Annotated in this window: 55 protein-coding genes, 2 pseudogenes and 1 riboswitch (2 of these 58 only partly in view); of the genes and pseudogenes, 23 read left to right on the forward strand and 34 right to left on the reverse strand. The window is 73.7% G+C overall.

Annotation, left to right across the window (positions count from 1 at the left end; translation table 11 throughout):
• From AC2TDM_RS05120 to AC2TDM_RS05165, 10 genes are all read right to left on the reverse strand, one after another.
• Window positions 1-585: the 5' end (the start) of a heavy metal translocating P-type ATPase gene (locus AC2TDM_RS05120; protein WP_484636008.1), read on the reverse strand. It extends 1,668 nt beyond the left edge of the window; 585 of the gene's 2,253 nt are visible here — the first part of the coding sequence; it begins with the start codon at window positions 583-585; its stop codon lies off the left edge, out of view.
• 145 nt (window positions 586-730) lie between these two features.
• Window positions 731-1,372 carry a DUF305 domain-containing protein gene (locus AC2TDM_RS05125; RefSeq protein WP_310751822.1) on the reverse strand — a complete coding sequence of 214 codons (642 nt, stop codon included), beginning with the start codon at window positions 1,370-1,372 and terminating at the stop codon, window positions 731-733.
• A 33-nt stretch (window positions 1,373-1,405) separates the two neighbouring features.
• Window positions 1,406-1,807 carry a four-helix bundle copper-binding protein gene (locus tag AC2TDM_RS05130; protein ID WP_310751824.1) on the reverse strand — a complete coding sequence of 134 codons (402 nt, stop codon included), beginning with the start codon at window positions 1,805-1,807 and terminating at the stop codon, window positions 1,406-1,408.
• Window positions 1,808-1,985: 178 nt separating this feature from the next.
• Window positions 1,986-2,402, reverse strand: coding sequence for a hypothetical protein (locus AC2TDM_RS05135; protein ID WP_310751827.1), 417 nt, complete (start codon window positions 2,400-2,402; stop codon window positions 1,986-1,988).
• Window positions 2,399-3,487 carry a cation diffusion facilitator family transporter gene (locus AC2TDM_RS05140; RefSeq protein WP_484636009.1) on the reverse strand — a complete coding sequence of 363 codons (1,089 nt, stop codon included), beginning with the start codon at window positions 3,485-3,487 and terminating at the stop codon, window positions 2,399-2,401. The genes AC2TDM_RS05135 and AC2TDM_RS05140 overlap by 4 nt, the downstream gene beginning before the upstream one ends.
• Window positions 3,484-3,849 (reverse strand): ArsR/SmtB family transcription factor, encoded by a 366-nt coding sequence (locus AC2TDM_RS05145; RefSeq protein WP_310751830.1) that lies wholly within the window; start codon window positions 3,847-3,849, stop codon window positions 3,484-3,486. Before AC2TDM_RS05145 ends, AC2TDM_RS05140 begins: the two co-directional genes overlap by 4 nt.
• Window positions 3,850-3,918: 69 nt before the next feature.
• Complete coding sequence (locus AC2TDM_RS05150; protein WP_310751833.1) at window positions 3,919-4,539, reverse strand: DUF305 domain-containing protein; 621 nt, start codon at window positions 4,537-4,539, stop codon at window positions 3,919-3,921.
• Between the two features lie 218 nt (window positions 4,540-4,757).
• Window positions 4,758-5,384, reverse strand: a complete 627-nt coding sequence (locus tag AC2TDM_RS05155) for a peroxiredoxin family protein (protein ID WP_310751836.1) — start codon at window positions 5,382-5,384, stop codon at window positions 4,758-4,760.
• The gene (locus AC2TDM_RS05160; protein WP_310751839.1) at window positions 5,381-6,370 is read right to left on the reverse strand and encodes a cytochrome c biogenesis CcdA family protein; all 990 of its coding nucleotides are present in this window, start codon (window positions 6,368-6,370) and stop codon (window positions 5,381-5,383) included. Before AC2TDM_RS05160 ends, AC2TDM_RS05155 begins: the two co-directional genes overlap by 4 nt.
• 1 nt (window position 6,371) lies before the next feature.
• Window positions 6,372-6,665 carry a thioredoxin domain-containing protein gene (locus AC2TDM_RS05165; protein ID WP_310751842.1) on the reverse strand — a complete coding sequence of 98 codons (294 nt, stop codon included), beginning with the start codon at window positions 6,663-6,665 and terminating at the stop codon, window positions 6,372-6,374.
• A 164-nt stretch (window positions 6,666-6,829) separates the two neighbouring features.
• On the opposite strand from AC2TDM_RS05165, the gene AC2TDM_RS05170 reads away from it, so the two are divergent.
• On the forward strand, window positions 6,830-7,531 hold the full coding sequence (locus AC2TDM_RS05170; protein ID WP_310754106.1) for a response regulator: 702 nt from the start codon (window positions 6,830-6,832) through the stop codon (window positions 7,529-7,531).
• Entirely contained in the window at window positions 7,528-8,646 is a 1,119-nt protein-coding gene (locus AC2TDM_RS05175; RefSeq protein WP_310751845.1) for a sensor histidine kinase, read from the forward strand. Before AC2TDM_RS05170 ends, AC2TDM_RS05175 begins: the two co-directional genes overlap by 4 nt.
• A 2-nt stretch (window positions 8,647-8,648) precedes the next feature.
• On the opposite strand, the gene AC2TDM_RS05180 is transcribed toward AC2TDM_RS05175, so the two are convergent.
• The 4 genes and pseudogenes from AC2TDM_RS05180 to AC2TDM_RS05195 form a co-directional block, all read right to left on the reverse strand.
• Complete coding sequence (locus tag AC2TDM_RS05180; RefSeq protein ID WP_310751848.1) at window positions 8,649-8,903, reverse strand: hypothetical protein; 255 nt, start codon at window positions 8,901-8,903, stop codon at window positions 8,649-8,651.
• Window positions 8,900-9,076, reverse strand: coding sequence for a hypothetical protein (locus AC2TDM_RS05185; protein WP_484636010.1), 177 nt, complete (start codon window positions 9,074-9,076; stop codon window positions 8,900-8,902). The genes AC2TDM_RS05180 and AC2TDM_RS05185 overlap by 4 nt, the downstream gene beginning before the upstream one ends.
• Before the next feature lie 215 nt (window positions 9,077-9,291).
• Window positions 9,292-10,197, reverse strand: a complete 906-nt coding sequence (locus AC2TDM_RS05190; protein WP_310751855.1) for a F510_1955 family glycosylhydrolase — start codon at window positions 10,195-10,197, stop codon at window positions 9,292-9,294.
• A gap of 175 nt (window positions 10,198-10,372) precedes the next feature.
• Window positions 10,373-10,714, reverse strand: a pseudogene (locus AC2TDM_RS05195) (C40 family peptidase); the annotation flags it as partial.
• A 292-nt stretch (window positions 10,715-11,006) separates the two neighbouring features.
• Here AC2TDM_RS05195 and AC2TDM_RS05200 point away from each other — a divergent pair.
• Window positions 11,007-12,248 carry an IS256 family transposase gene (locus tag AC2TDM_RS05200; protein ID WP_484635275.1) on the forward strand — a complete coding sequence of 414 codons (1,242 nt, stop codon included), beginning with the start codon at window positions 11,007-11,009 and terminating at the stop codon, window positions 12,246-12,248.
• 83 nt (window positions 12,249-12,331) lie between these two features.
• Window positions 12,332-12,550 carry a hypothetical protein gene (locus tag AC2TDM_RS05205; protein WP_484636011.1) on the forward strand — a complete coding sequence of 73 codons (219 nt, stop codon included), beginning with the start codon at window positions 12,332-12,334 and terminating at the stop codon, window positions 12,548-12,550.
• A 27-nt stretch (window positions 12,551-12,577) separates the two neighbouring features.
• Window positions 12,578-12,735: riboswitch (cyclic di-AMP (ydaO/yuaA leader) on the reverse strand.
• 202 nt (window positions 12,736-12,937) lie between these two features.
• Here the strand turns inward: AC2TDM_RS05205 and AC2TDM_RS05210 are convergent.
• On the reverse strand, window positions 12,938-14,095 hold the full coding sequence (locus AC2TDM_RS05210; RefSeq protein ID WP_310751861.1) for a YVTN family beta-propeller repeat protein: 1,158 nt from the start codon (window positions 14,093-14,095) through the stop codon (window positions 12,938-12,940).
• 152 nt (window positions 14,096-14,247) lie between these two features.
• The gene (locus AC2TDM_RS05215; protein WP_484636012.1) at window positions 14,248-15,378 is read right to left on the reverse strand and encodes a tyrosine-type recombinase/integrase; all 1,131 of its coding nucleotides are present in this window, start codon (window positions 15,376-15,378) and stop codon (window positions 14,248-14,250) included.
• A gap of 322 nt (window positions 15,379-15,700) precedes the next feature.
• On the opposite strand from AC2TDM_RS05215, the gene AC2TDM_RS05220 reads away from it, so the two are divergent.
• Window positions 15,701-17,116, forward strand: coding sequence for a threonine/serine exporter family protein (locus tag AC2TDM_RS05220; protein ID WP_484636013.1), 1,416 nt, complete (start codon window positions 15,701-15,703; stop codon window positions 17,114-17,116).
• Between the two features lie 49 nt (window positions 17,117-17,165).
• Here AC2TDM_RS05220 and AC2TDM_RS05225 read toward each other — a convergent pair whose 3' ends face one another.
• Together AC2TDM_RS05225 and AC2TDM_RS05230 are read right to left on the reverse strand one after the other, a co-directional pair.
• Complete coding sequence (locus tag AC2TDM_RS05225) at window positions 17,166-17,732, reverse strand: hemerythrin domain-containing protein (protein WP_090035159.1); 567 nt, start codon at window positions 17,730-17,732, stop codon at window positions 17,166-17,168.
• A 159-nt stretch (window positions 17,733-17,891) separates the two neighbouring features.
• The gene (locus AC2TDM_RS05230; protein ID WP_484636014.1) at window positions 17,892-19,901 is read right to left on the reverse strand and encodes a choice-of-anchor I family protein; all 2,010 of its coding nucleotides are present in this window, start codon (window positions 19,899-19,901) and stop codon (window positions 17,892-17,894) included.
• A 226-nt stretch (window positions 19,902-20,127) separates the two neighbouring features.
• On the opposite strand from AC2TDM_RS05230, the gene AC2TDM_RS05235 reads away from it, so the two are divergent.
• On the forward strand, window positions 20,128-22,752 hold the full coding sequence (locus tag AC2TDM_RS05235) for a SpoIIE family protein phosphatase (protein ID WP_484636015.1): 2,625 nt from the start codon (window positions 20,128-20,130) through the stop codon (window positions 22,750-22,752).
• A gap of 132 nt (window positions 22,753-22,884) precedes the next feature.
• Window positions 22,885-23,034 carry a hypothetical protein gene (locus AC2TDM_RS05240; protein WP_175499615.1) on the forward strand — a complete coding sequence of 50 codons (150 nt, stop codon included), beginning with the start codon at window positions 22,885-22,887 and terminating at the stop codon, window positions 23,032-23,034.
• A 121-nt stretch (window positions 23,035-23,155) separates the two neighbouring features.
• Here AC2TDM_RS05240 and AC2TDM_RS05245 read toward each other — a convergent pair whose 3' ends face one another.
• Window positions 23,156-24,514 (reverse strand): serine hydrolase domain-containing protein, encoded by a 1,359-nt coding sequence (locus AC2TDM_RS05245; RefSeq protein ID WP_090035154.1) that lies wholly within the window; start codon window positions 24,512-24,514, stop codon window positions 23,156-23,158.
• Between the two features lie 206 nt (window positions 24,515-24,720).
• On the opposite strand from AC2TDM_RS05245, the gene AC2TDM_RS05250 reads away from it, so the two are divergent.
• Window positions 24,721-25,665 (forward strand): DUF808 domain-containing protein, encoded by a 945-nt coding sequence (locus AC2TDM_RS05250; protein WP_090035151.1) that lies wholly within the window; start codon window positions 24,721-24,723, stop codon window positions 25,663-25,665.
• 139 nt (window positions 25,666-25,804) lie between these two features.
• Here the strand turns inward: AC2TDM_RS05250 and AC2TDM_RS05255 are convergent, their stop codons facing one another.
• A complete protein-coding gene (locus tag AC2TDM_RS05255) occupies window positions 25,805-26,092 on the reverse strand; it encodes a hypothetical protein (RefSeq protein ID WP_090035148.1) in 288 nt (95 codons plus the stop codon).
• Window positions 26,093-26,243: 151 nt separating this feature from the next.
• On the opposite strand from AC2TDM_RS05255, the gene AC2TDM_RS05260 reads away from it, so the two are divergent.
• Entirely contained in the window at window positions 26,244-27,020 is a 777-nt protein-coding gene (locus AC2TDM_RS05260; RefSeq protein WP_239079067.1) for a sulfite exporter TauE/SafE family protein, read from the forward strand.
• 6 nt (window positions 27,021-27,026) lie between these two features.
• Here the strand turns inward: AC2TDM_RS05260 and AC2TDM_RS05265 are convergent, their stop codons facing one another.
• Window positions 27,027-28,571 carry an MATE family efflux transporter gene (locus AC2TDM_RS05265; protein WP_484636016.1) on the reverse strand — a complete coding sequence of 515 codons (1,545 nt, stop codon included), beginning with the start codon at window positions 28,569-28,571 and terminating at the stop codon, window positions 27,027-27,029.
• A 249-nt stretch (window positions 28,572-28,820) separates the two neighbouring features.
• Between AC2TDM_RS05265 and AC2TDM_RS05270 the strand changes: the two genes are divergently transcribed.
• On the forward strand, window positions 28,821-30,257 hold the full coding sequence (locus tag AC2TDM_RS05270; RefSeq protein ID WP_484636388.1) for a DNA polymerase IV: 1,437 nt from the start codon (window positions 28,821-28,823) through the stop codon (window positions 30,255-30,257).
• 66 nt (window positions 30,258-30,323) lie between these two features.
• On the opposite strand, the gene AC2TDM_RS05275 is transcribed toward AC2TDM_RS05270, so the two are convergent.
• The 3 genes and pseudogenes from AC2TDM_RS05275 to AC2TDM_RS05285 form a co-directional block, all read right to left on the reverse strand.
• A complete protein-coding gene (locus AC2TDM_RS05275) occupies window positions 30,324-30,704 on the reverse strand; it encodes a UBP-type zinc finger domain-containing protein (RefSeq protein ID WP_484636017.1) in 381 nt (126 codons plus the stop codon).
• Window positions 30,705-30,774: 70 nt separating this feature from the next.
• Window positions 30,775-31,083, reverse strand: coding sequence for a mycothiol transferase (locus AC2TDM_RS05280; protein WP_484636389.1), 309 nt, complete (start codon window positions 31,081-31,083; stop codon window positions 30,775-30,777).
• 106 nt (window positions 31,084-31,189) lie between these two features.
• A pseudogene (locus tag AC2TDM_RS05285) lies at window positions 31,190-31,363 on the reverse strand (mini-circle protein); the annotation flags it as partial.
• A gap of 345 nt (window positions 31,364-31,708) precedes the next feature.
• Between AC2TDM_RS05285 and AC2TDM_RS05290 the strand changes: the two are divergent.
• From AC2TDM_RS05290 to AC2TDM_RS05315, 6 genes are all read left to right on the forward strand, one after another.
• The gene (locus AC2TDM_RS05290) at window positions 31,709-34,261 is read left to right on the forward strand and encodes a molybdopterin oxidoreductase family protein (protein WP_484636018.1); all 2,553 of its coding nucleotides are present in this window, start codon (window positions 31,709-31,711) and stop codon (window positions 34,259-34,261) included.
• 2 nt (window positions 34,262-34,263) lie between these two features.
• The gene (gene nirB / locus AC2TDM_RS05295; protein ID WP_484636019.1) at window positions 34,264-36,747 is read left to right on the forward strand and encodes a nitrite reductase large subunit NirB; all 2,484 of its coding nucleotides are present in this window, start codon (window positions 34,264-34,266) and stop codon (window positions 36,745-36,747) included.
• On the forward strand, window positions 36,744-37,103 hold the full coding sequence (locus tag AC2TDM_RS05300; RefSeq protein WP_484636020.1) for a Rieske (2Fe-2S) protein: 360 nt from the start codon (window positions 36,744-36,746) through the stop codon (window positions 37,101-37,103). The genes nirB and AC2TDM_RS05300 overlap by 4 nt, the downstream gene beginning before the upstream one ends.
• Before the next feature lie 349 nt (window positions 37,104-37,452).
• The gene (locus tag AC2TDM_RS05305; RefSeq protein ID WP_484636021.1) at window positions 37,453-38,844 is read left to right on the forward strand and encodes an AAA family ATPase; all 1,392 of its coding nucleotides are present in this window, start codon (window positions 37,453-37,455) and stop codon (window positions 38,842-38,844) included.
• A complete protein-coding gene (locus tag AC2TDM_RS05310) occupies window positions 38,841-39,350 on the forward strand; it encodes a hypothetical protein (protein WP_484636022.1) in 510 nt (169 codons plus the stop codon). Before AC2TDM_RS05305 ends, AC2TDM_RS05310 begins: the two co-directional genes overlap by 4 nt.
• Window positions 39,347-40,015 (forward strand): RNA ligase family protein, encoded by a 669-nt coding sequence (locus AC2TDM_RS05315; protein WP_484636023.1) that lies wholly within the window; start codon window positions 39,347-39,349, stop codon window positions 40,013-40,015. The genes AC2TDM_RS05310 and AC2TDM_RS05315 overlap by 4 nt, the downstream gene beginning before the upstream one ends.
• Window positions 40,016-40,202: 187 nt before the next feature.
• Here the strand turns inward: AC2TDM_RS05315 and AC2TDM_RS05320 are convergent, their stop codons facing one another.
• From AC2TDM_RS05320 to AC2TDM_RS05345, 6 genes are all read right to left on the reverse strand, one after another.
• Entirely contained in the window at window positions 40,203-40,436 is a 234-nt protein-coding gene (locus AC2TDM_RS05320; protein WP_484636024.1) for a ribbon-helix-helix protein, CopG family, read from the reverse strand.
• Window positions 40,437-40,525: 89 nt separating this feature from the next.
• On the reverse strand, window positions 40,526-42,094 hold the full coding sequence (locus AC2TDM_RS05325; protein ID WP_484636025.1) for an ATP-dependent DNA ligase: 1,569 nt from the start codon (window positions 42,092-42,094) through the stop codon (window positions 40,526-40,528).
• A gap of 4 nt (window positions 42,095-42,098) precedes the next feature.
• Window positions 42,099-42,980 carry a hypothetical protein gene (locus tag AC2TDM_RS05330; RefSeq protein ID WP_484636026.1) on the reverse strand — a complete coding sequence of 294 codons (882 nt, stop codon included), beginning with the start codon at window positions 42,978-42,980 and terminating at the stop codon, window positions 42,099-42,101.
• 131 nt (window positions 42,981-43,111) lie between these two features.
• On the reverse strand, window positions 43,112-44,146 hold the full coding sequence (locus tag AC2TDM_RS05335; protein WP_484636027.1) for a LacI family DNA-binding transcriptional regulator: 1,035 nt from the start codon (window positions 44,144-44,146) through the stop codon (window positions 43,112-43,114).
• Window positions 44,147-44,232: 86 nt separating this feature from the next.
• The gene (locus AC2TDM_RS05340; RefSeq protein ID WP_484636028.1) at window positions 44,233-44,898 is read right to left on the reverse strand and encodes a DUF5317 family protein; all 666 of its coding nucleotides are present in this window, start codon (window positions 44,896-44,898) and stop codon (window positions 44,233-44,235) included.
• 2 nt (window positions 44,899-44,900) lie between these two features.
• Window positions 44,901-46,709, reverse strand: coding sequence for a putative bifunctional diguanylate cyclase/phosphodiesterase (locus AC2TDM_RS05345; protein ID WP_484636029.1), 1,809 nt, complete (start codon window positions 46,707-46,709; stop codon window positions 44,901-44,903).
• A 206-nt stretch (window positions 46,710-46,915) separates the two neighbouring features.
• Between AC2TDM_RS05345 and AC2TDM_RS05350 the strand changes: the two genes are divergently transcribed.
• From AC2TDM_RS05350 to AC2TDM_RS05370, 5 genes are all read left to right on the forward strand, one after another.
• Window positions 46,916-47,485, forward strand: a complete 570-nt coding sequence (locus tag AC2TDM_RS05350; RefSeq protein WP_090035216.1) for a YqgE/AlgH family protein — start codon at window positions 46,916-46,918, stop codon at window positions 47,483-47,485.
• A gap of 106 nt (window positions 47,486-47,591) precedes the next feature.
• On the forward strand, window positions 47,592-47,825 hold the full coding sequence (locus tag AC2TDM_RS05355) for a hypothetical protein (RefSeq protein WP_090035218.1): 234 nt from the start codon (window positions 47,592-47,594) through the stop codon (window positions 47,823-47,825).
• A gap of 2 nt (window positions 47,826-47,827) precedes the next feature.
• Window positions 47,828-48,757: an SDR family oxidoreductase gene (locus AC2TDM_RS05360; RefSeq protein ID WP_484636030.1), complete on the forward strand. Its 930-nt coding sequence runs from the start codon at window positions 47,828-47,830 to the stop codon at window positions 48,755-48,757.
• A gap of 44 nt (window positions 48,758-48,801) precedes the next feature.
• Window positions 48,802-49,128, forward strand: a complete 327-nt coding sequence (locus AC2TDM_RS05365) for a lycopene cyclase domain-containing protein (protein WP_090035223.1) — start codon at window positions 48,802-48,804, stop codon at window positions 49,126-49,128.
• Window positions 49,125-49,451 (forward strand): lycopene cyclase domain-containing protein, encoded by a 327-nt coding sequence (locus AC2TDM_RS05370; protein ID WP_484636031.1) that lies wholly within the window; start codon window positions 49,125-49,127, stop codon window positions 49,449-49,451. Before AC2TDM_RS05365 ends, AC2TDM_RS05370 begins: the two co-directional genes overlap by 4 nt.
• Here the strand turns inward: AC2TDM_RS05370 and AC2TDM_RS05375 are convergent.
• Window positions 49,448-50,842 carry an NAD(P)/FAD-dependent oxidoreductase gene (locus AC2TDM_RS05375; RefSeq protein ID WP_484636032.1) on the reverse strand — a complete coding sequence of 465 codons (1,395 nt, stop codon included), beginning with the start codon at window positions 50,840-50,842 and terminating at the stop codon, window positions 49,448-49,450. The two genes, AC2TDM_RS05370 and AC2TDM_RS05375, sit on opposite strands and share 4 nt — an antisense overlap.
• An 83-nt stretch (window positions 50,843-50,925) precedes the next feature.
• Between AC2TDM_RS05375 and AC2TDM_RS05380 the strand changes: the two genes are divergently transcribed.
• Complete coding sequence (locus AC2TDM_RS05380) at window positions 50,926-51,828, forward strand: CPBP family glutamic-type intramembrane protease (protein WP_373308475.1); 903 nt, start codon at window positions 50,926-50,928, stop codon at window positions 51,826-51,828.
• A 42-nt stretch (window positions 51,829-51,870) separates the two neighbouring features.
• Here the strand turns inward: AC2TDM_RS05380 and AC2TDM_RS05385 are convergent, their stop codons facing one another.
• Together AC2TDM_RS05385 and AC2TDM_RS05390 are read right to left on the reverse strand one after the other, a co-directional pair.
• Window positions 51,871-52,893 carry an SDR family NAD(P)-dependent oxidoreductase gene (locus tag AC2TDM_RS05385; protein WP_484636033.1) on the reverse strand — a complete coding sequence of 341 codons (1,023 nt, stop codon included), beginning with the start codon at window positions 52,891-52,893 and terminating at the stop codon, window positions 51,871-51,873.
• 152 nt (window positions 52,894-53,045) lie between these two features.
• Entirely contained in the window at window positions 53,046-53,261 is a 216-nt protein-coding gene (locus AC2TDM_RS05390; protein WP_090035231.1) for a hypothetical protein, read from the reverse strand.
• A gap of 285 nt (window positions 53,262-53,546) precedes the next feature.
• Here AC2TDM_RS05390 and AC2TDM_RS05395 point away from each other — a divergent pair, with 285 nt between their 5' ends.
• Complete coding sequence (locus tag AC2TDM_RS05395; protein WP_484636034.1) at window positions 53,547-55,028, forward strand: gluconokinase; 1,482 nt, start codon at window positions 53,547-53,549, stop codon at window positions 55,026-55,028.
• Between the two features lie 34 nt (window positions 55,029-55,062).
• Here the strand turns inward: AC2TDM_RS05395 and AC2TDM_RS05400 are convergent, their stop codons facing one another.
• Window positions 55,063-55,089, reverse strand: the 3' end of a protein-coding gene (locus AC2TDM_RS05400; RefSeq protein WP_484636035.1) for an RtcB family protein. Its footprint extends 1,152 nt past the window's final position; only the last 27 of its 1,179 coding nucleotides appear in the window; the start codon falls outside the window, past its right edge; the stop codon is at window positions 55,063-55,065.

Raw genomic sequence — 55,089 nt, forward strand, 5'->3', positions numbered from 1 at the left:
CAGCATGATCACGACCAGGAGCGCGAGCTCCCACCAGAACTCCAGCTCATGCGAGAGCAACCCGAGGGTCGCGCCCCACGACGCGACGAACGCGACCGTGATCGCCATCCCGATCAGCAGCATCATCCCGGGCTTGCGAGCCCGGACCTCGGCGATCGCCCCGGTGAGGAACGGACGTCCACCCCACAGGTAGATGACCGAGCCGAGGATCGGCGCGACCCAGGTGATCCCGGGGACGTCAGGGATGGAGTACCCCAGCAGGTCGGCGAACATGCCGCTGAGCAGGACCGTCGGCGCGGCCAGGGCGAGGTTGATCCAGAACAGGCGCCGGAACAGTGCGACGTGGTCGCTGCCGCTGTGCGCCCGGTGCCCGCCGTGGCCGCCGGCGGAAGGCCGGCTCCCCGCATCGTGCGCCTCCACGTCCATGGGCATGTGGTGGCCCTCGTGCTCCATCTGGCCGGCGTCGTGCCCGCCGTGGCGGTCATGGGCCCGCGGTCCGGCGTCCCCGACCGACGGATCGAGCCGGGCGTCCGCGTGGCTGCGACCTGCGTCGGGCACGTGATGGCCCTGGTGCGCGTTGCTCATGGCTCTCTCCTCGACCTGTGCGCCCGCCGTGATCGGCTAGCTATACCCCGGGGGGGTACCTTGCTGGCCGCAACGAGAGACCTTCGATCGGTATTCCCCAGGGCTCGGGACGCCACGGCGCCGCACAGGGATGCGGGCGGGAAGCTCAGTCGGTCGGGCACGACCGCAACGCTGTGCCCTCGAAGTCCGGTACGGGGCGCGCGTCCGCCTCGGCCGCCGTCTCCGCGATGCCGTTGCGCTCGATGTCCTCGATGAGCCAGTCCATCTCGGCGATCTCCCGCTTCTGCGCCTCGCTGATCTCGACGGCGAGCTCGCACACCCGCACGTCGTCGATCTGCGCCCGCTCGGAGCGGGTTATGGCCAGGGAGTGGTGCGGGATCATCGCGCGCATGAACGCGGTGTCGCCGACCGTGACCTGACTGCGATCGAGGACGACGCCGCCTGCGAGGAGCAGCACGCTTACGGCGACCACGGCGATGTTCGCCTTCGCGCTCTTGTACATGTTCAGCATCCAGGCGAGCATGATCAGCCCCATCGTGCCGCCCATGGTCACCGCCATGAAGACGCGGCTCTGGCTGAAGCGGACGTGGTCGAGCTCCCACGAGCCGACGAACATGACGAAGTACATGACGACCATGGCTGTGAGGATCATGGCGGCGAACCGCAGGTACATGCCCTTCATCTGGTGCCCCTGTCCGCCGCCGTGGTGGTCGTCGCCGTGCTGGGCGCTGTGGCTGTCGTGCTGGCTCTCCGCCGGGTCGCGGTCGTGCTCATGGTGCATGGACATCGGCTGTCTCCTTGTCGCTGCTACCGGTGGATTTCAGCGGATGGCGGCGAGGAGCTCGGCGCAGGCGGTCTCGCAGTCCCGGCACGCCTCGGCGCAGATGCGGCAGTGCTCGTGCATGTCCGCGTGCTGCTCGCACTCGTCACCGCAGGCCCGGCACGCGGCGATGCAGGCCTCGAGGTGGGCCCGGGTGATGTTCGCGTCGTAGCCGGTGTGGCGGGACAGGATGCGTGCGGTGGTCTGGCAGCTGTCCGCGCAGTCGAGGTTGGTCCGGATGCACGTGCGCAGCTCGGCGACCATCTCTTCGCTCAGGCACGCGTCGGCACAGGCGGTGCACGCCTGCGAGCAGGCGACCAGGGTGTCGATCACTCGCGCCAGCAGCTGACGGTCGAGGTTGATGGTGGCGGGGTAGGTCTCGATCATCTGCGTGGTCTTCATGTCGTTACTCCTGGGCCAAGAACGTGCGGCGAGCGACGATCGCGCGCGCCGTGGGGACCTTTTCGACGCTAAGGAGAGGCCTGCACGCGCGCGCGGCGAGACGGCGCCGGTGGCCATCAAGGTTCGATGAAGGTGCGCGCGGCTCGGACGCGACGAGCCGTGTGCAGGGCGGGCAGGGCTACGCCGCGGGGCCGTCGGAAACCGTGTCGGAACGCTCGATGACGTGGCCGGCGAGCCCGTCGGGCAGCCCAGTGGCGCCGGGACCGCCGGAACGCAGCCAATCCCCGAGCTCGGCGGTCGCCTCGTCCCCGGCGAGGCGTTCGAACCACACCGATCGCGCGCCGGCGCGACGGCACGCCGCGGCCGGTCTCGCCACGACGACGTCGCCGCGCTCGCACTCGTCCAGGCACTCGACGAAGGTCAGACGCGCCACACGGTCGCGGGAGAGGCGACGGAGCCGTTCGGCCTGCCCGCCGGGTAGCGGGTCAGTCTCGGCGAGGGTCTCCCCGGCGCACAGCGAGCACGCCGTCAGCCCTGGCAGCGACCTTGCAACCTTCGAGGCGCTCCGCGGACCGGCAGGTGCGTCGCTGCTCATGCGGGAGTCGGGACGACGACGACGGAGCCGACGTTGGGCACCTGTTCCCGAGTTCGTACCTCGGCGTGGGCTGCCACAAGCGTGGCGGCGGCCAGGTCCGCACTCGGGTCCACCCTGACGGTGGCGTCGACGTGCAGGCGGTCCCCGATCCAGCGGGCCTGCAGCCGCGGCACGCCCAGCACGTCCGGGGTGTCGGCGACGGCCCTGGTGGCTCGTTCGACGAGTGCCGGCTCGACGCCGTCCATCAGGCGGCCCACGACGTCGCGCACGGTGCCGCGAAGGAGGGCCAGGATCATCGCGGTGATGAGCAGCCCGACGAGGGGGTCGGCGAGGGGAAAGCCCGCGGCCACGCCGAGGGCGCCGGCGAGCACGGCGAGGGAGGTCAGGCCGTCGGTGCGGGCGTGGACGCCGTCGGCGACGAGGGCGGCCGACCCGATCCTCCGCCCGATGCGGATCCGGTAGACGGCCACGGCCTCGTTGCCCGCGAAGCCGACCAGGCCGGCGGCCGCGACCCACCACACGTTGTCGAGCGGCATCGGGTCGACCAGCCGGCGCACCGACTCGACCCCGGCGACGACGGCGGACAGGGCGATCATCGCGACGATGAACAGCCCCGCCAGGTCCTCCGCTCGCCCGTACCCGTAGGTGTATCGGGTGGTCGCCGCGCGGCGGCCCAGGACGAACGCGAGCCACAGGGGGAGCGCCGTGAGGGCGTCGGAGGCGTTGTGGACGGTGTCGGCCAGCAGGGCGACCGAGCCCGAGATCGCGACGACGGCCAGCTGGGCCAAGGCGGTCACGCCCAGCGCCACGAGGCTGATCTTGACGGCGCGGATCCCGGCGGCGCTGCTCTCCAGGGCGTCGTCGATGGAGTCCGCCGGGTCGTGGGAGTGCGGGGAGAAATATCCGACGAGCAGTCCGCGTAGGCCGCCGGGGTGGTCGTGCCCGTGCCCGTGGTCGTGCCCGCGGTGGTGGCCATGACCGTGGTCGTGATCGGGGCCCTGGTCGTGATCGTGCCCGTGGTCGCCCGGCTGGTCGTGGTCATGCTCGGGGTGCCGCTTCGGTGCGCGCCGGCTGGGGTCGGTCATGCCTCGGAGCTCCTGAGCAGGCGGGGGCGGTGGTGGGCGGGGGTGTCCGAGGAGAGATGCTCGGCGTTGTGGACGGCGTCCGTGACGAGCTGCTCGACGTGGTCGTTCGCCAGCCGGTAGTACACGCTCGTGCCGACCTTGCGGGTCTGCACCAGGTGCGCCAGGCGGAGCTTGGCCAGGTGCTGGGAGACCGTCGGTCCTGGCTTCCCGACGTGGGCGATGAGCTCGTTGACGGACATCTCGCGTCCCACGAGCGCCCACAGCAGTCGCACCCTCGTGGGGTCCGCGAGCATCCGGAACACCTCGGCCGCCAGCTCGGCTTCGTCCGCGTCGAGCGGCGGGCGAAAACTATCTTCACGCATGCGCAGATAGTACGACACGTGAGGTGGTCGCGCCGGGCCGTCCTGGGGCCGGCCCGGCGCGACCACTGCTCACAGGTCGCGGAGCATGCTCTCCATCTCGGTGACCTCGGTGTTCTGGTCGTCCCGGATCGTCCGGGCGAGCGCCAGGGCGTCGGGGTCTTCACCCTCGCCGATATGGGTCTGGGCCATCTCCATGGCTCCGCGGTGGTGGGCGACCATGAGCTCGAGGAACGTCCGGTCGAACTCGACCCCTTCGAGCTCGGCCAGGGTGGCCATCGCCGCCTCCTGGTCCATGCCGTCCATGTCCATCCCGCCGTGGTCCATGCCGCCGTGCTGAGCTTCTGCGGGCAGCTCCTCGTCCCACTCCTCCAACCAGCCGGACATGAGCTCGATCTCGGGGCCCTGCGCTGCGGCGATGCGCTCGGCCAGCGCGCGCACCTCCTCGGTGGAGGCGCGCTCGACCGCGAGCTCGGCCATCTCGAGCGCTCCCTCGTGGTGGACGATCATCATCTGCGCGAACTCCACGTCCGCGGCGTTGTGCTCGGTCGCCTCCTCGGCTACGTCGGTGCTGGAGGACTCTGGCGCCGCGGAGGGCGCCGCCGCTGGTTCGTCCGTGGAGCAGGCGGCCAGGGTGGCGACCAGGGCCAGCGCTGCTGTGGTCGCGGCGAGGCGCCGTCGTGTCGTGCTCATCAAGGGTGGTTCCTTCCCAGGATCGGTGTGCGGTCGGTCAGGCGGTGCTGCTGGTCGCGCAGCAGGTCTCCGTGCCCTGAGAGCCGCCGCTGCAGCAGCCGTCGCCGGCCGTCGTCTCGGTGCTCTCGGTCGTGGTGGTCGTCGTGGTGTCCTGGCAGCAGCCCATCGGGATCTCCTTCGTGATGTCGTGACGTGCGTCAGATCGGGGGCGTCGATGGTCAGAGACGGCTGGTGACCTCCTCGAGCAGGTCGGCGGGGGCGAGCCACATGGAGGGGTAGTTGCCGTGCCAGAGCTGCTGGCCATCGGCGTCGATCAGCACGAACCCGTGCCCCGGGAGCCCTTCGTGCATGCCCTTGCCGAGGGTGTCGTAGGCGGCGGAGACGGTGCCGTCGTCGAGCAGGAACGGCGCTTGGACGCCGAGGCGCTCGCGATCGGCGTTGATCTGCTCGGCGGTGTTCATCACGATCGGCAGCACGGTGATGCCGGCCTCGGCGAACGCGGGGTCCTTCTCGATCTCGGCCATCTGCAGCAGGCAGGAGTCGCACCCGGCGCCCTCGTTGAAGTACAGGACGACCGGCTCACCGCGGTAGTCGGCCAGGGAGACGTTCGAGCCGTCCGAGGCCGGCAGGGTGAAGTCCGGGGCTACCCGGACGTCGGTCGATGTGGTCGGCTGGGAGGTGATCAGCGCGATGGCGACGATGACCCCGATGATCAGTGCGGCCGCGCCCCACGCGGCCCAGCTCAGGCGCTGGCGGCGTTGGGCAGCGCCGGTCTGTGCCTGCTGGATCTCGGCGAGGACCTGCTGGCGTTCAGCGAGGCGGCGGGTGGCGGTTCCGGAGGTCATCGGGTCACTTCTTCCGTGGTCGGAGCGGCGTGGCAGGACGGGACGGGTGCGGCTCGGCCGTCGCTCGGCGCCGCCGCGGAGTCGTCGACGGCGGTGGTCGGTGCGGGGCCGGCCGGCTGGGTGGTGCGGCGGCGGTCGGCGAGGGTCACCCAGATGAACGCGGCGGCGACCCCGAGCAGCGCCAACCCCTGGATGGGTTCGGGCACTGGAGACAGGAAGCCCTGAACGGCGGCGAACACGTCCGTCAGCGTGCGGCTCGCGGCGTCCTGGAACGCCGACCCACCGGTCATGTCCTTGCTGCCGGCGAGGGCGATGACGAACACGCCCATCACGGCGAAGCCGACGGCGACCGCGATGTTGAGGGTGTTGGTGATCAACGTGCGGCCCGCCACGCGCAGTCGGACCGTCTTGGCCTGCAGGAGCTTGCGCTCGCCCAGCCGCGCCTTGTCCCAGACGAGCGCCATGACGAACAGCGGGAAGACCATCCCGAACACGTACGCCAGCCCGAGGGCCAGACCCCCGATCGGCGACCCGGACAGGACCGAGAGGGTCATCACCCCGGCCAGGACCGGTGCGCAGCACGAGGACGCGATCCCGGAGAACACTCCGAGGGAGAAGAAGCTCGCCGTGTCACCACCGGTGGTGTCCGGGGCGCGCAGGAACGACGGCAGGGACCACATCCGGCCTGACAGGGCCAGCGCCGCCAAGGCGATCATCAGCAGGCCACCGGCCCAGTACAGCGGGGCGTGGTACCGGGCGATCGCGCCGGCGAGCAGGCTCATCCCCAGGGTGATCGGCACCAGCACCACAGCCAGGCCCGCCGCGAAGACGAACGTCAGCGGCAGCAGCCGCCATCGGGCGTTCTTGACAGCGCCGGCCAGGTAGGACGGCGCCAGGAAGACGATGCAGCACGGGGCGAACAGGGCCACCCCGCCGGCGAAGAACGCCGCCAGGATGCTTCCCGTCGTCAGGAGCTCGCTGCCCATCTCAGGCACCGACCGCGAGCGTGCGCCGGCGCTGCAGGGCCTTGGTGAGCTTCTTGCGTGGCAGCCGGCCGGCGGAGAAGAAGCTCCCGTCCACCAGCACCAGCGGGTTCATCGCCGGACGGTGCTCGGCCACGAGCGCTCGGCCCTCGTCGGTGTCGATGCCAACACTGCGGACCACCAGCGGGAAGTCACGGGCCAGGACGGCGAGCGCCTCCTCGGCGTCGTGGCAGAAGTGGCACGCCGGAGCGTGGACGACGGTGACGACCGGTGGGTCGACGTTCTCGGTGGTGGACACGGGTTCTCCTGCAGGCTGTCGCGGATCGGACGTGTGAAGCGTCGACGTGCCGCACCGAACGACCGGTCGCCCTTGGATCAAGGTTCGATGAAGGTCCCCACCAGGTGCTCGACGGCAGCACACAATGGGGCGTGACCAGCACCACTGCCCTCGCCACGAGACCCATGCGACGCGCGGTCGTCGTCGACGACGAGCAGGCCTTGGCCCGGCTGGTGGCCGGATACCTCGAGCGCGACGGGTTCGAGGTGAGCGTGATCCATGACGGCGCACAGGCCGTCGGCGTCCTTCGCGAGGTGGACCCCGACGTCGTCGTCCTGGACCTGGGCCTCCCCGGTCTGGACGGGGTCGAGGTGTGCCGTCAGCTGCGCACGTTCTCGGACTGCTACGTCATCATGCTGACCGCCCGCGCCGAGGAGGTCGACACCCTCATCGGCTTGTCGGTCGGTGCCGACGACTACATGACCAAGCCCTTCAGCCCTCGAGAACTCATGGCCAGGGTCGCAGTCCTGATGCGACGGCCCCGCCGCCCGGAGTCCTCCTCGGCCGCGCCGCCCTCACGTCCGGCCGTGGAGATCGGGGCGCTGCGCATGGACCTGGACGCCCGGGAGGTGCACCTCGACGGCGGAGCGGTGCCGTTGACGCGCACCGAGTTCGACGTTCTGGCCGCGCTCGCCTCGGGCCCGGGACGGGTGTTCAGCCGGCGCGCGCTCATCGAGGCGGTCTGGGGAGCAAACTGGGTCGGAGATGAGCACCTCGTCGACGTGCACGTGCTGCATGTGCGCCAGAAGCTCGGCGACAGCGCCGAGCAACAGAGGTTCGTGCGCACGGTGCGAGGTGTCGGGTACCGGATCGGGACTGGGGAGTGAAGCCGATTCCGACGGGAGCCCGGTGGGGCCTTGCCGGGCGCCTGCTCATCGCGCTCGTCATCGTGCTCGCGACCGCTGCCCTGACGGCGTGGCTGGTGGCCTCCGCCGTTGGCCCAGGCCTGTTCCACGAGCACATGGTGCGCGCTGGTCTGGAGGACCACGACGACGCCGTCATGCACGCCGAGCGGGCGTTCCGCGACGCCAGTGCCGTCTCCCTAGCTCTGGCCCTGGGCGCCGCCGCCGTTGCCTCGGCCGCCGTGAGTCTGGTGCTCGCGCGGCGCATCGGCCGGTCCCTGGCCGCCGTGTCCACCGCCGCGGCACGCCTGGGCGCCGGTCGGTACGAGTCCCGCGTCCCGGCTGCAGGCCTGGGCGCGGAGTTCGACGAGCTCGCCGAGTCGTTCAACGCCATGGCCGCCCGGCTGCAAGAAGCCGAACGGCTGCGGGCCCGGCTCCTGGCCGACGTCGCCCACGAGGTCCGCACTCCCGTCGCCACCATCGCCGGGTACCTCGAGGCCGTGGAAGACGGTCTGCAGCCGATGGACGAGCCCACGATGGCCGTGCTGCGTGACCAGGCCGCGCGCCTGACCCGGCTGGCGCGCGACCTTGCCGCGGTGACCCACGCCGAGGCCGGTGACGTCGCACTTGCACTCGAACCGTTGACGCCCGATGAGTTGCTTGCCGCGACCGCCGGCACCTGGCGGGAGCGGGCGGCCGCCGCCGGGGTCGGCCTGCGGGTCCAGGTCGACCCCGAGCTGGGACACGTCCGTGTGGACCGCCAGCGCATGGGCCAGGTGCTGGACAACCTGGTTGCCAACGCAGTGCGTCACACCCCGGCCGGAGGCACGATCACGCTTCGCGCGACCGGCGATCACCAGCGGGTGGCCCTGTGCGTGTCCGACACCGGAGCCGGCGTCGGGCCGGAGCACCTGCCGCACCTGTTCGAGCGCTTCTACCGGGCCGATACCGCGCGGGACCGTGCCCACGGTGGTTCGGGCATCGGCCTGGCGATCTGCAAGGCGCTCACCGAGGCCCACGGCGGCACCATCGCCGCGACGAGCGACGGCCCAGGGGCGGGCGCGTCGTTCACCGTCACGCTCCCGGTGCCGCCACTCTGAGCTCAACTCAGCGGGCTTGCAGCGCCGCGTTCTGGCGGCGACGTCACGGGCGCGCCCTCCGTGATGTCGTGCGCGCCATGGTGGTGCTGCCCGGCCTGGCCGCGGCGGTGCATCCACACCATCATGGCGATCATCATCAGCGGGCACGCAAGCGCAGCTGCCAGCGGCAACGCCGCGCCAGGTCGCACACCAGCCGCCAGCGCCACGACCAGCACCGCCGCAGCAGCGACGACCATCCCCTTGAGGTGACTCTTCATCGCAGTCCTTCCGATCGCGCCGGCAGAGGTCCAGCGAGCTCCGCGCGAAGCCTGCGGTAGGTGTCCACATCGATCTGCCCGGCGGCCAGCCGGGCATCGAGCACGGTCACCGCGTCCGGCTCAGGTGCGGCGGGAAACAATCGCGTCACCGCCCAGACGGCCATGCCGAGCACCGCCAGGCTCGACGCGAGGACCAGCCACCCGCCGACTCCTAGATCAACGCACCACGGCATCGGTCCGCTCCTCTCGCTCCGGGGGCGCCAGCGGCGCCCACCGCCTCAGGCTCCCCGGGGCAGCCGCAAGGCGCGGTCGAGGTCCTATGAAGGCTCGATGAAGACCGCCTCGGTCGTCGTCGGACGCGGGCCTGGAACGGTCGAGACCGGGCGGCTCAGGACGCCGCTAGCAACGGCGCGAACGTCACGCCGCCATCGTCTGAGGCCAGCAGCCCGTTCGCGGTGACCATGACGACGTGGATCGAGCCGTCGGCGCGCCGCGTGGCGGCGACCGCCATCGCGGGTTCCCCGAGCTGCGCGGTCCGGGTCCACGTCGCCCCGGCATCCTCGCTGCGCGAGACCTCGCCGTGGGGAGTCACACCGACAGCGACGTTCTCGTCGGCGAACGCGACGAACTGCAGCAGAGGTGCTGCGGGTCGTGCCCACGACGAGCCGCCGTCCTGCGACCGGTAGACCCCGGACGCGCTCGTGATCAGCACCGCGCTGCCCGTCGGAGACGCCGCCATGGCGAAGGGGGTCCCAGGGGCTGTCTCCACCTCGGTCCAGGTCAACCCATCACCGGTGGCTCGCAGCGCGAACCCGTCGAACCCAAGGACTCCCGCGGCGGAGGCTGTCAGGGCGTGAAAATCCGACTCCCCGCCCCGTGACACCGGCGTCCACGTCAGGCCGCCGTCCCGGGACTCCGCCAGGCCCAAAGGCTGAGGAAGGTCCACACCCGGCCCCGGGTGTCCCGAGGCGTAGAAGTGGTCCGGGCCGGCCACCGTGAACCCCATGAGATCCACGACCGGGCCCACGGGCTCAGGCCCGCCTGCCCCGTAACGGAACAGACCGTCATGGGTGGCCAGGTACACGAGGCCGTCGGCAGGATTGACCGCTACGCCATGCACGTGGTCACTCGGCAGACCGCCGTCCAGCTCCAGCTGCTCGGCCTGCGGTGACGCGGCGTCCTCGCGGGTGATGTGCGGATGGTCGGAGGACGCCGACGGCGGGATGGTTGGCTCCGACGGCAGCCGTTCCGGCTCGGCGCAACCGCCAACCGCAGCGGTGACCAGCGCGGCCATGACGATCCGTGCGCAGGCCTGCGGCCGGCGACCGTGCAACGTAGCCAAGGAGACCACTTTCGCTGTCTAGCAGGGGCGGACGGTGCACGTGATCGCGATCAGGCGGGCGAGCGACTCGAACACAGCAGCGCGGCGCTGAAGCTGGTGACCGAGGTGTGCCCGACCGCAGCAGCGGTCAGAAGCGCAAGAACGTGGGGTTGGACTGCCAGATCTCGCGGATCTGGATCGTCTTACCGGGTACCGGAGCGTCGATCTGCAGGTTGCCGCCTGCGTAGATCGAGATGTGACCCGGGGTCCAGATGAGGTCCCCAGGCTGCGCCTGATCAGCCGACACCACGGTCCCGGCCTCACGCTGCGCGGAGGACGTCCGCGGCAGGGTGATGCCGACCTGCGCGTACACGTAGGAGGTGAATCCCGAGCAGTCGAAACCGTCCGGCGTCGTACCACCCCACAGGTACGGAACACCCACGTACTGAGCGGCGATCTCCACGATCGCGCTGCCGTTCGCGCTGGCCGGCGCCGGCGCGCCGATCGGCGCTGGGGTCGCCTCTTCGGCGGTCGGCGCTGCCTCACGTGCCTGGCTGCGTGAGGGCGCGGGCTCCGGCTCCGGCTCAGGAGCTGACGGCGGAGGCGGAGGGTCCGCGACAACCGTGATGGCCGGGACGTCGAAGGCCCAGGTCGCCTCCAGTGGCGTCCCGCAGAGTGGTGTGCGAGCCCGGCCCTGGTGAGGGCGTCGTCGTAGACGTGTAGGCGGTCACCGCGTGATTCTTCGAGAGACCTACCAAGTCGACTCGAGAGAAGGACCCGCGATGACCGCTGGACCCAGTCTGGACCCTGCCCGCTTCTTGCACGAGCACCTGGCCACCGCCAGCCCCGATCTGCTGCGTGAGCTGCTCGGCGTCTTCATCGACACTCTGATGGGTGCTGAGGCGGACGCGATCTGCGGCGCCGAGTACGGTGCCCGCAGCACCGAGCGGGTCAACACCCGCAACGGCTACCGGCATCGGGACTTCGACACCCGGGTCGGCACGATCGACGTGGCGATCCCCAAGCTGCGCGCCGGGACCTACTTCCCGGACTGGCTGCTGGAGCGCCGACGCCGGGCCGAGGCGGCCCTGACCTCGGTGGTCGCGACCTGCTACCTCCTGGGCGTCTCGACCCGGCGGATGGACAAGTTGGTCGAGTCCCTCGGGATCACCCGGCTGAGCAAGTCGCAGGTCTCACGCATGGCCGCCGACCTCGACGAGCAGGTCGCCGCGTTCCGCACCCGCCCACTGGACGCCGGCCCCTACACGTTCGTTGCCGCCGACGCCCTGAGCGTGAAGGTCCGTGAGGGCGGACGCGTCGTCAACATCGCGGTCATGGTCGCCACCGGTGTCAACAACGACGGGCACCGGGAGATCCTCGGCATCGACGTCTCGACCGCCGAGGACGGCGCCGGGTGGCTGGCGTTCTTCCGGGACCTGACCGCCCGGGGCCTGACCGGCGTGAAGCTGGTGACCTCCGACGCGCACTCCGGGCTGGTCGCCGCGATCGGTGCGACCCTGCCCGGGGCGACCTGGCAGCGGTGCCGCACCCACTACGCCGCGAACCTCATGAGCACCTGCCCTAAGAGCTCCTGGCCGTGGGTCAAGACCATGCTGCACTCCGTCTACGACCAGCCCGACACCGACGCGGTACACGCCCAGTTCGACCGGCTCCTGGACGCCGTCGCCGACAAGCTCCCGGCCGTCGCGGACCACCTCGAGGCCGCCCGGGCCGACGTCCTGGCGTTCACGTCCTTCCCCAAGGAGGTCTGGCGCCAGATCTGGTCCAACAACCCCAACGAGAGGCTGAACAGGGAGATCCGCCGGCGCACCGACGTCGTGGGAATCTTCCCCGACCGCACCTCGATCATCCGCCTGCTCGGCGCCGTCCTGGCCGAGCAGCACGACGAATGGGCCGAGGGACGCCGCTACCTCGCACTGGACGTCCTTGGCCGCGCCCGCCTGACCGCCGTCCCCGACCCGCAGGAGGTCACCCCGCCCCAACTCCCGGCGCTCAGCGCCTAACCAATGAAGGTCACGCGGCAGCCGTCACACACCACGACCGGGGACTTGACCTCGCCTCCGCGGGCACCGACACCACAGGCGACGTGGCCAGCGCTGCGCGCGCCGATGCAGTCAGGGCGCTGGTGTCCACGGCCGGCACATGCGTGCCGCTGTCGGCCGACGCCGGAGCGGCCAGCATCGAGACGACAAGGCCGGACGAGGCGGCCGCCACGGCGGTGCGGCGGCCGGTCGCCACCGCCCTGTCGGCGACCACGCAAGCGGCCATCGACACCGGTGTCGTCGGGCGCCCGGGCGCGCGATGACGTGCGCGAGTGTGACCTGCAGGCATGCGGAGCCCTCCTACCGCCTGCGGGGTGAGCTGTCGGGTTCGGGCCGGAGCAGCCCGGCCGGTCGATGAGCGACCGGCTTCACCCCAAGGACACCGCCACGGTGCCCGGAAGAACGTGGTTCCCCCACTCCTGCCATCGCGCTGAAGCTCTGGACCTTCGACGGTGGCAGGACTCGGCGTCCGCGTCTGGCCACTCCGGACCACGTCGGGAGCGCCCCGATACTAGGCACGCCATCGACCGCACGTCACTGTGGCGCCGCCTAAGCGTGCTCGGCCCGCGAAAGCCCCTCGGGCTCGGGGCGCCAGAGCCGACCATGAGCGTGGCGCGCACCGGGAGTCCCCGCCACGCTCGGGACCGCGATCACCCGTGGTCGTGCGACCCCTCGTGTCCCTCTTCGGCGCCCGCGTCCGCCTCGGCGTAGTCCGGGACGGCGACCTCGGCGAGCGTGGGCGACGCCGCGGGAATGGACAGCGCGCTGAACGAGATGCCGTTCGGCTTGTCCCCCACCGGCACCGTCGCCACGATCTCCTTCGTCCTCAGATCAACCACGGAGACGGTGTCGTCGTACATGTTGGTGACCCACGCCATGGCCCCCGTCGGGTCCATGACCACCCCATGGGGACCTGCGCCCGTCTCGATGCTCGCAACCACGGTCATCTCGGAGGGATCGATCACCGACAGCGTGCGCCCCGGTGCCGTCTCGGTGCCCTGGTCGGCCGAGAGCAACGTCGTGCCGTCCTCGGACAGGTACAGCTGCACAGGCGCACTCGGGACCGCGACCGTAGCCACGACCTTCAACCCGTCGAGGTCGACCTTCGCCACGGCGTTCTCGCCGGCGAGGCTCACGTAGGCGAACTCGCCGTCGCCGTCCACCGCTACCTGAACCGGAGACGAGCCCACCGGGATGCTGGCGCGGACCGACAACGTCGCAGCGTCCACCACGTCCACGCCGCCTGCGGCCGTGTTGGCGACGACCAGCGTCGTCCCGTCAGCCGTTGCGCGAAGTCCATGGGGTCCATTGCTCAGCCTCACCGATCCGAGCGATGCCAGGTCTGATGTCTGGTAGGCGGTGAGCGTGCCGTCGCCGGCGTTGGTCACGTACGCCCTCTGCCCGTCCGCGCTCACCACGACGTGTGCTGGACCCGCGCCAGTGGCTTGCGTGCCGACGAGTTCCAACGTCGCGGCGTCGAGGGCGACCACGGCGTTCCGGTGGCCGCTCACCGCCCAGACCGTCGCACCATCCGGGCTGGCCTGGACGTTGTGCGGACTGTCGACACCGTCGACCGTCGCTACCACGCGGCTCGTCGCGACGTCGATGGCACTCAGGCTGCCGCCCTCCTCGTTGGCAACCCAGATCGTCCCCTCCACGGGCGAGCCCACCGGAGGTGCACCGTCCTTGATCGCCGCAGCGTCCTCCGAGGCCGAGGGACCCTCGGATGAGCTGCACCCGATCAGGACCGTTGCACTGGTCAAGGCGATGACTCCAGCGAGAGCACGCCGGCGGATGTGGTGCTTCATCAGTTCTCCTCACGTGCGCGAGCAGGTCTGCCCGCCCCGAGGAAGAACATCGTCGTGAAGCACTGTAGGCATCACAGTCATCCCATGAAGTTCCGTTGAAGAAGAGCCCCGGGGATAGGCCAGGGCTCGGAGCTCTCCCCGCTCGTGTCAGGTCAGTGCGACCGCAACTTGCTACCGCGTTCGAACTCTTTCGAAGGCGGCGAGCGCCTCGTCCTGCGCCTCGGGAAGCGTGTGGAGGTACCGCTGCGTCGTCTTATCTGCGCGTGCCCCATGCGCTCCATGACCGACTTGAGGTCGGCGCCGCCCGCGAGCAGCCAGGACGCGTGCGCATGTCGTAGGTCGTGCATGCGCACAGCGAAGTCGACCCCAGAGCGCTCGACCGCAGGCCTCCAGTGCCGTGTGTTGAACGTCGCGCGCGAGAGCGGCTGGCCTCCGGCGGTCTCACGCGACGGGAAGAGCAGATCGTCACGAGCCAGGCCGAGCTCGGCGATGCGCACCGCGAGAACGTCGAGCAGGCCTTGCGACACGCGAAGCGTCCGGGGCTCGTCGTCCTTCGGGTAGGGCTTGACGATGAGGCGCTCGCCGGTGGGGGAGTCCTTGCGCGAGACCTCGACGATGGTCTCCTCGACGGTGATCGTTCGGCGGAGGAAGTCGACGTGCCGCGGTCGGAGAGCGACGAGCTCGCCCCATCGGAGCCCGGTCTCGATCGCCGTCATGACCAAGGGTTTGAACCTCGGCGGAACCTCCGCCAGGACGGCGGAGTACTCCTCAGGTGTCAGGGTCCGAGCCTTCTTGGTCACCACCTTCGGCAGCTCCGTGCTCTCGCACGGGTTGAAGGCGATGAGCCGGTCCCGGACCGCGCGGGCGAAGATCGAGTGCAGTAGCACGTGGTACTTGGCGATCGATCGGGGGGACAGGCCCTGGTCGAGCGCAGACCGGACCCACGTCTGCACGTTCGACGCGGTGATCTGCGCCAGCCGCATCTCGCCGAAGAACGGGATGAAGTGCCGACGCAGGTAGGAGCGATACGCCGCGAGCGTCGACACCTCGAGGTGGCGTGACGGCAGCCAGACGTCCTCGGCATACGTCCGGAACGTCACCCGGCCCGCACGGCGATCGATCCACGTCCCGTCGGTGATCTTGTCCTCGGCCCGCATCGCTGCACGCTCCGCCTCTCGGCGGGAGTCGAACGTGCCGGCGGAGCGCAGGTGCCCGTGGGTGTCGCGGTAGACAGCCGTGTACCGCCGTCCGCGTTGCCTGGACCGCTCGACGACCCAGCCCATCGAGCCTCCTCTGGTGAGCAGTTGGTCAGCAGCCGCACCCGTACGAGCCCGTACGCGGCCGGACGCCGACGGACAGCAATATGGCGCCTAACCTGCGAAGATGTCGCTATCGACGCTAGCCGTGCGCACCGCATTGGGCAAGGTTGCGTCGCTCATAACCCAGAGGTCGCAGGTTCAAATCCTGCCCCCGCTACACAGTGACGAGGCCCGGACCGGACGGTCCGGGCCTTCGTCGTCCCCGAGCCGCACCAGCAGTCGGACGAGCGGTCCGCCGTCCACCCGGCGTGCCCCTCGACCTCCCGGCGCCGCGTAGCCTCCTCGGATGCGGTGGGACGTGCGGCACCTGACCCGGCGGGCCAGGGGAGGACCGCCGCGGGTCCCCGTCGCCGCGCGGCCGCCCGCCGCGGGTCTCGACACCGCCACGGTGCACGGCGTCCTCGAGCTGGCGGTGCGGACCGGGGAGGCGATGCTCTCGCTCGGCGCCGCGGCCGCGGACGTCACGGCGGCGATCCACCGGCTGGTCGCGGCGTTCGGCCTCGTCGGGACGCAGGTCGACCTGACCTTCACCTCGATCACGGTCAGCAACGACCTGGCCGGGACGGGCACGTCGGTGACCGTCATGCGCGTGGCCGGGACGCGCACGGCCGACTACGACCGGCTCGCGCGGGTCCTGGACCTCGCGGCCGACCTGTCGGGGCGGCGCGTGCCGACGGCGGAGGCCGCGGCCGTGGTCGACGCCGCCCACCTCGCGCTCGACGAGGTGCTGGCCGCGCCGGCGCCGTACCGGCCGACGGTCGTCACCCTCGTCCTGTCGGTCATGGCGGCGGGGGTGTCGGTGCTGCTGGGCGGCGGGGCGTGGGTGGCGCTCCTCGCGGGCGGGACCACGGCGGTGATCGACCGGACGATGCGGGTGCTCGCGCGCTGGGGGCTGCCACCCTTCTTCCTGCAGGTCGTGGGCGCGGCCGTGGCCACCGCCGTCGCCGTGCTGCTCCTCGTGCTCGTGCCGCTCCTGCCCGTCGAGCTGGCCACCCTGCCGCCCTCGCTCGTCGTCGCGTCGGGGATCGTCGTGCTCCTGGCGGGGCTCTCGCTCGTCGGGGCGGCCGAGGACGCGATCGGCGGGTTCCCCGTGACCGCCAGCGGGCGGGTGTTCGAGGTGGTGCTGCTGACGCTCGGGATCGTCGTCGGCATCGGCGGCGTGCTCGACGTGGCGCGCCGGGTCGGGGTGCGGCTGGAGGTCGTGGACGAGTTCACGGGTGCGGCGCCGGTGGGGGTGCAGGCCGCCGCCGCCGCCGTGGTGGCCGGGGCGTGGGCGCTCTCGTCGTACGCGCGTCCCCGGGCCGCCGCCGTCGCCGCGGCGGCCGGTGGCGCCGCCTGGCTGCTCTTCACCGTCCTGCGCGCCCTGGAGGTGGGCCCCGGCGTCGCGAGCGCGGGCGCGGCCCTCGCCGTCGGCTTCGCCTCCGAGTCGCTCGCCCCGCGCCTGCGCGTCCCGGCGCTGGTGACCGCCACCTGCGCGATCGTGCCGCTCCTGCCGGGGCTGGCGATCTACCGCGGCCTGTTCCTCGTCGTCGACGACGGCAGCAGCCTGCTGGCCGGGGCCGAGGTGCTGCTCGAAGCGGCCACGGTCGGGCTCGGTCTCGCGGCCGGCGTCACCCTGGGGGAGATCCTGGCCGCGCCGGTCCACCGCCGCGCGCGCTCCCGGCGGCACCCGGACCGGGCTGGCCGGGTCCTCACCTCCTGACCCGGCCCGGCGCCGCACGTGTCCGCGGACGCGTGCGGCCGCGGGCGCCTCAGTCCGTCGTGCGGCCCGTCAGGCGGTCGCGCAGCCGGTCGACGAGACCGACGCCGGCGCCGAGCGTCTTGTGGAAGAGCTCGGAGTGCGGCGCGGTCGGGTGCGGGCGCGTGGGCGCCAGGCGCTTGGCGGTCTCGACCTTGCCGGCCAGCTCCACGAGGGTCGCCGCGGGCACGTGCGCCCGCAGGCGGGGGAACTGGTCCGCCTCCTCCTCCGCGATGTGCTCGGTGAGGTCGGCCTGCAGCTCGCGCACGAGGGCGAGGAACTCCGCCTCGTCGGTGTCGGTGCGCTCGAGCCGCTTCATGATCCGCACGATCTCCTCGTGCTCGGCCTTGTCCTCCTCCACCTCCTGCTCGCCGCCGGGCAGGTGCTCGGCGATGGCGGGGTAGACGTACATCTCCTCGGCGACGGCGTGCCGCATCACCTCGGCGATCACGGTGTCGGTGAGGTCGCGCCGGAGCGCGGGGTCGGTCGTGCCCTCGATGCGCCCCAGGAGCTCGAGGAACTCGCGGTGGTCGGCGGTGAGCACGTCGACGACGTCGGGGGCGGCCTGGGTGTCGGTCACGGAGACTCCTCGGGACGGCGCCGCCGACGCGTCGGACGGGCACCTCATCGGGGCCGGCGCCCTGCACGCCGGACCCGACCAGCGTCCGTCACCTCGTCCGGCGCCACCACCGGCCGCCGGGCAGTGTCAGGACAGAGTCAGGACTGGGTCAGGACAGGGTCAGGACAGGGAGCCCGCCAGCTGCGTGGCGCGGTCGGCCAGGTCCGCCCGCGCCCCCGGCGTCACCGTGCTCGGGCCGGTCGGCTGCTGCAGCCGCTCGACGAACCGCGTCAGCTCGCGCCCCGCCTGCTCGGTGCGGCCGCGGTCGAGCCAGCGCTGGGCCTGCGCGAGGTGCAGGTCCGTCAGGTAGGCCACCGGCCCGGCCACCTCGCCGGCGGCGCGGTACCCCGCCAGCGCCTCCTGCACCTCGGCGACCGTGCCCGTCGGGGCGGCCACGTCGACGGCCAGCAGCGTCGTCGTGCCCGACACCTCGTTGGCGACGGCCAGCACGGGCGTGCCGGTGGGCGACTCGTACGACGGGATGAACGTCAGGCCCTCGGGGCCGAGGTCGCCGGCGCGGGCGAGGCTCTCCTCGCCGTCGTCCTCCACCGACACGGAGAAGTCCCGGTCGTTGACGTACGTGACGAAGGCGGACCGCTCGGGCTCGGTGACGTCGAGGACCGCGATCCCGCCCACCCGCTCGAAGCCGACGAAGGCGTACGTGCGTCCGCCGACCGTGCCCACGGCGACCCCCTCGGGCTCGGGACCCTTGGCGTCGCTGCGGTCGTCGAACGCGGTGCCCGCGTGCCCGGAGTTGAAGTACCCGGGCAGGGCTTGCGCCGTGAGCTGCTCGAACGCGTCCCCGGAGTCGAAGACGAGCGTGCCGTCGGTGTCCCAGACGGAGAACGAGCGGGTGCCGAACGCGTGCAGCGTCTCGTAGCACGAGCCGTCCGCCCGCAGCCCGCTCGCGGTCGTGACCGTGAGGCGGCCGAGGTCGTCGTCCGCCGTGCGACCTGCCAGCGGCGAGTCCGCGCAGACCGGCGCGAGCCCGTCCTCACCGAGGTCCTTCACGCGGGTCTCCTCGACGTAGTCGCCCCACTCGCGGGCGTCGCCCTCGTTCGCCGTGACGAGGTACGTCCGGCCCGCGCGGGACCACGAGGCGATCGCGTCGGGCATGGGCAGCCCCCGCAGCCCCTCGACGGTGCGGATGGCGACGGCCCCGTCCCGGTCGGAGGTGTCCAGCCCGTTGCCCGGCAGGCCGTGGTCCTTCGACCCGAGGGGCAGGACGCGCGTGACGGTGGCGCTGGTGAGGTCCACCACCGCGATCGCGTTCGCCTCCTGCAGCGTCACGTACGCCGTCGAGCCGACGATCGTGGCGTACTCCGGCTCGAGGTTCGCGGAGACGGGGTGGGCCGCGTCGACCGTCGGGCCGAAGACCCGCACGCCGGCCGGGAGCGCCCCCGGCGCCTCGTAGGCGTGGAAGTCGGCCGTGCGGACCGCGGACTGCGGGACCGTGCCGGGTCGTGCGGGCACCCGGTCGGGCAGGGCGACGACGGAGACGGAGCCCTCGGGGTCCACCGTGTAGTCGTCGGACGGCTCGCCCTCGTTCGCGACGACCGCGGTCCGACCCTCCGCGTCGAGCGCCACCATGTCCGGCAGCGCGCCGACCCGGACGGCCCCGAGCACGCGCGGGGTCGCCGCCGCGGCGTCGAACAGCACGAGCCAGCCCGGGTCCGTCTTCACGTCCGACTCGACCGCGACGACCCCGAGCCCGTCGGCGCGCACGGCGACGGAGTTCGCCACGGCACCGGCCGGGACGACGGAGCCGTCCACCGCCGCCGTACCCGCCGTGACCAGGTCGGCGACCTTCGCCGGCGACGAGGCGTCGGACGCGTCGAGCACCTCGACCCGCCCCGCCTGCGCGTTGACGACGAACAGCCGCCGGGTGCCCGCGTGGTACGCGACGATCTCGGCGGCGGACTCGTCGAACACGCCCGTCGCGTAGGTGCCGACCGGACGCAGGCCGATCGCGGCGTCGTCGGCGGAGAGGACCACGGGCGCGACCGTTCCGGCACCTTCCGTGCCGGCACCGGCCGTCGCGGTGCCGGTCCCGACGCAGCCGAGCACGAGCCCCGTCCCGACCACCCCCACGGCGAGGCGGCTGCTGCGGGTGCGGGGGCGTGCGGGCATGGTCGTCCTCCGGGTCGGGACGGCGCGCGGGCGCGGCGCCGGGCGGTGCGCACGCTAGGGGCGGCCGGTGACGTCCCGTGGTCGTCGGGACGACCACGACGGGACGGGCGGCCGACCGCGGAATGAACGACGGCGGCCTCCGGGCCGGTCGGCGGCGCGGCGGGATGCTGGGAGAATCGTCCCGGGACGGCCGGTCGGCCGGCCGGGGACCGGCTGGAGGAACGGCGTGGACGCTGCTGCGCGAGGCACGGGGGACGTGGACCAGGACGCGCAGGCGGCGCGCACCGCCGTCGCCGACGCCCGCCGCACGGAGTCCGCCCGCCGCCTGCTGGCCGCCGCGACGTCCCGCGGCGACGCGGCGCTGCAGGTGGTGGCCGCGCTCGCGGCCCGGCTGCTGCGGGCGCCGTCCGCCGAGGTCTGCCTGCTCACCGACGAGCGGGTCGTCGTCGGCGCCGTCGGCCCCGGCCCCGGGCCCGCCGGCACGCGGACGTCGCTGGAGGCCGCGCTGTGCACGCGCGTCGTCGCGCGCGGCGAGGAGCTCGTGGTCACCGACGCCGTGCACGACCCGCGGACCGCGGACGCGGAGGCCGTCCGCGCCGGCGGCCTCGTCGCGTACGTCGCCGTGCCGCTCGTCGGTGACGCGGGGCACGCGGTCGGCGCCGTGTGCGTGCACGGCCCGGAGCCCCGCGTCTGGACCGGGGCGGAGGTCGAGGCGCTCCGCGAGCTCGCCGCCGCCGCGGCGGGGCAGTGCGAGGTGGCGCGGCTCGACCACCAGTACGCCGACGCCGAGCGCAGCGACCTGCTGGCCACCGCTGCGGAGGCGGCGGGTCTGGGCACCTTCCGCTGGGACCTGCGCGACGGGTCGTTGCACTGGGACGCCGCGCTGCTCGAGGCCTTCGGGTACGACGAGCAGTCCTTCGGCGGCACGATCGACGCGTTCGACGCGCGCCTGCACCCGGCCGACCTGCCGCCGGTGCGGGTCGCGCTCAGCGAGGCCATCGCCGCGTGCGGCGTGTACGAGGCCGAGTTCCGCGTGGTGCGGCCCGACGGCACGACGCGGTGGATCAGCGCGCGCGGTCGCGCGCTGCCCGGGCCGGGGGGCGAGGCCGAGCAGGTCGTCGGCGTCACCACCGACACCACGGCGCTGCGCGTGGGCGAGGAGCGCGTCCGCGAGATCCTCGAGGGGATGTCGGTCGGGTACTTCCGGCTGGACGCGGACTGGCGCTTCTCCTACGTCAACACCGCCGCCGAGCGGATCCTCGGGGCACCCCGGGACCGGCTGCTCGGAGAGGTCGTGTGGGAGGCGTTCCCCGCGGCCGTCGGCTCGACGTTCGAGTCGAGCTACCGCGGCGTGGCGGCGACGGGGGAGCCGGCCGTCTTCGACGCCTACTACCCCGCGCCGCTCGACGCGTGGTTCGAGGTGCGCGCGGTGCCCGAGGACGGCGGCGTCGCCGCGTACTTCACCGACGTGACGGCCCGGCGGCGCGCCCTGGAGGCGACGGAGCGCGCGCAGCGGCGCTCGGCGCTGCTCGCCGGCGTGGCGGGCGTGCTCGCCGAGACGCTCGACCCCGTCGCCGCGCTCGAGGCCGTCGTCGGCGTGCTCGTGCCGGAGCTGGCGGACCTCGCGGTCGCCAGCCTCCTCGACGACGGGCACGGCCCCTGGGAGCACCGGCTGCGCGACGTCGCGGGGCGGGACGCCGACCCGGCCCGCGGCGACGACCTCGAGCAGTACCTGCGGCTGCGGGTCCCGGCCCTCACCCGGACGTCCCCGGTCGCGCGCGCGCTGAGCACGGGGCGGCCCGTGACGGTCGTGCAGGCGGGGGAGCAGGCCGCCGGCGACCTGCTCGACGCCGGCCCGGCGCACGAGCTCCTGCAGCGGCTCGCCCCGCACGCCACCGTCGTGCTGCCCGTGCGCGGCCGCGGCCACACGCGCGGACTCCTGACGCTCGTCAACCGCGCGGAGCGGGGGACCTTCTCGCCCGACGACCTCGGCACGCTCGCCGACGTCGTCTCGCAGGTGGGCCTCGCGCTGGACAACGCGCACCTCAACGCGACCCGGCGCACCCTCGTCGAGGAGCTGCAGCGCAGCCTGCTGACGGCCCTGCCCGAGCCGGACCACCTGCACCTCGTCGCCCGGTACGTGCCCGCCACGCGCGGCGCGCAGATCGGCGGCGACTGGTACGACGCCTTCCTCGTCCGGGACGGCAGCACGTGCCTGGTCATCGGGGACGTGGCCGGGCACGACCTGCGGGCCGCCGTGGCGATGGCGCAGGTGCGCAACGTGCTGCGCGGTGGTGCGCACGCCGTCGTCGAGCCGCCCGCGATCATCCTCGGCTCGCTCGACCTGGCGATGCACGACCTCGCCATCGGGTCCCTCACCACCGCGGTGCTCGCCAAGGTCGAGCAGACGCCCGAGCTCGCGGCGGCCGGGCGCCGGCGCCTGCGGTGGTCCAACGCCGGGCACCTGCCACCCCTGCTCGTGCACCCCGACGGCCGCGCGGAGCTGCTGGCGCGGCCGTCGGACATCCTGCTCGGGCTGGTGACCGGCGCGGACCGGCACGACCACGTCGCGGAGCTCCACCCCGGCTCGCTGCTCCTGCTCTACACCGACGGTCTCGTCGAGCGGCGGGGAGAGGGGCTCACGCAGGGCCTCGAGCGCCTGCGCACCACCGCGGAGGGGCTCGCCGGCCTGCCGACGGGCGAGTTCTGCGACCGGCTCATCGCCGCGCTCGCCCCGGACGCGCAGGACGACGTCGCGCTCCTGGCGGTGCGCCTGCACCCCGAGGACCAGGAGCGCCCGGCGGAGGCCGGGCCGCGGGTGCTCCCGGCGGACCTGCGCGCGGAGGGGTGACGCCGGCGGGACCGACGGGCACGTCGGCACCGGTCATGGGATGATCCGAGGCGGCAGGGACGTTGTCCTGCCAGGCGCACACCCCGCGCCACCGTTTCGCGACCACCACCGTGGTCGGCACGACCGAAGGACGTGACCCGCGTGATCCTCGACCTGCACCAGTCCCTCCACCACCAGCGCCAGCAGGAGGCGGCCGAGCGTCGTCGCCGGGCGCTGGCGCTGCGCGAGCAGCGCTCGCGGACCGCCGCCTCGTCGGCGGCCGCCCCGCGTCGCGCCCGCTGAGCGTCGGCCCCGCACGCCGACCTCACGACCAGCAGGCCCGGACCCCCTGGGGGTCCGGGCCTCCGTCGTCCCCGGCGCCTCGTGGCGGCGGTCGTGCCGCACCGCGGGCCGGGGGAGCCGGTCAGCAGGTGGACAGCAGCATCGGCACCAGGAGGGTGCCGAGGTCGTACAGCGGCTCGGTGCCACCCGTGAGGTCACGGCCGGTCACGCCCAGGGTGACGCGCCGCTCGCCGTCCGGCGACGACAGGGCGAGGGACAGGGTGCCGAAGGACGCGCCGTCGTGGCCGTACAGGTAGGCCGGCTCCGCGCCCGGGGCCACGCAGGGGTCCGGCACGCGGTACACGCCGAGCCCGTACTCGAGGACCTCGTCGCTGCGCGGCGTCGTCATGTCCGCGACGGTCGCGGGGTCGACGAGACGGCCGGACAGGAGCGCGGCCGTGAACGACGACAGGTCTCTCGTCGTGCTCGTCACCGCACCGGCCGCGCCGAACACGTCCGGGTCGAATCCGGTCAGCGACCTCCAGCCCAGGCCCTGCGTGCCGGTCCACGCCGCGTCGGACAGGAACGGGCCGCGGTGCTGCGGCTCGTCGGGGAAGGCGCTGTGCCGCATGCCGGCGGGGCGGAAGACGCCCTCCCGCAGCAGGTCGCCCAGGTCCCGCCCGGTCGTCCGCTCGAGCAGCATGCCGAGCACCACGTAGCCGGCGTTGCTGTAGGAGAAGGCGGTGCCGGGCTCGGCGACCCACGGGGTGGCCAGCGCCGCGGCGACGTGGTCGGCGTCGGTGTAGTCCTGCCCCATCGCCGCGAAGAGCTGCTCGAGCGAGGTGAGGTCGCTCATCCGGGCGGCGAGGAGGGCGTCCGTGCCGGTCGGCATGCCGGACCGATGGCTGAGCAGGTGCTCGACCGTCACCTCGGGGTGCCCGGGCAGCAGCCCGGGGAGGACGTCCTCGACGCGCGTGCCGAGCGACAGGGCGCCGCGCTCCACCTGCTGCAGGACGAGCGTGGCGATCATCGGCTTCGTGTTGCTCGCGACGCGGAAGCGGTCCGTGTCGTGAGCGGGGGCGCGGCCCCCGAGCTCACGGGTGCCCGCGGCGTCGGACCACGTCCCGTCCGGCGTGTCCACGCGCGCGGTCACGGCCACCGCCCCGCCGGCGACGAGCGCGTCGACGGCGGCACCCAGCGCGGCGGCGTCGTCGCCGGGTCCGGCGGGTGACGTCGGGGAGGCGGGACCGGCGGGACCGGCGGCGCGGGACGCGGACGGCGCGGCGGGTGCGGCGACAGCGGCCTGCGCCGCACGAGCGGCCTCGAGCACGGCGCGCGCCGTGGCGGTGGGGTCCTCGGTGCCCGGCCCCGGCGCCGCGGCCACGGCGGGTGCGGCCCCGAGCGGGACGGCCAGCGGCAGGGCGAGCGCGCCGGCGACGAGGCCGCGCACGAGCGGGCGGCGACGGGCGGGACGGGCGGGACGGGCGGTGGCGGACGACATCGGTGCCTCCTCGGATCGGGTGCCACGTGCCCCCAGCCTGCGAGGACGGGCGCGGCGTCCGCATCGGCCGCCCGACGGAGATCGGCCCGCCGGACCCGCGCCGGCGTCTCCGACCGCGGACGGAGGCCGGTGGCCCTACCCTGACGACCTGGCGCACGCCACCAGGCGGCCGGACCGGCCGCCGCGGCGCCTGACGAGGGGGACGGATGGCCGGCGGACTCGCGGCGCTCCTGGACGACATCGCCGCGCTCGCCAAGCTGGCGGCGGCCTCGGTCGACGACGTGGGTGCGGCCGCGGGCCGGGCCAGCGCGAAGGCGGCGGGCGTCGTCATCGACGACACGGCCGTCACGCCGCGCTACGTCAGCGGCTTCACGCCGGACCGCGAGCTGCCCATCATCCGGCGCATCGCGCTGGGGTCGCTGCGCAACAAGCTGCTGTTCATCCTCCCGGCCGCCCTGGTGCTCAGCCAGTTCGTGCCGTGGCTGCTCACGCCGATCCTCATGCTCGGCGGCACGTACCTCGCCTTCGAGGGCGCGGAGAAGGTCTGGGAGCTCGTCAGCGGGCACGCGGAGGAGCACACGACGACCCCGGCTGCGGCGCAGGACGCGCCCACCGAGAAGACGATGGTGTCCGGCGCCATCCGCACGGACTTCATTCTCTCGGCGGAGATCATGGTCATCGCGCTCGACGAGGTGACCGACGAGCCCCTCGTGTCGCGGGCGCTCATCCTCGTCGTGGTGGCCCTGGCCATCACGATCCTGGTCTACGGCGTCGTGGCGCTCATCGTGAAGATGGACGACATCGGCCTGCGCCTGGCGCGCACCGGCAACGGCGCGACGGCCGCGACCGGGCGGTTCCTCGTCGCGGCGATGCCGAAGGTGCTCTCCGTCCTGTCCAGCGTCGGCATCGTCGCCATGCTGTGGGTCGGCGGGCACATCCTCCTGGTCGGGGTCGACGAGCTCGGGTGGCACGGGCTGTACGACCTCGTGCACCACGCCGAGGAGGCCGTCGCCGGCGTGCCGGGCGTGGGTGGCTTCCTGGCCTGGCTCGTCGACACGCTGGCCTCGGCGCTGGTGGGGCTCGTCGTCGGCGCGGTCGTCGTCGCCGTCATCCACCTGCTGCCGCGCCGCCGCGAGGCCGCCGCGCACTGAGCCCGACGGGCACGGAGTCCGCCGGGCGCGGAGTCCGCCGGGCGCGGAGTCCGCCGGGCGCGGAGTCCGCCGGGCGCGGAGACCGCCGGGCGCGGAGTCCGCCGGGCGCGGAGTCCGCCGGGCGCTCGCCGTCGTCCGGTCAGCGCGACCGGCGCCCCCGCCACCACCAGCCGAGGGCGGTGCCGAGCAGCAGGGTCGCCACCGGGGTGAGGGCTGTGCCGAGCCACAGGCGCCAGGGACGCGGGGAGAACACCGCCTCGGAGAGCGGCGCGTACGCCGTCCAGCCGAACGAGGCCGCGTAGGTGGGCCGGCAGAGCAGCCAGAGCCCGAGCGCGAGCAGCAGCGCCCCGACGAGCGCCAGGGCGAGCGGTGCGCGGGCGGTGCGTCGTCCTCGTCCGTCCGGCTGGGCGGGTCGGCTGGCAGTCATGGGCGGACGCTGGCGCACGTAGCCTGACCGCGTCAAGGAGCGCGCGCTGCCGGTGCCTATGCTCGTCGCCGACCGCCGCCGGGCGACCTGCGCGGACGTGCCGACTCCGCCCCGGCGGACCCCCGAGAGGACCGGACCCACGCTCGAGCACCTGCTCCCGTCCCTGGACGCCTCCACCCTCGTCCTCCTGCTGCTGGCCGCGCTGGCGGCGGGGTGGGTCGACGCCGTCGTCGGCGGGGGCGGGCTGGTGCAGCTGCCGGTGCTGCTGCTGACGCCCGGGGTGTCGCCGGTCCAGGCGCTCGCGACGAACAAGCTCGCCGGCGCGATGGGCACGGCCGTCAGCGCGCTGACCTACTACCGGCGCGTGCAGCCGTCGCTGCGCACGGCGCTGCCCATGGCCGGTGTCGCCGCGCTGGGGGCCGGGCTCGGGGCGCTGTCGGCCACGGCCGTGCCGCCCGGCGTGCTGCAGCCGGTGGTGCTCGTCGCGCTCGTCGTCGTCGGGGTGTACACCGCCGTGCGGCCGGCGCTGGGGGAGACGACCCGGCTGCGGTTCAGCGGGCACCGGCACCTGCTGGCCGCGGCCGGCACGGGCGCCGTCATCGGCTGGTACGACGGCATCGCCGGGCCCGGCACGGGGGCGTTCCTCGTGTTCACGCTCGTCGGGCTGCTGGGCTACGGCTTCCTGGAGGCGAGCGCGACCGCCAAGATCGTCAACCTCGCGACGAACCTCGGCGCACTGCTCGTCTTCGCGCTGCACGGGTCGGTGCTGTGGTGGCTCGGGGCCTCCATGGGCGTCGCCAACCTCGTCGGCGGGTACCTCGGGGCGCGCACCGCCGTGCGCGGCGGCAGCCGGCTCGTGCGGGTCGTGTTCCTCGTGGTGGTCGCCGTGCTCGTCGCCCGGCTCGGGTGGGACGTGCTGTCCGGCTGACGCCGGTCAGGCGCACGCCCTGGTGGGCGAGACCTCGTCGTGATCGCGCTGCTCCGGGAGCACGGCGACCTCCGCGGCGACGGCCTCCGGCGTCACGTCGGCCGACGTCGGCTCGCCGTGGACGGCGACCGGAGGCTCCGACGGGGCAGTGCTCGTCGGGATGCTCGTCGGGATGCTCGCCGAGGTGCTCGTCGAGGTGCTGATCGCGGCGCCCGCCGTCGTGCCCGCCGTCGTGCCGCGCAGCGCGTGCACGGTCGCCGGGACGAGCAGGACGAACGCCGCCAGCCACGCCAGGGGGTTGCCCCACACGACGCCGGGGTACCCGAAGGCGCCCCCGAGCACCACGGCGGCGCCGACCCGGCAGCCGAGCTCGAGCACCCCGGTGACGGTCGGGACCACGGTGTGGCCGAGTCCCTGGAGGGCTCCGCGGAGGACGAAGAGGGCGCCGAGGACCACGTAGCAGGCGCCGTTGACGGCGAGCAGGAACGCCGCCATCCCGACGACCGTCTCCTCGCCCGACCCGACGAACAGCCGCACCAGCGGTGCGCCGCCCAGCACGACGACCAGCCCGATGACGAGGGAGCCGACCACGCCCAGGACGAGGGCCTGCTGCGTGCCCGCGCGGACGCGGTCCGGCCGGCCGGCGCCGTGGTTCTGCGCGACGAACATCGACACGGCCAGGCCGAGCGAGGCGAGCAGCGCGACCGCCAGGTTGTCGACGCGCATGCCGGTGGTCCAGGCCGCCACCGCGTCCGGCCCCAGCTCGTTGAGGCGCACCTGCACGGCCAGGAAGCCGATCGCGATGATGGAGGCCTGGAACCCCATGGGCAGGCCGAGCCGCAGGTGCAGGGCCAGCTCCCCACGGGTCAGCCGCCAGTCCTCGCGGCGCACGTGCAGCGCCGGGACGTGGCGCCGCACGTGCCGCAGGCACAGCGCGACGGAGGCGCCTTGGGCGACGACGGTCGCCAGCGCCGCACCGCCCACGCCCATGCCGAGCACCGGCACCGCGACCACGACGAGCACGATGTTGAGCGCGCAGCTCACCACGAGGTACACGAGCGGGGTGCGGGAGTCGCCGAGCGCGCGCAGCACCGCGGACAGCAGGTTGAACGCCATCGTCGCGCCCGCGCCGAGGAAGCTCACGACGGCGAACGTCGTCGCCTGCGGGACGAGCTCCTCGGGCGTGTGCAGCAGGCGCAGCGCGGGTGCGGCCAGCAGCGGTGCGGCCACCGTGAGCAGGAGGGACACCGCGGCGGTCAGGACCGTGCCGGCGGCCACGGACCGCCGCACCGCCCGCGCGTCGCCGGCGCCGACGGCCTGCGCCGTCGGGATGGCGAAGCCCGTGGTCATGCCCCAGGCGAACCCGATGAGCAGGAAGAGGAAGGAGCCGGTGGCGCCGACGGCGGCGAGCGCCTCGACGCCCAGCACGCGGCCGACGACCACGGCGTCGGCGACCTGGTAGAGCTGCTGGACGACGTTGCCGACGAGCAGGGGGACGGCGAAGAGGAGGATGACACGCCAGGGACGGCCGGCGGTGAGGACCTGGGGCATGACTGAGGGGCTCCGCAGCGGGAGGAGGAGGGATGTGGCGAGAGGTGTGACGGTGGTGGCGGGTCGCGTGCTCGGTCGTGCCGGTCGCTCAAGCACCACTATCGAATCGATACGACCGGGGGGTCGGTCAACTCGAACGACTGTGACCTGTGCCACATCTGTCCCTCGCGGTGCCCGTCGTCGTGACGCCGGTGGCCGTCGTGCCCGCGTCGACCGGGGGCAGCGGTGAGGACGCCGGCCGTCGGCGCGATGCCCGTGCCGGTCGCACCGCGGCTGCGGGACCGGCCGAGCATCCTGCACATGGACGCCGACGCGTTCTTCGCCAGCGTGGAGCAGCTGCAGAAGCCGAGCCTCGCGGGGAAGCCGGTGCTGGTGGGCGGGGTCGGCGGCCGCGGGGTGGTCGCAGCGGCCTCCTACGAGGCGCGTGCCTACGGCGTGCGCTCCGCGATGCCCATGGCCCGCGCGCGCCGGCTCTGCCCGACGGCGGCCGTGCTCGTCCCGCGCTTCGACGCGTACAGCGCGTTCTCCGCTGTGCTCATGGGCGTGCTGCGCGAGCACGCGACCCGGGTGCAGCCGCTGAGCATCGACGAGGCCTTCGCCGACCTCGACGCGGGACCGGTCGAGGGGGAGGACGGAGCCCCCGCCCTCGTGCGGCCGCCGGTGGACCTGCGGGCGACGGCCGAGCACGTGCGCGCCGAGGTGGCCCGCCGGTGCGGGCTCCCGGTGACCATCGGGATGGCGCGCTCGAAGCTCGTGGCGAAGCTGGCCTCCGACGCGGCCAAGCCCGCCGGGCTGCTGGTGGTTCCGCCGGAGGACGAGGACGGCTTCCTCCTGCCGCTGCCGGTGCGGGCGCTGTGGGGGGTCGGGCCGGCGACGGCCGCGGCGCTGGACAGGGTGGGCGTGCGCACCGTCGCCGACCTGCGCGCGCAGCGCCTCGACGTCCTCGTCGAGCTCACCGGGCAGGCGCAGGGGACGCTCCTGCACGCGATGGCGCGCGGGTGGGACGACCGACCGGTGGAGGTCACGCGCGAGGTGAAGTCCGTCGGCGCCGAGCGGACCTTCGCCGCCGACGTCGTGGGCCGCGCGGAGGTCCGGGGCGCGCTGGAACGCGTGCTGCCCGCCGCCCTCGGCCGGCTCCACCGCTCCGGGGCCGCTGCGCGGACGGTCGTGGTCAAGGTCCGGCTCGCCGACTTCACCACGCTCACCCGCTCGACGACGCTGCCCCACCCCACGTCCGACGAGGGGCCGCTGCGGACCGCGGCGCTCGCGGCGCTGGAGGCCGCGGAGGTCGCGGCGCCGGTGCGCCTGCTCGGGGTGAGCTTCCACGGCCTGTCCGAGCACGCCCAGCTCACGCTCGCGCTCGACGAGGAGCCGACGGGCGAGGGGGCCACGACGGGGATGTCGTCGGACGACGAGGAACCGGACGGCGCCGACGAGGCGAGCGCCCCGACCGCCGACGGGCCGGTCCTCGCGACCCCGGACAACACGTCACCGGGCATGGACGTCGAGCACCCCGAGCACGGGCGCGGCTGGGTCGTCGCCGTGCGGCCGCGGCACATCGCCGTCCGCTTCGAGACGGCGGCCACCGGCCGCGGCCCGCAACGCGTGCTGCCCGTGCCCGACGAGCCCCTGTGGCTCGTCGGCGCGCTCGGCCCGGACGGGCAGCCGGCGCAGCAGGCCCGCTGACCAGCACCACTCCGACGAGCGACCCGCCGACCGATCCGTGCCTCCGGTCCTGCGCCGCAGGACGCGTCAGCGACCCCGCCCCTCCCGCTCGTCCCGGGCCGCGAGCTGCTCGCGCCAGTCGGCGGGCACGCGCCCGGCCGGCCCGGGCACCGGCTGGTCGACCGGGCGGCTCGTCGGGGGAGCGAGGTCCGGCCCCGCGAACGCACGGCCCCGCTCGTAGTCCCAGAACCAGTCCTCGCCCGGCTCGTAGCTCTGCATGACCGGGTGCCGCTCGGCGTGGGCGTGCGCGGTGGCGTGCCGGTGCAGCGAGTCGTCGCAGCACCCCACGTGCCCGCAGGTCGCGCACCGGCGCAGGTGCACCCACCAGCTCCCGTCCCGCTCGCACTCCACGCACCCGGGCCCCGACGGCGGCACGTCGAGGTCGATGCCGGGCAGGTCGGTGGTCATCGTCGCCTCCAGGTCGAGCAGGTCGAGCAGGTCGAGCAGGTCGAGCAGGTCGAGCAGGTCGAGCGGTCGGTCAGCGGTTGCCGATCCAGGCCAGCGGCGCGCCGGACTCCGGCACCCACCCCTGCGGCGGGTCCTCGCCGACCCGCCCGTCCACGGCCTCGCGCAGCAGGTCCGCGTGGCCCGTGTGCCGGCCGTACTCCTCGAGGAGGTCGAAGAGCAGGCGGCGCAGGCTGAGGTGGCCCCGTTCGTCCCCCAGGGAGGCGACCGTGTCGAGGCCACCGTCGGCGAGCACGGCGTCCAGCCGCTCGCGGGACCGGGCGACGGCGTCGTCCCACGTCGCGTAGAGCGTCTCGGGGCTGTCGTCGCCCGCGGCGAGGATCTCCGTGCCGTTGTCCGCCCCACGACTGGAAGTCCCACTGCTGCCCGGGGTGCGTCCCGTGCAGCTTCCACGTGAAGGTCAGGTCCTCCACGGCGGCGAGGTGCTTGAGCAGCCCGCCGAGGGAGAGCTGCGAAGGAGCCACGCGCTGCGCCAGCCCCGCGGCGTCGAGCCCGTCGGCCTTCCACCGGAACGTGGTGCGCATCCGGTCGACCGCGGCGGTCAGGTGCGCGAGCTCGTCCCCCGCTGCGGGCGGTTCCCACGGCATGTCGTCGTCGGCCATGCACCGACCGTAGGGCCGGGGTCCGACACGGCGGAAGGGTGCCGGGACCCGGGGAGCACGACGGGCGGCACCCCGAGGGGTACCGCCCGTCGCTGCGCACCGGCAGACGCCTCACGGCGCGAGGCCGCTCGTAGCGGCTGTGGTTGAGCCCGGGGGTCATGAACCGGTGCGCACGGTCCACAACCGGCGCATCCCGCGACGTGTTCCCCGATCCGGGGACGAGTTTCCGAGCGACCCTCACCGCGCCACCTCACCGGGGACGGACGTCGCCTGTGCGCTCGACGAGCGCGAGACGTAACGAGCCGCGCGACCGGGCGAAACACGCCCCGCCGATGCTGGGTCGCGATGAGCCGGACCGCCACGAGGACCCACTGCCCGTACTGCTCCCTGCAGTGCGGGATGGTCCTGCACGCCGGCGACCGGCCGGCGGAGCTGCAGCCCGACGAGACGTTCCCCGTCAACCGCGGTGGGCTGTGCTCGAAGGGCTGGACCGCCGCCGAGCTGCTCGACCACCCGGAGCGCCTGCTCGCGCCGCTGGTCCGCGCGGTGCCCGGCGACCGCTCCTCGCGCCTGGTCCCGACGACGTGGGAGGACACCTACGACCGCATCGCGGCGGCCGTGCGGACCACCCAGGCCGTGCACGGCCCGGACGCCGTGGGCGTCTTCGGCGGTGGCGGGCTGACGAACGAGAAGGCCTACGCGCTGGGCAAGTTCGCCCGGGTCGCGCTCGGCACGTCGGCGATCGACTACAACGGCCGGTTCTGCATGAGCAGCGCGGCGACGGCCGCCAACCGCGCCTTCGGCATCGACCGGGGGCTGCCCTTCCCGCTCGAGGACGTGGCCGCCGCCGACGTGCTCCTCGTCGTCGGGAGCAACGCCGCGGCCACGATGCCGCCGGCCATGCAGTGGGTCGACGCCGGCCGTGAGCGCGGCGCGCTGCACGTCGTCGTCGACCCGCGGCGGACGGCCACCGCCAAGGGCGCGGGCCTGCACCTGCAGCCCGTGCCCGGCACGGACCTGGCGCTGGCGCTGGGGCTGCTGCACGTGGTGGTGAAGGACCGCCTCGTCGACGAGGAGTACGTCGCGGCGCGGACCAGCGGGTTCGAGGCGGTCCGCGCGTCGGTGGCGTCCTTCTGGCCGGACCGGGTCGAGCGGATCACGGGCGTGGCGGTCGCCGACCTGCGACGGGTGGCGCACGCGCTGGCCGAGGCGCCGGCCGCCATGGTCCTCACCGCGCGGGGCGCCGAGCAGCACGCCGCGGGCACCGACACCGCCACGGCGTTCATCCACCTCGCGCTCGCCCTGGGCCTCCCGGGCCGCCCCGGCTCCGGCTACGGCACGCTCACCGGCCAGGGCAACGGCCAGGGCGGGCGCGAGCACGGCCAGAAGGCCGACCAGCTGCCGGGCTACCGCCGGCTCGACGACCCGACGGCCCGCGCGCACGTCGCCGGCGTGTGGGGCGTCGACCCCGACTCCCTGCCTGGCCCGGGCCGCAGCGCCTACGAGATGCTCGACCGGCTGGGCCGGGACGACGGCGTCCGCAGCCTGCTGGTGATGGCCTCCAACATCGCGGTGTCGGCGCCGCGCGGCACGCACGTCGTCGAGCGCCTGAAGGCCCTGGACTTCCTGGCCGTCAGCGACCTGTTCCTCTCCGAGACCGCGGCGCTCGCGGACGTCGTCCTCCCCACCGCCCAGTGGGCGGAGGAGGAGGGGACGATGACGAACCTCGAGGGCCGCGTCATCCACCGCCGCAAGGCGATCGACCCGCCGGCCGGCGTCCGCGACGACCTGGCGACGATGCACGAGCTCGCGACCCGCCTCGGTCAGGGGGACAAGTTCCCGACGGACCCGCGGACCGTGTTCGACGAGCTGCGGCAGGCCAGTGCGGGCGGCACGGCCGACTACGCGGGCATCACCTACGAGCGCCTCGACGCCGAGGACGGCGTGTTCTGGCCCTGCCCGTCGGAGGACCACCCGGGCACGCCGCGGCTGTTCGCCGAACGGTTCGCGACGCCGGACGGGCGCGCGCGGTGCGTGCCGGTGACGTGGCAGGAGCGCGTGGAGCCGACGGGCGGCGCCTACCCCTACGTCCTCACGACCGGCCGGCTCATGGAGCAGTACCAGTCCGGCGCGCAGACCCGTCGCGTCCGGCAGCTGTCCCTCGCCCAGCCCGAGCCGCGCGCCGAGCTGCACCCCGACCTCGCCCGCCGCCACGGCGTCGGGGACGACGACCACGTCCGGCTCACCACCCGCCGCGGCAGCGCGGTCTTCCGCGTGCGGCTGACCGACGAGATCCGGCCCGACACGGTCTTCGTCCCCTTCCACTGGGGCGGGGGCGGCCCGGGCGCCGGCCACGCCAACGCGCTGACCGACGACCGGCTCGACCCGCTGTCGCGGATGCCGGCCTTCAAGGCCTGCGCGGTGGCGGTGGCCCGCGCCGACGAGCCCGTGCCGCCCCCGCCCGCGACGACCCTCGTCGCCCCGACCACCGCCCTCGCGTCCATCCGCACGTCCGCCACCTCCGCCCACCGACCTGACAGGGGAACCGCCGTGCCCTCCACCCCCCGCTTTCTGCAGACCATCGCCCCGTTCACGGGCAAGGGCCTGGACCAGCCCGTGCCGTTCAGCCCGGCGCTGGTGTACGAGGTGCCGGACGGCGCCGTCGCGCAGACCGTCTACTTCCGGGGCGGCAACAGCTCCGACGAGCTGGCCTGCGTCGTGCTGCTGCGCGACGGGGAGCCCATGCGGTACTTCCCCGTCGGCGCCAAGGCCGACACGCACGTGCCGCTGCGCGTCGTGGAGAACCTCGAGGCCGGCACGGTCGTCGAGCTGCAGGTGTCCGCCCCGGACGGCGCGAGCGGCGTGCTCGTCGTCGACCTCGGCCTGGTCGAGGTCTGAGCGTGGGTGCGCACGCGGTGGGTCCGAAGCGGCGCCTTGTCGTCGTCGGGAACGGCATGGCCGGGGCCCGCACGGTCGAGGAGGTGCTGGCCCGCGGCGGGGCGGACCAGTTCGACATCACGATGTACGGGGAGGAGCCGTACGGGAACTACAACCGCATCATGCTGTCCAACGTCCTGCAGGGCGTGGACGACGAGGCGGACATCTTCCTCAACACGGTCGCCTGGTACGCGGAGAACGGCATCGACCTGCGCGCCGGCGTGCGGGTGGCGCGGATCGACCCGTTCGCGCACGTCGTGGTCGACGGGGCCGGCGGTGTGCAGCCGTACGACCAGCTCGTCATCGCCACGGGCTCGGTGCCGTTCGTCCCGGAGATCACGCACCTGCGCGACCCGCGGCGCGGCTTCCACCAGGCGGTCTTCACGTTCCGCACGCTCGACGACACGCGCCGGATGATCGCCTACGCCCGCGACCACGAGCGCGCGGTCGTCATCGGCGGCGGCCTGCTGGGCCTCGAGGCGGCGGCCGGGCTGCAGAGCCACGGCATGCAGGTCACCGTGGTGCACGGCCCGGGGCATCTCATGAACGCCCAGCTCGACGAGGCCGCGGGCCGCATCCTGCAGCGCAGCATCGAGAAGCTGGGCATCGAGGTCGTCTGCGGCGGGCGCACCACCGCCGTGCGCGGCCGGGAGCAGATCGAGGGCATCGAGCTCAAGGACGGGCGCTTCCTGCCGTGCGACATGGTGGTGCTGGCGGCGGGCATCCGGCCGAACACCGAGATCGCGCAGATGTCGGGCCTGACGGTCGAGCGCGGGATCGTCGTGGACGACCAGCTCCGCACGGTCGAGTCCGACGACGTCTTCGCAGTCGGCGAGTGCGTGCAGCACCGCGGCGAGACGTACGGCCTCGTCGCCCCGCTGTGGGAGCAGGCCAAGGTCATCGCCGACGTCCTGACCGGCGCCGACCCCGCCGCGGCATACCACGGCTCCCGCACGGCGACGAAGCTCAAGGTCGCCGGCGTGGACGTCGCGTCCATGGGCGTCGTCGCGCCTCAGCGGGAGACGGACGAGCACATCGTGTTCTCCGAGCCGAAGAAGGGCGTGCACAAGTCGCTGGTGGTGCGCGACGGCCGGCTCATCGGCGCGACGCTGCTCGGCGACGTGCGCAAGACCGCGTTCCTCGTGCAGGCCTTCGACCGCGGCATGGCGCTGCCGGAGGAGCGCGTGCAGATGCTCTTCGACATCGGCGCGCCGCCCGACGAGGTGTCGGTCGCGGAGCTGTCCGACGAGGCCGCCGTCTGCAACTGCAACGGCGTGTCCAAGGGGGACATCTGCGGAGCGGTCCACGGCGGCTGCAAGACCGTCGGCTCCGTCATGGACAAGACCCGGGCCGGGAAGGGCTGCGGGTCCTGCAAGGGGCTGGTGGCGCAGATCGTCGAGTGGGCCGCCGGCGGCAAGGTCGAGGAGGACCCCTCGGCGTCCTGGTACGTGCCAGGCATCCCGATGACCAAGCCCGAGCTCGTCGCCGCCATCAAGGAACGGCACCTGACGTCCGTGTCGGCGGTGTTCGCGGCGCTCGCGCCGGAGGGCGCCGACGACGCGAGGTCGAAGATGGCGCTGACCTCGCTGCTGCGCGTGGTCTGGCCGCACGACCACGTCGACGAGCGCGACGCCCGGTTCGTCAACGACCGGGTGCACGCCAACATCCAGCGCGACGGGACGTTCTCGGTGGTGCCGCAGATGAAGGGCGGCGTCACCACGCCGGACCAGCTGCGCCGCATCGCCGACGTCGCCGACAAGTACCAGGTCCCGCTGGTCAAGGTCACCGGCGGCCAGCGCATCGACCTGCTCGGCATCCGCAAGGAGGACCTGCCGAAGGTCTGGGGCGACCTGGGCATGCCGTCGGGCTACGCGTACGGCAAGAGCTTCCGCACCGTGAAGACGTGCGTCGGCACGGAGTTCTGCCGGTTCGGGCTCGACGACTCCACCGGCCTCGGGATCGACCTGGAGAGCCGGTACCAGGGCCTGGAGAGCCCGGCGAAGATGAAGCTCGCCGTGTCCGGCTGCCCCCGCAACTGCGCGGAGTCACTCGTCAAGGACGTGGGCGTCGTCGCGATCGGCGAGGGTCGCTGGGAGGTCTACGTCGGCGGGGCCGCCGGCGCGCACATCCGCAAGGGGGACCTGCTGGCGACCGTCGACTCCCGCGAGGAGGTGCTGACCCTGGCCGGGCGGTTCATGCAGTACTACCGCGAGAACGCGCACTGGCTGGAGCGGACGTACACCTTCGTCCCCCGGGTCGGCCTGGAGGAGCTGAAGGCGATCCTCGTCGACGACCGCGACGGCCTGGCCGCCGGGCTCGACGAGCGGATGCAGGAGTCGGTGGACGCCTACGTCGACCCGTGGCAGGAGGGGGCCAGCCCGGTGGAGCCGGGCCAGTTCCGGACGTCCTTGCCGCTGTCGGTGCTGCCGCAGGTGCCGGTCCGATGAGCGCGGAGGAGGCGGTGGTGTCCGAGCAGGCGCCGGGCGGTCTGGTGCGCGGGCTGCCGGCGACGAGGGTCGCCCGCGTGACGGACGTGCCACCCGGCGAGGGCCGCGCGTTCGCGGTCGCGGGGGAGCAGGTGGCGGTGTTCCGGCTGCGCACCGGCGCGCTGCGCGCGGTCTCGGCGGTGTGCCCGCACCGCGGCGGCCCGATCGCCGACGGCCAGACCGACGCGCGCGTCGTGGTGTGCCCGCTGCACGCCCACACCTTCGAGCTCGCCACGGGCGCGTGCCTGACCGGCCAGCGCGCGCTGCAGGTCTTCCCGGTCGCGGAGGAGGACGGCTGGCTCGTCGTCGGAGGCTAGCTAACAGTTGCCAACAGTTGCAGACCGCCATAGCCCGCAACTTGTGATGGCCAGCCAGAGGAAATCGTCGCCTCGAGATTTGACGTACACAAGGCCGAAATTTATACCCGCCCCGAATGCTGAGCATCCCGGTTGTAAATCCAATGTGCTCGCACAGTCGAGACCGATCTCTCAGTCCGTGCACGCCGTCCTGCGTCGCATCGGCCTGGTTTCGTCTGCTGAGCGAGCCCGTGCCGGCGGCGCCGACTGGGAAGCGCCGTTCCATCGACCGAGGCACAGCCATCGAGCACTGAAGCGCGCGCGGTCCTAGTGCGATAGCCTGCGGCACGACGAGCGAGGAGGAACGGTTGTGCTAACGCGGCTGCAGATAAAGAATTTCAAAGCGTGGCGAGATACCGGGGATATCGAGTTGGCTCCGTTGACAATACTTTTCGGCGCAAACTCGTCAGGAAAGTCTAGCCTGCACCAATTCCTTCTGATGTTGCGTCAGACCGTAGAGTCGGCGGACCGCAAACGCGTACTGCACACCGGTGATGACGGCACCCCCGTCGACCTCGGAAGTTATTCTGAACTCGTACGCGACGGCGATGTGGCCGTTCCGTTGGAATTTCACCTTCGATGGTCACGCCTGGACGAGATGGAGATCTTTGATCCGCGGAGCGACCAGTATTTCGAAGGGAACCTTCTGGACTTCACCTCGAGAATCAGCGCGGTGGGGGTAGCGCCACCGAGGGTGAGGGTGGACGAGTATTCTTACACGCTTCATGCTAATGACGGACGTCGCCTTACCCTTCGGAGCACGCGAGAGTCTGACACTTCCACAAAATACAAGATGGAAGCAGAAGGCGTCGAATTGATCAGGACGCTTGGGCGGAAGTGGCCCGTGTCCCCTCCCTCGCAGTTTCACGCCTTCCCGGATGATCTTGCGACTCGATATCAGCACTTGGAGTACGCACCCGACTTCACCTTGGCCCTGGAGGAGCAACTATCTGCTCTAAACTATTTAGGACCGCTTAGGGAGAAGCCGAATCGGCTATACCGGTGGTCGGGAGAGGAGGTAGGCCACGTAGGCTGGCGAGGGGAGCGTACAGTCGAAGCCCTTCTTGCTGGTCGGGACCGAACATACAACGTTCGGTCGGGCACCCGACACCAACCGCTTCAGGCCCTCGTGGCACGTTGGCTAAAAACGCTGGGTGTGATCGACGATTTCACCGTGAAACCGATCGGTGAGGGCCGGGACGAGTACGAAGTGCGAGTGCGGACGCCAGGCGGATCTCGAGAAGTACTCTTAACGGATGTCGGCTTCGGTGTTTCGCAGGTGCTGCCGGTCATCGTCGAGTGCTTCTACTCCGCTCCGGGGTCGACCGTGATCATGGAGCAGCCAGAAATCCACTTGCATCCTTCGATTCAAGCCGGTTTGGCGGATCTGTTCATCGAAGCAATCGGCATGAGGGAGAATAGCCGGCCGAGGGACACGCAGATCATCGTGGAATCGCATTCGGAGCACTTGCTTCGGCGACTCTTACGTCGGATCGCCGAAGGCGCCTTAGATCCCACTCGAGTCCGCTGCTATGTGGTAAGTACTGGTCGTGCTGGCTCTCGAATTGAGCCCCTTGACGTCGATCCTCTAGGCAACGTGCACAATTGGCCGAACAATTTCTTCGGTGATCCTGCCGCGGATCTAATCGCGCAGTCTAGGAGTGCGCGTGAACGCCGGCGTATCGCGAGGGCCGAAGTGTGAGCCGCGTCGTCGACACGAATGTTCCCCTCGTCGTTAAGCTCCCTGCAGATCGCCCTCAGGATTTGCTGGACGCGTGCGAAGAGATTTTGGAGGAGATACTCGCGGGCCGTTTGGTAGTTGTCACGGATGCGGCCGGAGAGATCGTTGACGAGTATATGCATCAACTTGATTTCAGCGGTCAGCCGACGCTTGGTGACGCGTTCGCTAGGTATGTACACGACTTCAGATACACCTGGGACTCTTCGGCACGTCCAGACTTGCGGCCAGATCCCGTGGTCGAGCACAAATACGAGGTGCTAGAAGGCGACGACGGTGAAATCGATCCATCTGATCGCAAGTTTGTGGCAGCCGCGAAAGTCGCTTGCGTGCCTGTTGTGCAGGCGACCGACACAAAGTGGTTGAACTGGGCGGCCGTCCTCCGGCGGCATGGTGTTCAAGTTGTCTACGCGCACGAGGAGTCGATCCGGGCCGCGTACCGCTCGAAGTTTGGGTTTGATGCTCCGTGAGTGAATTCTTTCGCTATCCTTCGACGCCGCACCTCTGCCAGCCGCCCGGAATCGAGTTAAGAGCAGATAAAGTTCTGCCGCAGAGAGAACTGGAGGCGCTGCTGTCGGGCCCTTTGATCGTCGAAGAGAAGCTTGATGGCCAGAACCTAGGAATATCCGGTGACGGGCCCGGTCTACGCTTGCAGGCGCGCGGCGACTATGTCGCATCCGGGGGCAGGCACTTTGCGGGGATCGAGTCTTGGCTGCGTCCTCGCCAATCGCGCATACTGAAGGCGATCGGCCCACACTTGATCCTCTTTGGCGAGTGGTGCGCCGTCAGGCACTCGATATTCTATGATCGCCTACCTGATTGGTTCCTGCTCTTCGATGTGTACGACCGCGAGGCACAGCGGTTCTGGCAGTTAGACGTGCGCGATGCTCTAGCGCTTGAGTTGGGCCTGTCCACCGTTCCAAAGATTGCCGAGGGAGAGTTTGACTTGCGCGACCTGCAAGCGGCGATTGGGGTGAGCCGTTATGGCTGCGAAGGAATGGAAGGTGTCGTGGTCCGGGCGGAAGATGGCAGGGAACCCGCGCGCGCAAAATTGGTGAGGCCATACTTCATTCAGCAGATCGAGACGCACTGGATGTCTGGCGGTCAACAGAAGAATCGGCTAGTGCAGGCCTGAGCGGCCGGATAGCGCGGGCAGGTCACGAGAATGCGAAGCGTGGCGTCGGGCAGGCGCCCCGCGTAGTCGGGTGCGGCAGGCGATTTGCGACATCGGGGTCGGACGAGCTGCGCCGGTGGGCGAGTCGACGTCGCCGTCCGTGGTGATCATCAGGGCGCGCGCCATGCTGGACGCACTTAATGGACCCTCACGCCGCGAAGTGTGCCAATGAGCGGCGTATGGCCTCAGACCGGGTGATCTGGTTCTTGGCGGCCGCGGCGTCGAGCGCCTCCAGCTCGTCGGTCGTCAGACGGACGGCGACGACCTGCATGGGTTCTGCGCCCCGCCCCGGGCGTCCGCGACCCCTGCGCTTGAGGACGTCGACGTCGTAGCCCCGCTCCGCTTCGTGAGCCAACCGCTCGATCTCTGCGTCCGTCGCCATCGGCCCATCGTATGACGAAAAGACGACGCGGGGGGCCGACTGCGGGATGGTGCCGACGCTGTCGCGGCAGGCGTTCGGCGTCGTCGACGTCAGATCTCGTCCCTCTGCTCGGGCTCGTTCTCACGCAGGCCGCCGAGGGTGCGGACCGTGTCGAGGGTGTCGGCCTCGGCGGGGGTCTTGTCGTCGCGGTAACGCAGGACGCGGGCGAAGCGCAGGGCGATGCCGCCGGGGTAGCGGGGGGAGCGCTGGATGCCGTCGATGGCGATCTCGACGACCTGCTCCGGGTGCAGGGTGACCGTCCAGCCGTCGTCGGCGACCTCGAGCTCGCGGAAGCGGCGGGTCTGCCAGGCCAGCATCTCGTCGGTCATGCCCTTGAAGGTCTTGCCGAGCATGACGAAGCCGCCGCTCTCCGGGTCGCGGGCGCCGAGGTGGATGTTCGACAGCAGCTCCGTGCGGCGGCCCGAGCCGCGCTCGACCGCGAGGACCACCAGGTCGAACGTGTGGCGGGGCTTGACCTTGACCCACGCGCTGCCGCGGCGGCCCGCCTCGTAGGGCGCCTCGGCGTCCTTGACGATGACGCCCTCCTGGCCCTCGCCGACCCAGCGGGCGAACGACTCCTGCGCCACCTCCGGGTCCGACGTCACCACCCGCTCGACGGCGTACGCCGGGGCCACCGCGTCCAGGACGGCCAGGCGCTCGCGCAGGGGGGCGTCGAGCAGGTCGCGGCCGTCGACGTGCAGGACGTCGAAGAAGAACGGCGTCAGCGTGGTGCCGGCCGCCATCTCGGCGTCGCGGGTGGCGCTGCGCGAGGCCGTCTCCTGGAAGGGGCGCGGGCGGCCGTCGGCGTCGAGGGCCAGGGCCTCCCCGTCGAGGACCACCGAGCGCACGTCGAGGCCGCGCGCGGCGGCGACGATCTCGGGGACGCGTGCGGTGATGTCGTCCAGGCTCCGGGTGACGACCAGGACCTCGTCGCCGTCGCGGTGCACCTGGACCCGGATGCCGTCGAGCTTGGCGTCGACGACGACCTCGCGGCCCTCGAAGCCGGCGACCGCCGCGGCCACGTCGGGGGCCGACGCCGCCAGCATCGGCCGGACCGGGCGGCCGACGGTGAGCCCGAAGCCGGCCAGCGCCGCCTCGGCCGCCTCCGGCGACCCCGCACCCAGAGCCGCGGCCGCGACCGGCTCCGTCGAGCCCGCGAGCATCGCCGCCCGGCGCACGGAGGCAGCCGGGACGCCGGCGGCCTCCGCCACGGCGTCGAGGAGCAGCGCGTCGAGGGCGCCCTGCCGCAGCTCGCCCGTGACGAGCCCGCGCAGCAGGTGCTGCTCGTCGGCGGTGGCGGCGGCGAAGAGGTCGCGAGCCAGCGCCAGGCGCCGGGTCGACGAGCCCGACCCCGACAGGCCGGCCATCTGCTCGAAGACCGCGTCGACGGCGACGACCTCCAGGGACGGCTCGTCGGCCGGCACCGGCAGCGAGCCGAGCGACCGCCATCCCAGGCCCGTGCGGCGCTGCCGCAGCTCACCGGCCAGGTAGCGGGCGACGACCGGCACCTCGTCGGGCGCGGTCCGGCCGAGCAGGTCGACGAGCAGCGCCCGCTTGGCCAGGCGCGACCGGGTCGCGGCCAGCGCGCGGGACGTGGCGGCGACGTCGGCGAGCAGCACGGGCTCATCGTGCCGCGCATGCACGCGCCGCGCCGCCCGGGTGGGGCGACGCGGCGCGGCCCTGCGCGTGCTGCTGCTGGGGACCAGCCGTCAGCGCGTGGCGACGAGGAAACCCCCGGCCGGCACGGCGACGACCCCGCGCCCCGTCAGCTCCGCGGAGCGGACCAGGGTGCCCGTGGCGTCGAAGACCTCGACGGTCGACGTCGTGCCCCGCCGCGCCGACCGTGGCCGGCAGCGGCGTGCGGCCCGCGGAGACGGCCAGCTCCGTCGCGGCACCGTCGTCGCCCGCCAGGCTCAGGCGCTGCAGGTGCGGGGGGACGACGAGGGCGTCGACGACCGTCGTGCCCACGCGGCCGTCGACGGTGACCGTCGTCGCCCCGGGCAGCAGCGGGCGCGTCAGCGGCAGGGGGAGGAGGACGCCCGGGATCGCCGTGATGCCCTGGTCGCCGGCCCGTGTGGTGAGCGTGCCGAGCGGGTAGCGGCCGGCGGTCCAGCGGGACACGGCCGGCGTGCCGGGCTGGGCCAGCAGGACCGGCTCGACCGAGCGCACGCCGTTCCCCGCGGGGACCGGGATCGACGCGGTCCGCCCCGGCGCGAGCTGCACGGCCGAGCCGCCGCTCCACCCGGACTCGCCGGTCCAGGCGTCGTCCGGGGTGAGGACGGTGCCGTCCGTCGTGCCGGACTCCGCCTCCACGACGGTCAGGCCGTCCCGCAGGGTGACCGTGGCCGCCGCCTGGGCCAGCGCGGAGACGTCCGGGTGCGCGTCGAGGGCCAGCATGGACAGCAGGCCGTGGATGGTGCTCTCGGCGCCGGCGTTGCGGTTGGTGGTGCCGTCGGGCTGGACGCCGTCCGTGGTGACGCCCGTCGCCGGGTCGTAGAGGGGCACACCGGCGCGGTTGCTGCCGAAGTACCAGCTCGCGATGGTCGTCGGGCTACGGGCACTGCAGGAAGCACCGAAACGTTTCGGTGCATTCGTCGTGACGGTAGCACCCCTCCACGGGGAGCGCGACCGGGACGTCAGGAGCGGTCGGGCGCGGGACCGGTCGAGCCGCGGACGAGGAGGCGGGCCGGCTCGACGGTGACGTCGCCCGGGGTGCCTCCGTCGAGGAGGTCCAGCAGCAGCTCCGCGGCCGCCGCGCCGACGAGGCGCGGGGTCGTCGTGAGCGTGGTGAGCGACGGGCGCACGTAGGTGCCGAGCTCGATGCCGTCGAAACCGGCCACGGACAGGTCCTCGGGCACGCGGACCCCGCGGCGGTGCGCCTCGGCCATGACGCCGATGGCGGCGAGGTCGTTGGCGCAGAAGACGGCCGTCGGCGGCCGCTCCGCGTCGAGCAGGACCGCGGCCGCCCGGGCGCCGCCGTCGTAGGTGAAGTCCGCGGGCACGACGGCCCCTGGCCCGCGGCCCGCCGCCGCCAGCGCCGCCGACCACGCCTCCGCCCGGCGCACGGCGTGCACGAGGTGCGGCGGCCCCGCGACGTGCGCGAACCGCTCGTGGCCCAGCCCCACCAGGTGCGCGACGAGGTCGCGGATCCCGGCCGCGTCGTCCTGCCGCACGGCCGGCAGGGGGAAGCCGGCCGCGGGGTTGACGCCCACCGCCGGCAGCGCCAGCTCGGTCACCAGCTCCACCCGCGGGTCGTCGACGACGAGCTCGTCGAGCAGCACGCCGTCCACGCGCCGCCCGGCGGCCAGCCGGCGGTAGCGGTCGAGGGTGTCCGCCGGTGCCTGCCCGATCTGCAGGATGAGCGCGTACCCCCGCGGGTCCAGGACCTGCTCGAGCCCGGCGATGAAACCGCCGAAGAACGGGTCGGACTCCAGCACCGTCGGGTCGTGCTGCACGACGAGCCCGACGGTGAAGGTGCGGCGCGCGCGGAGCGCGCGCCCGCGGACGCTGGGCACGAACCCCAGCTCGGCGGCGGCCTGCTTGATGCGGGCCCGGGTCTGCTCGGAGACGCCGGGCCGGTCGTTGAGCGCGCTGGAGACGGAGCTGATCGCCACGCCGGCGTACTTGGCGACCTCGACGATGGTGACGCGCGCCGCCGGCCGGTCCGCCATCGTCCACCTCCGTGCCGCGCACCTCCTGCCCCGGCGCCACCTCTGCCCGGTGACCGGTCGGACGACCTGCAGGTCGCCCCTCCGCGTCACCCTACGGGCGGTGCCACGGGGTCCGCCGCCGCAGCGGTGCCTCGCGCTCGGTCGACGTGCGCACCACCGACACCCCGGCCGACGCCCTGGCCGACGCCCCCGTCGACGCCCCCGTCGACGCCCTCGTCGGCGCCCTCGTCGGGCACGGCGGCGCGCGGCGGGGTCCGCGCCCACGAGGCCAGCGCGACGCCGGCGACGAGGAGCACGTCGCCCGCGCTGAAGGTGTTCGCCAGGGGGAGCGGCGCCGGGAGGGCGAAGACGTCCCCGAGCCACGGCAGCACCGGATCCGCCACGACGATGGAGTTGGCGAAGGCCATGTCCGGGCTGATGCCCGCGGCCGCCACCGCGGAGGCGGACGCCGGCAGCGTCCCGCCGTTGAGGGCGATGGTCACGCCGTTGCTCAGCGTCCCGGCGGCGGCGACGAGGGTCCCGGGCAGCGCCCGGTTGGCGACGAGGAACGCGGCCGCCACGACGTAGGTGCCCACGTGCACGACGGGCGCGAGGCCGGCCGGCGTCGGCAGCTCCAGCACGACCGTCTGCACGACGAGCGCGGCCCACACCAGCGGGACGAGCCGCCACCGGTGCCGCACGAGGGCGGCGGGCACGCGGCCGCGCACGAGCGGCGACAGGGCGGCGAGCAGGGCGCAGGCGAGGACGAGCACGGTCAGCCTCCGGTGCGGGGGACGGGGACGCGGCCGCGGGCGGCCTCGAGCAGGCGCTGCCCGATCTCCTGGGACGTGGTGGGCCGGCCGAGGTGGTAGCCCTGACCGGTGCGGCAGCCGATGGCCCGCAGCGCATCGACGGTGGCCGCGTCCTCGATGCCCTCGGCCACGACGCGCAGGCCCAGGTCGAGCGCGAGCTGCACGGTGGAGCGCACGATGACGAAGTCGCCGCGGCGCGTGGCCATGCCGCTGACGAAGGAGCGGTCGATCTTGAGCTCGTCGACGTCGAGACGCTGGAGGTACCCGAGCGAGGCGTGGCCCGTGCCGTAGTCGTCGACCGACACCGTGGTGCCGAGGGCGCGCAGCTCGGCGATCACGACGTCGGCGCGGGCCGGGTCGGACAGCAGCGCCGTCTCCGTCACCTCGAGCACCAGCGCGCCCGCGGGCACGCCGTGCCGGTCCAGGGCGGCAGCCACCTGGCGGGGGAGCGCGAGGTCGGACAGGTGCCGGGCCGAGAGGTTGACCGCCAGGCGCAGCCGGTGCCCGTCGGCGTGCCAGCGCGCCAGGGCCGCCAGGCCGGTGTCCAGCACGAACGCGGTCAGCCCGGCGACGAGGCCCGAGTTCTCGGCCAGCGGGATGAACCGGTCCGGCGGGACGGGTCCGAGGACGGGGTGGTTCCAGCGCACGAGGGCCTCGACGGCCTCGATGCGTCCCGTCCCGAGGTCGACCTGCGGCTGGTAGGCCACGGCGAGCCGGCCCGCGCCGATGGCGACGCTGAGGTCGGCCAGGAGTGCGAGCCGCTCGCTGGTGTCCACGGCGAGCTCCGGCGAGAAGGTGCTCACGCGGTCGCGCTCGCGCTTGGCGCGGTAGAGCGCGATGTCGGCGTTCTTCATGAGGGTCGCCGCGTCGTCGCCGTGCTCGGGGGCGACGGCCACGCCGGCGCTGGCGCGCACGAGCAGCTCGAGGTCGCCGACTCGCACGGGCTCCTGCAGGGCGGCCTTCAGCGCGTGCGCCACGCGCTCGGCACCCGGGGCGCCGCCGCCCGCGACGACGACCGCGAACTCGTCGCCGCCGAGCCGGCTGACGACGACGTCGCCGTCGACGACGCGCCGCAGCCGGGCGGCGACCTCGCGCAGCAGCTCGTCGCCCACGGGGTGCCCGAGCCCGTCGTTGATGTCCTTGAAGTGGTCGAGGTCGAGCAGGACGAGCCCCGGGCCCTCGGGGGTGCCGGCGTCGAGCAGGCGGCCGAGCTCCTCGAACAGCAGCTCGCGGTTGCCGAGGCCCGTGAGCGGGTCGCGGGCGGCCTGACGGGCGCGCAGGAACGAGGCGGCGGTCGTCACGTGGATGGCGGCCGCGGGCAGGCACAGCAGCACGAGGGACAGCAGGCTCTCGGTCGCCAGCTCGGCGGCGACGGTACCGATGGCGAGGAGGACGAGCTGCGAGGAGGCCGACCACGCCAGGTCGGCCCGCAGCACGGGCAGGAGCGGCTGCCCCGAGGCGAGCGCCACGACGACCCCGACGAGGAGCCGGTTCACCAGCAGCATGGACAGGCCGGCGACGAGCAGGGGCAGCACGTCGAGGCGACCGACGTCCGACGGGCCGGACACCAGCGGCCGGGCGCCGACGACGGACAGCACCGCGCCGCCCGCGAGCACGCTCAGCAGGTACTGGCTGGAGTTGAAGGCGGACTTCAGCAGCCCACGACGTCGGTGCAGGTCGTCGACGAGGGAGGCCATGACCTGGGCGACGAGGGCGGGCCCGAGCCCGGCGACCGGCACGAGCGCCAGCACGAAGGGGGTCGAGATCGCCATGGCCTCGGTGGGGTGGCGTGTGCGCGGGATGGCCAGCGGCCGTGTCTCCCCGACGACGGCCCCGACCGCGAGGAACAGCGCCGGGAGCCAGACCCACTCCTCGCGCAGCTCCGACCACGGCGCCCTTTTCCGGCCGAGGGCGCCGCCCGCGGGCCTGCGGCCACGCCGCGCGGGCGGCCCCGGCCGCCAGGGTCGAGACTGGGGGGGTGGCGGACGACGAGCGGTGGGTGGGGCGGCTCCTCGTCGCCACGCCGCGCCTCGAGCACCCGACGTTCCGCCGGACGGTGATCCTGCTGCTGGACCACGCCGACGGCGGCGCCTTCGGCGTGGTCGTCAACCGGCCGCTCGAGGTGGACGTCGCTGCGGTGCTGCCGGCGTGGCAGCCGTGGGTGAGCGCCCCGCGGTACCTGTTCCAGGGCGGGCCGGTCGGGCTGGACTCCGCGCTGGGGGTCGTGGCGGTGCCGTCCGCCCCCGGCGGTCGGACGCCCGTCGGCGTCGACCGGGTCGTGGCCTCCTTCGGGCTGCTGGACCTCGACCTGGAGCCGGCCGACGTCGTGGCGCAGGTGCCCGACCTGCGGATCTTCGCCGGGTACGCCGGCTGGTCGGCGGGGCAGCTCGAGGAGGAGGTGGCCGAGGGCTCGTGGTGGGTCCTCGACGCCCGCCCGGAGGACCCCTTCGCCGCGGACCCGCAGGAGCTCTGGCACCGCGTGCTGCGGCGGCAGCCCTCGGACCTCGCCCTGTACTCGACGTGGCCGGACGACCTCACGCTCAACTGACCCGTGCTGAGGGTTCGGGCCCGTGACGAAGGACTCGGCCGGGGCTCCGCCCGGGCGCGTACCCTGGTCGCAGAGCCCCCGTCCGGGGTCGACGGAGGAGAGAACCATGGCCAGCCAGCGCCCCGCCACGCCCCGCCACCTGCCGAACAGCCCGTTCGCGGCCGCCCGCGCCGCGGCCGCCGCCACCCGCATCGAGCTCGAGCCGGGCGACCGCGTGTCGCACGACCGGCACGGCCTGGGCCGCACGGTGCGCCTCGAGGGCGACCGCAACGCGATCGTCGACTTCGGCGGCGACCTGCGGCGCGTCGCGCTGGACAGCCCGCGGCTCGAGCGCCTCTGACCATGGCGGTCCCCGACCTCCCGCTCGTCGTCGTCACGGGCGCCAGCGGCGCCGTCGGCGGTGGAGTGGCCGCGGCCCTCGCCGCGGGTGCGACCCCGCCCGCCGGCGACGGGTTCGGCGGTCCCGGTGCCGTCCCCGGCGGCGTGGGCGTCCCCGACCTGCGGATGCGCCTCGTCGTGCGCGACCCGCTCCGGGCCCCGCAGCTGGAGCCCGTCGAGGTGGCCGTCGCGTCCTACGGCGACGGGGAGGCGTGCCGCCGCGCGTTCGACGGCGCGGACGTGCTCGTCCTCGTCTCGGCCGGGGAGAGCGTCGACCGGCTCGACCAGCACCGCACCGCGGTCGAGGCGGCGGCCGCCGCCGGGGTCCGGCACGTGGTCTACACCTCCTTCGCGGGGGCCGCGCCGGACGCGACCTTCACGCTGGCGCGCGACCACGCCGCCACGGAGGAGGCCCTGCGCTCGGCCGGGCTCTCGAGGACCGTGCTGCGCGACAACCTGTACCTGGACCTGCTGCCGGCCTTCGTCGGCGAGGACGGGACGCTGCGCGGCCCGGCCGGCGACGGGCGCGTGGCCGGCGTCGCCCGCGAGGACGTGGTGCGCTGCGCCGCGACCGTCGTCGGCGACGTGCTGCGCGACCCGGTCGGCGACCGGCACGCGGGCGCGACGTACGAGGTGACGGGTCCGGAGGCGCTCACGCTCGAGGAGGTGGCCGCGGTACTCACCGCCGCGGGCCGCCCGACGCGGTACGTCCCCGAGACGCTGGAGGAGGCCTACGCCTCGCGCGAGCGCTTCGGCGCGCCGGCCTGGCAGGTGGAGGCGTGGGTGTCGACGTACACGGCCATCGCGCACGGGGAGATGGCCGCCGTCTCGCGCGACGTCGAGCGGCTGACCGGCCTGCCGCCGCTGTCCCTGGCGGAGCTGCTGGCACGCTGACCGCTCGGGACGACACGGACGACGGCGGCACCGGAGGACCTGGCGTGGGCGTGCTCTACCTGACGGCGCTGGTGCTGTCCCTCGTCGGGCAGGCGCTGGTCGACCACGGGTACCGGACCTTCTTCTGGCGGGACGCCCGGCGTGCGGCGGTCGTCATGGCGGTCGGGCTTGCCTTCTTCCTGACGTGGGACGTGGCGGGCATCGCCACGGGCATCTTCTTCCGCGGCTCCACGGACCTCATGACGGGTGTGCTGCTGGCGCCCGAGCTGCCGCTCGAGGAGCTCTTCTTCCTGACGCTGCTGTGCTGGTCGACGATGAACGTGTGGGGGCTGATGACGCGTCCCGGGGCGCAGCCCGAGGTGCCGCGGTGACGTACGCCCTGGTCAACACGCCGTTCCTGCTGCTGGCGGCGGTCGTCGTCGTGCTGGCCGAGCGCTCGCGGCGGCGCGACGGCCGCCGGCACCCCGTGCGCGCGACCGCCGTGACGCTGGTGGTGCTGGTGCTGCTCACGGCCGTGTTCGACAACGTGCTCGTCGGGCTGTCGATCGTCGCCTACGACCCGACCCTCATCTCGGGCCTTCGGGTGGGCGTCGCGCCGGTCGAGGACTTCGCGTACACGGTCGCGGCCGTGGCGCTGCTGCCGGCCGTCTGGGAGCTCGTGGGCCGCCGCGGACGGCAGCCCGGCGGCTCCTAGGAGCGCCGGGTGGTGACGTCCGCAGCCCGCGACGAGGACGCCGGCACCAGGACCTGCGGGCGGGGGACCGGGGTGCCGTAGCCGCGCAGCCGCGCACGGAGGCCCGCAGCCAGGAGGCGGGGGTGCAGCAGGACCAGCGGCGGCGCCATGAGGTGGAAGACGGACGCGACCCGCTCCTGGGTGGCGGTGTCGCCGTGGGCGGCGAGGCGGCCCAGCTCCCGCGTCCACCGGCCGAGCAGCGCGGCGACCAGGCCCTCGCGGCCGGCGACCGTGGGGTAGCGCAGGTCCTCGCCCGTGGCGATGGCCCACGGCAGCGCCGTGGTGCGGGCGAAGCGGCGCTGCAGCCGGCGGGCGCTGCGCCGCGGCCGCCACCCGCGGCGGACCTCCGCGCGCAGGGCGGCCGCCTCGAGCGCGGCCACCGCGACCCCCTGGCCGTAGATGGGGTTGAACGCGCACAGCGCGTCCCCGACGACGAGCACCTCGTCGGGCAGGGCGCCCCGGCGCTCCCACGCGTGCCGGCGGTTGGCGGTCCGGCGGTGGACGGCCACGTCGGAGGCCGGCTCCGCGGCGGCCGCGAGCTCGGCGAGCACCGGGTCCTGCAGCGCGGCGAGGCCGGCGAGGAAGGCGTCGGGCTCCCGGCCCGGCCGCTGCTCGCCGACGCCCACCTGCCCGACGAGCCAACGGCCGTCCTCCACGGGCAGCGCGAGCCCGCCGACGGGCCGCCCGGGCGACGCCAGCAGCACGACGCCCGCGGTGGTGACGCGCTCGCGGTCCAGCGCGTAGGCCCGGCTCGCGTAGCCGATCCGGGCGTCGACCTCCTGCGTCCTCGGCTCCGGCAGCCCCAGCGCCGTCAGCCACACGGGCAGCCGCGACGTGCGCCCGGAGGCGTCGACGACGAGGTCGGCGGCCAGGGTCGAGCCGTCGGCGAGGTGCACGTGCCACGCGGCGTCGTCGCCGCGCGCCAGGCCGTCCACGCGGGTCCCGTCGCGCAGGACCACCCCCGGCAGGGCCCGGACGCGGGTGCGCAGCACGTGCTCGACGAGGGGCCGCGTCGCCGAGAGCACCTCGTACTGCCGGCTGCGCGGCGCCCACCCCTGCTCCCCGAGCCACGCGAGCCTCCCGGTGTCGACGGGGACGGCGCCGGCCCGGCGCAGGTCCTCGCGCAGCCCGGGCACGACCGTCTCGGCGGCGAGCAGGCCGCGGTGCAGCAGCACGTGCGGGTGCCGGTCCTGCGGCGTCCCGGGCCGCGACGCCGGCGCGTCGGGCAGCACGTCCTTCTCGACGAGGGTCGTGCGCCGCCCGTCGCCCGCGACGGCCGCCGCGGCGAGCAGGCCGGCCACGCTGGCTCCGACCACGACGACGCGTGCGGGACCGGCGCCGGGATCCGTCATGGGTGCATGGTCGTCGTGCCGGCCGGTAGCCGGAAGGGCCGGACCCGCCGCCGCTCACGGGCGGCTCTCAGCGTCCGTGGCGGATGTCGGTGCCGTCGGGCAGGCTGACCGCCGTGCCCGACGCGACGACGCCCCCCGCCCCTGCCGGGCTGCTGCAGCGGGTCGCCGGCGTGCCCGACGACGGCGCCGGTCGTTCCGCGGCCCGCCTGCTCGCCGCGCTGCTGGTGTGCGGCGCCGCGGTGCTGCTGTTCGCCGTGCACGTCCGGCCGCTGGCCTACGTGCCGCTCGTCGCCGGGGTGGTCCTGGGCCTGGCGGTCGACCGCGCGCTCGGCAAGGACCTGCTGCTCATCGCGGTGGGGCAGGGGATCGTCAGCACGATCTCGCTGGAAGCCGACCTGTCGGACGCCGGCATCGTGAGGTTCGGCGTCGTGCTGTCGCTGGCGGTGCTGGTGCCCTGGGCGCTGTCGCGCTGGTGGCTGCGCGAGGACGCGATCCGCTTCCCCTGGCGGGTGGGCCGGCCGTGGACGCGGGTCCACTGGGGGTACCTCGTCGGCGTCGTGCTGGCCGGGTACCTGATCCTGCCCTGGTACTTCCTCTCGTCGGGCGTGTGGCGCAACTGGCCCGAGCTCGACGGCGGGCAGGAGATCGCGCGGCTGTTCGTCGGGGTCGCCGCCGTCGGCACGTGGGACGAGCTGTTCTTCGTCTGCACGGTGTTCGCCCTGCTGCGCCGGAACCTGCCGTGGGCCACCGCGAACGTCCTGCAGACGCTCGTGTTCGTCTCGTTCCTCTGGGAGCTCGGCTACCGGGAGTGGGGCCCGGCACTGACGATCCCGTTCGCGCTGGTGCAGGGGCTGACGTTCGTCAAGACGGCGTCACTGACCTACGTGCTGACCGTGCACCTTCTCTTCGACGCGGTCGTCTTCATGGTGCTCGTGCACGCCCAGCACCCGGAGCTCTTCGACGTGTTCCTCACGGCACCGCGCTGAGCGCCGCTGGGTGCCGCCGAGCGGTGCGCGCCCAGGGGGGACTCAGTCCTCCCGGGAGCGCACCGCGTCCAGCACCGCGGACCCGACGACGAGCCCGCCCAGCCCGGCGGCCGCCGCCCCGAGGGGCCGCAGCCAGTGCCGTCCCCACCGCCCGTGCACGGCCTCGCCGCCCGGCGTGGGCGTGAAGACGTTGCCGGGGTGCGGCTCGACGCGGTCGCGCGAGAGCCCGAGCACGGACATGCCCGGACCCACCCCGCGGTCGTACGCCCACGGTGCCAGCCGGAACGCGGCCGTCAGGACCTTGTTCGCCGGGCCGACGGACCGCTTGCGCACGGGCCGGTCGACGACCCGCACGATCGCGCGCGCGTGCTTCTCCGGCCGGTCCACGGGGGGCGGCGGCCGGCCGATCCGCCCGGCGTAGCTGCCGGCCTGCGCGTACACCGGGGTGTCGACGGCGCCGGGGGTGACGAGCGAGACCTCCACGCCGGGCAGCGACCGCGCCTCGGCCTGCAGGGTCCGGGTGAACCCGTGGACGGCCCACTTGCTGGTCACGTAGGAGGACATCCACGGCGTGGCGATGCTGCCCAGCAGGGAGCCGATGACGACGAGGTGCCCGCCGCCGGCGGCCGAGAACCGCGCCATCGCCTCGCGGGCCACGTTCGCGGTACCCAGCAGGTTCGTCGCGATGACCTGGTCGAAGACGTCCGCCGGCACCTCGTGGAAGCGCCCGTAGGCGACGACGGCCGGGGCGTGCACGACCGCGTCGACGTGCCCGTGCGCCGCCCAGGCGGCCTCGAACAGCCGGTGCACGGCCGCGCGGTCGGACACGTCCGTCGGCACGACGAGGACGTCCGGGCCGCCCGTGTCGACCGGGCGGCGACGGGGCCGGCGGGCGCGGCACTCGCGCTCGACCTCGGCCAGCGCCTCCGCGGACCGGGACGCCAGCACCACGGCGTCCCCCCGCGCCGCGAGGCGGTGCGCCGTCGCGCGGCCGATCCCGCTGGAGGCGCCGAGGACGAGGACGACGCGCCGGCGCGCGCGGTCGTGACGGGGAGGTCGGGGCACGCGCCCACCCTGGCCCGGACCGGCCCGGCCCGCACGGCGACCGGCCGCGGAGGCCCTCAGGAGCGTCCCCACGACCGACGCGCGCGGGCGGGCCCCGGGGAGCACACTGCGCACACGCGTCCGCAGCGGGGCCGTTCCCGCCGGAAGGGGGCTCACACCTCCGCGGCGGGGCGCTCGACGAGGTACGTGTGCCCGTCGGCGCCCACGACCTTCTCGTAGCGCGTGAGGAGCTCGCCGTCGGGATCGGGGCCGCTCTGCGCGCGTGCCCGAGGAGCCGTCCGGTCGATCTCGGCCGGTCCCAGGTAGGGCAGCAGCAACTCGGCTGCGCGGTCGTTGGCTTGCTTGAACGAGGGCAGGTGCAGGGTCATGTCGGTCACTCCTGGGCGTCGCTGCTGAACCGAGGAGGGGCACGCGCCCCGCCCGGCAGGGGGAGGCCGGGCGGGACGCGTGTCCGGTGCGCCGGAGGCGGCGGCGGGACCGCTCCCGCCCTCCGATGGTGCGCCCGCCGCCCGAGGTCGGCACGGGGTCGTCGCCCCGCCCGTCTCAGGGCCGGCTCAGCGGTGCGCAAGACCTGCGGGAGGCGGCCGTCGCGACACCCCTGCCGGCCGTCACTAGGGTCGGCGCGACGGTTGGTCGGGGACGGGGTGGGGACGATGGCGAGGTCCGGGGACGCGGTCGAGCTGCACGAGGCGCAGGACCCGCTGGTGCTCGCGCTCGACATCGGGTCGACGGCGACCCGCGGCGGCGTGCACGACGCGAGCGGCCGGCCCGTCGCCGGGCTGCAGCACAAGGTGCCGCACGCCTTCACCGTGGCGCCCGACGGCACGTCCGTCATCGACCCGGATCAGGTCGTCGACGAGGTCGCGCAGGTCCTCGACGCGGTGACCGCCGACAGCCGCCTCGGCACGCGCATCGCCGGCGTCGCCATGGACACGTTCGCCGCGTCCCTCGTCGGGGTCGACCGTGCGGGGCGCCCGCTGGCGCCCTGCCTGACGTACGCCGACCAGCGGTCGGCGGGGGAGGTGGCCGCGCTGCGCGACCTGCTCGACGAGCCCGCCGTGCAGCAGCGCACCGGCACGCGCCTGCACACGAGCTACCACGCCCCGCGCCTGCGGTGGCTGGCGGCGACGCAGCCCCGGGTGGTCGCCGGGGCGGCGGCGTGGTGGTCGCTGGGGGAGTACGTGCTGGCGCGGCTCGTCGGGGAGCCCCTGGCGGGGACGTCGACGGTCGCGTGGACGGGACTGCTGGACCGGCGCACCGGTGCGCTCGACGAGGAGCTCCTCGCCGCCGCCGGGGTGCGCGCCGACCAGTTCTCGGCCCCGCGGGACATGGTCGAGCCGGCGCACCCGTCGTCGCCGTCGCGGTGGCCGGCCCTCGCAGGGGCTGCCTGGTTCGGCGTCATCACGGACGGCTACGCCAGCAACGTCGGGGCCGGCGCGACGGACCCGACGGTCGTCGCGGCCGCCACCGCCACGAGCGGCGCCCTGCGCGTGCTGCTCGACGGCCCGGCGGACCCGCTGCCCCCAGGTCTGTGGAACTACCGCGTCGGGACCGGCCGCACGCTGCTCGGCGGTGCCCTCAACGACGTCGGCCGCGCGGTGAGCTGGGCGGAGGCCGTCCTGCGGCTGTCCCCGGAGCCGGGGCGGGTCCTCACGGCGGCACCCTCGTCGGGCACGCCGCTGGTCCTGCCGTACCTCACGGGCGAGCGTGCACCGGGCTGGGTGGGTGAGGCCCGGGCGACGATCACCGGCGTCTCGGCGGCGACGGACGCGGACGCGGTCTTCCGCGGCGTCGTCGAGGGCATGGCGCTGACGTACGCGCGCGTGGCCGACGAGCTCGCGCCCGCCGCGCCGGGCGTGGTCGAGGTGGCGGCGTCGGGCAGCGTCAGCAACGACCTGCCGGAGTGGCTGCAGGTCCTGGCCGACGTGCTCGCCCGTCCGGTCCGGCACGTCACGCGCAAGCGCTCCACGCAGCGCGGCACGGCGCTGCTCGCCCTCGACGTGCTGGCACCCGACGCGCCCCGTGCGCCGCGCGTGACCGGCGCGACGTACGAGCCGGTGCCGGCCCACGCGGACCACTACGCCGACCGCCGCGCCCGCTTCGCGGACGTGTACGCCGCGCTGGTGCACCCGTGACCGGCGACCGACCCGCCCGCCGGCGCGCGGGCGGTCAGTCGCCCTTCACGTTGACGACCTG

The sequence above is a fragment of the Cellulomonas sp. plas2 genome (assembly GCF_057221735.1).

Excerpts from the sequence above, each read along its gene's own strand:
- AC2TDM_RS05125 (WP_310751822.1), bottom strand. The coding sequence starts at position 1,372 with ATGTCCATGCACCATGAGCACGACCGCGACCCGGCGGAGAGCCAGCAC.
- AC2TDM_RS05130 (WP_310751824.1), bottom strand. The coding sequence starts at position 1,807 with ATGAAGACCACGCAGATGATCGAGACCTACCCCGCCACCATCAACCTC.
- AC2TDM_RS05135 (WP_310751827.1), bottom strand. The coding sequence starts at position 2,402 with ATGAGCAGCGACGCACCTGCCGGTCCGCGGAGCGCCTCGAAGGTTGCA.
- AC2TDM_RS05140 (WP_484636009.1), bottom strand. The coding sequence starts at position 3,487 with ATGACCGACCCCAGCCGGCGCGCACCGAAGCGGCACCCCGAGCATGAC.
- AC2TDM_RS05145 (WP_310751830.1), bottom strand. The coding sequence starts at position 3,849 with ATGCGTGAAGATAGTTTTCGCCCGCCGCTCGACGCGGACGAAGCCGAG.
- AC2TDM_RS05150 (WP_310751833.1), bottom strand. The coding sequence starts at position 4,539 with ATGAGCACGACACGACGGCGCCTCGCCGCGACCACAGCAGCGCTGGCC.
- AC2TDM_RS05155 (WP_310751836.1), bottom strand. The coding sequence starts at position 5,384 with ATGACCTCCGGAACCGCCACCCGCCGCCTCGCTGAACGCCAGCAGGTC.
- AC2TDM_RS05160 (WP_310751839.1), bottom strand. The coding sequence starts at position 6,370 with ATGGGCAGCGAGCTCCTGACGACGGGAAGCATCCTGGCGGCGTTCTTC.
- AC2TDM_RS05170 (WP_310754106.1), top strand. The coding sequence starts at position 6,830 with ATGCGACGCGCGGTCGTCGTCGACGACGAGCAGGCCTTGGCCCGGCTG.
- AC2TDM_RS05180 (WP_310751848.1), bottom strand. The coding sequence starts at position 8,903 with ATGAAGAGTCACCTCAAGGGGATGGTCGTCGCTGCTGCGGCGGTGCTG.
- AC2TDM_RS05190 (WP_310751855.1), bottom strand. The coding sequence starts at position 10,197 with ATGGCCGCGCTGGTCACCGCTGCGGTTGGCGGTTGCGCCGAGCCGGAA.
- AC2TDM_RS05200 (WP_484635275.1), top strand. The coding sequence starts at position 11,007 with ATGACCGCTGGACCCAGTCTGGACCCTGCCCGCTTCTTGCACGAGCAC.
- AC2TDM_RS05210 (WP_310751861.1), bottom strand. The coding sequence starts at position 14,095 with ATGAAGCACCACATCCGCCGGCGTGCTCTCGCTGGAGTCATCGCCTTG.
- AC2TDM_RS05215 (WP_484636012.1), bottom strand. The coding sequence starts at position 15,378 with ATGGGCTGGGTCGTCGAGCGGTCCAGGCAACGCGGACGGCGGTACACG.
- AC2TDM_RS05220 (WP_484636013.1), top strand. The coding sequence starts at position 15,701 with ATGCGGTGGGACGTGCGGCACCTGACCCGGCGGGCCAGGGGAGGACCG.
- AC2TDM_RS05230 (WP_484636014.1), bottom strand. The coding sequence starts at position 19,901 with ATGCCCGCACGCCCCCGCACCCGCAGCAGCCGCCTCGCCGTGGGGGTG.
- AC2TDM_RS05245 (WP_090035154.1), bottom strand. The coding sequence starts at position 24,514 with ATGTCGTCCGCCACCGCCCGTCCCGCCCGTCCCGCCCGTCGCCGCCCG.
- AC2TDM_RS05250 (WP_090035151.1), top strand. The coding sequence starts at position 24,721 with ATGGCCGGCGGACTCGCGGCGCTCCTGGACGACATCGCCGCGCTCGCC.
- AC2TDM_RS05255 (WP_090035148.1), bottom strand. The coding sequence starts at position 26,092 with ATGACTGCCAGCCGACCCGCCCAGCCGGACGGACGAGGACGACGCACC.
- AC2TDM_RS05265 (WP_484636016.1), bottom strand. The coding sequence starts at position 28,571 with ATGCCCCAGGTCCTCACCGCCGGCCGTCCCTGGCGTGTCATCCTCCTC.
- AC2TDM_RS05270 (WP_484636388.1), top strand. The coding sequence starts at position 28,821 with ATGCCCGTGCCGGTCGCACCGCGGCTGCGGGACCGGCCGAGCATCCTG.
- AC2TDM_RS05275 (WP_484636017.1), bottom strand. The coding sequence starts at position 30,704 with ATGACCACCGACCTGCCCGGCATCGACCTCGACGTGCCGCCGTCGGGG.
- AC2TDM_RS05290 (WP_484636018.1), top strand. The coding sequence starts at position 31,709 with ATGAGCCGGACCGCCACGAGGACCCACTGCCCGTACTGCTCCCTGCAG.
- AC2TDM_RS05300 (WP_484636020.1), top strand. The coding sequence starts at position 36,744 with ATGAGCGCGGAGGAGGCGGTGGTGTCCGAGCAGGCGCCGGGCGGTCTG.
- AC2TDM_RS05320 (WP_484636024.1), bottom strand. The coding sequence starts at position 40,436 with ATGGCGACGGACGCAGAGATCGAGCGGTTGGCTCACGAAGCGGAGCGG.
- AC2TDM_RS05335 (WP_484636027.1), bottom strand. The coding sequence starts at position 44,146 with ATGGCGGACCGGCCGGCGGCGCGCGTCACCATCGTCGAGGTCGCCAAG.
- AC2TDM_RS05345 (WP_484636029.1), bottom strand. The coding sequence starts at position 46,709 with ATGGCGATCTCGACCCCCTTCGTGCTGGCGCTCGTGCCGGTCGCCGGG.
- AC2TDM_RS05355 (WP_090035218.1), top strand. The coding sequence starts at position 47,592 with ATGGCCAGCCAGCGCCCCGCCACGCCCCGCCACCTGCCGAACAGCCCG.
- AC2TDM_RS05360 (WP_484636030.1), top strand. The coding sequence starts at position 47,828 with ATGGCGGTCCCCGACCTCCCGCTCGTCGTCGTCACGGGCGCCAGCGGC.
- AC2TDM_RS05375 (WP_484636032.1), bottom strand. The coding sequence starts at position 50,842 with ATGACGGATCCCGGCGCCGGTCCCGCACGCGTCGTCGTGGTCGGAGCC.
- AC2TDM_RS05380 (WP_373308475.1), top strand. The coding sequence starts at position 50,926 with ATGTCGGTGCCGTCGGGCAGGCTGACCGCCGTGCCCGACGCGACGACG.
- AC2TDM_RS05390 (WP_090035231.1), bottom strand. The coding sequence starts at position 53,261 with ATGACCCTGCACCTGCCCTCGTTCAAGCAAGCCAACGACCGCGCAGCC.
- AC2TDM_RS05395 (WP_484636034.1), top strand. The coding sequence starts at position 53,547 with ATGGCGAGGTCCGGGGACGCGGTCGAGCTGCACGAGGCGCAGGACCCG.